This is a genomic window from Neisseria sp. 74A18, assembly GCF_001308005.1.
Lineage (GTDB): Bacteria > Pseudomonadota > Gammaproteobacteria > Burkholderiales > Neisseriaceae > Neisseria > Neisseria dumasiana.
Genome location: NZ_LGZA01000005.1, coordinates 1 through 57,671 on the forward strand (window position 1 = coordinate 1; position 57,671 = coordinate 57,671).

A 57,671-nucleotide genomic window follows, 5' to 3' on the forward strand; every position below is an offset into this window, starting at 1 on the left:
TGGCCGGGCAGCCTATTTCGGGTTGGGCAAAGTGAGGGCGCAAAGCCACCTGAAGGCGATGTGTGTGAACCTGTTGAAGGCGGCCAACAGGATAGGTGTGCCTGTTGCTGCCTGAACAGGCAGGCAGTGCCTCATAATGAGGCACTTGAAGGGGATTTTAGGGGTGATTTGCCTACTTTTTACGCAAAAACAGCCGGAACATGATGAAGCATGTTCCGGCTGTTTGTTGGCGTGGGGTTTTGCAAAGGTCTCGGCTTGTATTAAAAATGTGTTGATTGGCGATATAAAGAAACCGGCTTAAGCTAAAAGGTAGAGACAAAAAAAACAGCCCGTTGTTGCGGGCTGTTTTTTTGTGGGCCTTTGCACAAAGTTAACGCAGTTCCGTATGCAGTCGGCTCAACCAAGTGGATGCTTCGCGGCCTTGGTATGCGCTGCCGTCTTTGTTGAGTAGGCGAATGCGGGTGCCGTTGGCAACGGGTTCGGCGTACACGATCAGTTCGGGTTGGGCGGTATTTGCGGCGGCATTGCTGTTTTTGCCTTTGCCGAAAATACGCTTGAAAATGCCGGGTTTTTTGTTGCTAACGGCTTCGCCTTCCTGCGGAGCAGGTTGCACAAGGAATGCGTGGCGTTCTGTGCTTTGACCGAGTACGGTCAGGCCGATACGGTCGAGAGCAAGGGCGGTGCGGCGCCAGTTGCGGTTGTGTTCGCCGTTAAGCAGCAGGCTGTTGCCTTCAAGCGTGGCTAGGTCGCCGGAATTGCGGGCGACAGGCGTAACGCTTTTACCTAAAGCATTTTCTGCTTGTGCGGCATCTACGCCGAGATATTGCATGAAGCGTGCGAGGAAGGCGGCTTCAAGGTTAGGGTCGTTCGGGCGGGGCTGCCACATGGTGGTGTCTTTGTTTTTGTCGCCATAAACTTCTTTCATGCCTTTGTGGGCGAAGAAGACATCGGTGGTGCCGTTTTTGCCGCGTTCGAGACGGATGATGAATTTGTCGCGTTCGCTGGTGGAATAGATGCCGCCGAGACCGACTTTTTCAAACAGGCGGCGCAGGCTGTCTTGCGGAATTTTGGCACGGTTTTCCGCCCATTCGGTTTCCATTTGGCCGATGGCGGGTTCTTCCGATTTGATGTCGAAACCGTTTTCCTGCCAGAAAACTTTCAGCAGCGGCCAGATTTCGGCAGGCTGTTTGCCTTCGACTACCAGCCAGCGTTGGCTGCCGTCACGCTCGAGGCGTACACCTTTTACGCCTTGCAATACGGCTTGGTTGACGGGTTGCTGAACGGCCTTGTTGCGGTTAAGGTCGCTGGCGCGAACGGCTCCGGTGCCTGCGGGAATTTGATAGAGATTGCCTTGATCGGGGTTGGTCAGATCGGGCGGTACTTCCAAGTTAACGACTTTGCGGTTTTGGGTTTGATAGTCGAGTTTGGGTTGTTCTTTGTTGCCGGAGCAGGCGGCAAGGCCGATAAGGGCGAGAGTTAATGCTACCGGTTTCATTCGGTTCATATGGCGATTCCTGTGGTTAAATCAAATTGGCTTCTTTAAGCGCATTGCGTACTTTGTCTTGGCCGTCTGAAGAAAGTTCAATAATCGGCAGGCGTACATGCGGATTACACTTGCCCAATTCGGACAAGGCCCATTTGGGTGCGGCGGGGCTGGGCTCGCAGAACATAACGTTGTAAACGGGAACGAGCTGTTTGTTGAGGGCGCGTGCTGCGGGGATGTCGCCTTTGAGGGCGGCTCTGCACATGTCGGCGAAGGGTTTTGGGGCAACGTTGGCTGCCACGCTGATGACGCCGTCTCCGCCGCACAGCATGAATGCCATGGCGGTAGGGTCGTCGCCGGAATAAACGGCAAAGCCTTCCGGTACGCGGTTGATCAGATCGGTTTCCCGGCCGATCTCGCCGCTGGCTTCTTTAACGCCTACGATATTGGGAATGTTTGCCAAACGCAGAATGGTGTCGTCGCTCATGTTGACGACGGTGCGGCCGGGCACGTTGTAGATGATCATAGGAATGCTTGCGGCTTCGGCGATGGCTTTAAAGTGGCGGTAGATACCTTCTTGCGAGGGCTTGTTGTAGTAGGGGACGACAGACAGGGTGTAATCCGCCCCCAAGCGTTGGGCGGCTTTGGAAAGCTCGATGGCCTCTACGGTGTTGTTGGCGCCTGTGCCCGCAACAACGGGAATGCGTTTGTTGACGTGTTTCACAGTGGCTTCAATCACGGCCAAATGTTCTTCTACGGGCAGGGTGGCACTTTCGCCTGTGGTGCCTACGGCCACAATGGCATCGGTGCCGTTTTCAATGTGCCAGTCGATAAGGGATTTGAGTTGGTCGAAATTTACGCTGCCGTCCTGATTCATGGGTGTAACCAGAGCGACCAAGCTGCCTTTTAACATGTTAAAACCTTTATTTCTCAAACGTTCTGTAAAGTTGGCTGATTGTAGCTTACTTTGGAATTGATGTGAAATGCTGATTTCAGACGGCCTGCAAAGGTTTGCAAAGGTTTGAGAGGCCGTCTGAAAAGGTTTTTATGTCCTGATTCATAACGGTTGTTATGCTTATATGCTGAAAAAAGCTGATTTTGAGGCACAAGTGGAGATGATGGAAATTGAAGTAGGGATGGAAATTGTTTACAATCCGCGCTTACAAAATTTATCGTTCGATTACATATAAGGAATCCGTGTTATGGCTCCCATGCCCCCGAAAACAGACGCGCCCGACTTGGTTTACCGTTTGGAAGACAAGCCGCCTTTTGCCAATGCTTTATTGAGTGCCATTACCCACTTACTGGCGATTTTTGTGCCGATGATTACGCCGGCGTTGATCGTGGGCGGTGCACTCAAACTGCCGCCTGAAATGACGGCTTATTTGGTGTCGATGGCGATGGTGGCCTCAGGTATCGGCACCTATTTGCAGGTAAACCGTTTCGGGCCGGTCGGTTCGGGTTTGCTGTCGATTCAATCGGTTAACTTTTCATTTGTCGGCGTGATGATTTCGCTGGGCTTGAGCATGAAAGAGCAGGGCTTGGACGAACATGCGATGGTATCCGCTTTATTGGGTGTGGCATTTGTCGGTGCATTTTTGGTGGCGGGTTCGGCTTGGTTGTTGCCCTACCTGAAAAAAATCATCACGCCTACGGTGAGCGGTGTGGTTGTGATGATGATCGGTTTGAGCTTAATCAGTGTGGCGATTACCGAATTCGGCGGCGGCTTTGCGGCGATGGGCAACAATACTTTCGGTGCATGGCAAAATATCGCACTGGCGGCGTTTGTGCTGGCGGTGGTGCTGTTTTTCAACAGCTTGAAAAACCCGCTGTTGCGCATGAGCGGTATTGCAGTGGGTATGATTGCCGGCTATATCGTGGCCTTGTTTTTGGGTATGGTTGATTTTTCGGTGCTGAAAGATCTGCCTTTGATTACCGTTCCCGTGCCGTTTAAATACGGTTTCGATTTCCAGTTTGTGCCGTTTTTGGTAGCCGGTTTGGTGTATTTGCTGAGTATTTTTGAGGCGGTGGGCGATTTGACGGCTACGGCCATGGTGTCCGGCGAAGACTACGAAGGCGACGAGTTTCAAAAACGTTTGCGCGGCGGGGTGTTGGCCGACGGTTTGGTTTCGGTGATTGCAACGGCACTCGGTTCGTTGCCGCTGACCACCTTTGCCCAAAACAACGGTGTGATTCAGATGACCGGCGTAGCTTCGCGCCATGTGGGTAAATATATTGCCGTCATTTTGGTGGTGTTGGGGCTGTTTCCGATTGTCGGCCGAGCCTTTACCACTATTCCCAGCCCGGTAATCGGCGGCGCGATGGTGTTGATGTTCGGCCTGATAGCCATTGCCGGTGTGCGCATTATCATGACTAACGGCATCAACCGCCGTGAAGCGGTGATTGCGGCAACGTCTATCGGCTTGGGTTTGGGTGTGAGCTTTAAGCCTGAAGTGTTTGCCTTGCTGCCGGTTAAAGAACTCTTCCAAAATCCGATCTGTATGGGCGGCGTGGCGGCTTTGGTTATGAACCTGATCATGCCGCAAGATACCGGTAATAAAGTTTATTTGAGCGATGAATTAGATGCTTAAAGAAAATAGGTTGGTTGGATAACGTAATAAAATAAGGCAGGCCGTCTGAAAATTTTTCAGACGGCCTGCCTTATTTTATTGGACGTTCGGGCTGCTTAAACGGCGGAGCAGTTGTAATCAGTCGTCGTAGTCTATGCGGTTGGAGTAAACTTTTCCGGTGCGCGCATCAACTTTCAACTCATGCTTTTTACCGCGCGAAACAATATCTACGTCGTAGTGCGGGCGTCGTGAATCCCTGTCAAAATCAACATCGGTTACACGGCCTTTGACTTTCGCTTTGGCTGCGGCCACGGCCTGTTTGGACGTAATATATTGGGCTGCCGATGCAGGGGCGGTGAAAGCAAATAAGGTCAAGGCGGCGGTAGCGGCGGCAAATAATTTTTTCATGATATACATTCCTGTGTTTATTGGGTTGAATCACTGCAACGGAGCAAATAATAAAGCGGAACGATTAGGCAGGAATTAGGCCGGATGCCGGCTGTCGAACACCCCGGGGCGGAAGGCAAGGATACCTGTTTTATAGCCATCTCAATATATGCTATAATTTGCGACTGATTTTTATCTGAATGTTTCCCGTGCAGATGCCTTCCGAAGCCTGTACGGGTGTTGAAAAACTGATTTTATAAATAATAGTAAGGGCTTACGATGAGCGTAACTGTAGAAAATTTGGAAAATCTGGAACGCAAAGTAGTGTTGTCTCTGCCGTGGAGCGAAATCAATGCGGAAACCGACAAACGCTTACAGCAAACCCAGCGTCGCGTGAAGATCGACGGTTTTCGTCCCGGTAAAGCACCGTTGAAAATGGTTGCTTCTATGTATGGTGCCGGCGTACAAAACGATGTGTTGAACGAGATGGTTCAAAAAGCATTCTACGATGTTGCTGTGGCCCAAAACCTGAAAGTTGCCGGCTTTCCCCGTTTTGAAAATGTTGAAGAACAGGAAGACAAAGACGCACTGAAAATCGCTGCTGTTTTCGAAGTGTTTCCCGAAGTTAAAGTAGGCGATTTATCCGCTCAAGAAGTGGAAAAAGTTACCGCCGAAGTGGGCGATGCCGAAGTGGACAAAACCATTGAAATCCTGCGCAAGCAACGCACCAGCTTCAAACATGTAGAGCGCGAAGCGCAAAACAGCGACCGTGTGATTATTGACTTCGAAGGCAAAATCGACGGCGTTGCATTCGACGGCGGCAGCGCGCAAAACTATCCTTTTGTATTGGGCAACGGTCAAATGCTGCCCGAATTCGAAGCCGGCGTATTGGGCTTGAAAGAAGGCGAAAGCAAAGATGTGGAAGTCAACTTCCCCGAAGATTACCACGGTAAAGATGTGGCCGGTAAAACCGCCGTATTTACCATTACCCTGAAAAACGTATCCGAAGCAACTCTGCCCGAAGTGGACGAACAGTTTGCCAAAGCTTTGGGTATCGAAGACGGCGACGTAGCCAAAATGCGTGAAGAAGTGCGTAAAAACGTGGCGCGCGAAGTATCACGCCGCACTGAAAGCCAAACCAAAGATGCGGTTATGGAAGCTTTGTTGAAAGTAACCGATATCCAGTTGCCCAAAGCATTGGTAAACGATGAGTCTGCACGTTTGGCCGATGAAATGAAACAAAACTTCATCAATCAAGGCATGGCTGATGCAGCCAATTTGGATCTGCCTGCCGATATGTTCAAAGAACAGGCTGAACGCCGCGTGGCTTTAGGTTTGATTCTGGCTCAATTGGTTGACGACCACAAACTGGAGCCGACTGAAGAGCAAGTGAAAGCCGTGGTTACCGACTTTGCGGAAAGCTACGAAGATCCGCAAGAAGTGATCGACTGGTATTTTGCCGACAAACAACGCCTGCAAGGCCCGACTTCTTTGGCGGTTGAAGCCAATGTAGTGGATTTTGTGTTGGGTAAAGCCAAAGTGAGCGAGAAAGTATTGTCGTTTGACGAAGTGATGGGCGCACAGGCTTAAGGTTTCTGTGGTTTAGAGTCTGTTCAAAGTCTGTTGGTAAGCGGTTTTTCGAGGTAAAAACCGCAGATGCTGGGAAAAGTGTATGTAAGCTTGGATATACTGCAAGCATCTGGATGCAGCATAGGCGGGTATTTTCATTGAAACTTTGCCGCAATGGATATGTTGAACAGGTTCAAAGGCCGTCTGAAACTTTTGGTTAATACAAACAAGCACCGAAGCAGCCTTCCGCGCTTTGGTGCTTTTTACTGAATATCCTGAAAAGGAGTGTAATGATGATCCCCGATATTCATAACGGCTATTTAGTGCCTACCGTGATCGAACAAAGCGGCCGAGGCGAGCGTGCGTTTGATATTTACTCGCGCCTGCTGAAAGAGCGCATTGTTTTTCTGGTCGGGCCTGTGAATGACGACACGGCCAATTTGGTAGTGGCTCAGCTGCTGTTTTTGGAAAGCGAAAATCCCGATAAAGATATTTTCTTCTATATCAATTCTCCCGGTGGTTCGGTTACGGCGGGCATGTCGATTTACGATACCATGAATTTCATTAAGCCCGACGTATCTACTTTATGTTTGGGGCAGGCAGCCAGCATGGGGGCATTTTTGCTTTCTGCCGGTGCGAAGGGTAAACGTTTTGCGCTGCCCAACAGCCGTGTGATGATCCACCAGCCTCTGATCAGCGGCGGTTTGGGCGGGCAGGCTTCGGATATCGAAATCCACGCCCGCGAACTGCTGAAGTTGAAAGAGAAATTGAACCGTTTGCTGGCAAAACATACCGGTCAGGATTTGGAGAAGGTGGAGCGCGATACCGACCGCGATAATTATATGTCGGCGGAAGAAGCGCAAAAATACGGCTTGATCGATCAAGTGCTCGAAGATCGGGCAAGCATCAAGCTGTAAGCTCAAACGCATTTCAGTTTTTAATCAAACCTGATTGTCAGACGGCCAAGTATTATAGGCCGTCTGAAATATATCTTTCGGTTTGAAAATCAATAATAAAAATATTTTGGGGCATGTTGCTTTTCGGTACGGCTGTGCTGTTTTTAGTTGCCGACCAGTGGGCGCAATGATCGGAAACCGTGTTAAAGCGTGTTATCTTGCGGCCGTTTCCGCTTGGATGGGCTTTGCAGTACAAAGCGGTTCGTGCCGAATAAAAACATAGCCCGGAAAACGTCTTAAACACACTGTCGGAATCATGGGTTTTGCAGCCTAAGCAGAAAGAAGTATTTTGCGGTTGTGAGCAACCGGATGATTCGGCGCGGCTCGGGCCGGGCAGGACGGTGGTCAATATGTTGAGCGGTATGCTGCCGTGTCTGTTCCGGCGCTGCGGTTTTTATATCGTTAGGCTCTTTATCTGTTTCATGCGCCGCTGATCCGCTTTCCAACGCCTGCACTTGGGCGTGCTGACAAAAGGCGGTATGCCGTCTGAAAAGTTTTTTCAGACGGCATACCGGCAATACGTTATTTTCTAAAGAATCAAACCATGAATTTACTCGGTGCGCTGGCGAAAGTCGGCAGTTTAACCATGGTGTCGCGATTGTTAGGATTTGTTCGCGATACGATTATTGCGCGCACTTTCGGTGCCGGTATGGCAACGGATGCTTTTTTCGTTGCGTTCAAATTGCCGAATTTATTGCGGCGGATTTTTGCAGAAGGGGCATTTGCACAAGCCTTCGTGCCGATTTTGGCCGAATACCGGCAAACCCGTTCGGAAGAGGCGACGCGCGAATTTGTGCGCCATGTGGCGGGGATGCTGTCGTTTGTGTTGGTGGTGGTAACGGCCATAGGCATTTTGGCGGCACCGTGGGTGATTTACGCTTCTGCGCCGGGATTTGCGAAAGACCCCGATAAGTTCCGGCTTTCTGCTGAACTTCTGAGGGTAACTTTTCCTTATATCTTATTGATTTCCCTTTCTTCTTTTGTAAGCTCGATTCTCAATACTTACCATAAATTCAGTATTCCGGCCGTTACGCCGACTTTGCTGAATGTGTCGTTCATTGTTTTTGCATTGTTTCTTGTGCCTTATTTTGATCCTCCCGTAATGGCGCTCGCATGGGCGGTGTTTTTCGGCGGGCTTTTGCAGCTTGGTTTCCAGCTGCCGTGGCTGGCGAAATTGGGCTTTTTGAAACTGCCTAAGCTGAATGTGAAAGATGCTGCCGTCAACCGGGTAATGAAGCAGATGGCGCCGGCTATTTTGGGTGTGAGTGTGGCGCAGATTTCGTTGGTGATTAACACGATTTTTGCTTCGTTTCTGCAATCGGGCAGCGTATCGTGGATGTATTATGCCGACCGTTTGATGGAACTGCCGGCCGGTGTGCTGGGCGCGGCTTTGGGTACGATTCTGCTGCCTACTTTATCGAAACATGCCGCCGGCGGTAATCCGCAGGAATTTTCGTCGCTGCTCGATTGGGGTTTGCGGTTGTGCATGCTGTTGGCGATGCCGGCCGCCGTGGGGCTGGCGGTGTTGTCGTTTCCGCTGGTGGCGACGCTGTTTATGTATAAAGAATTTACCCTGAACGATGCGCTGATGACGCAAAATGCTCTGATTGCCTATTCTTTCGGGCTGCTGGGTTTGATTATGATTAAGGTGTTAGCTCCCGGTTTTTATGCGCGTCAAAACATTAAAACACCGGTCAAAATAGCTGTTTTTACGCTGGTGTGTACGCAGTTGATGAACCTTGTGTTTATCGGCCCGCTCAAGCATGTGGGCTTGGCGTTGGCAATCGGTTTGGGCGCGTGCCTGAATGCCGGTTTGCTGTATTTTTTGCTGCGCAAACATAAAATCTATCAACCCGGCGCAGGTTGGAGGGCTTTCTTGTGCAAACTTTTGGCGGCCTTGATTATTATGGGAGCGGGCTTGTGGGCGGCTCAGGCTTACCTGCCGTTGCGGTGGGAGGCGGTGCCGGGTTGGCAGAGAGCGGCTCAGTTAATCGGTTTGGTGGCTTGGGGCGGTTTTCTGTATTTTGCTTCTTTAGGCGTATTCGGATTCCGTCCGCGGGATTTCAAACGCTTGGAGAAGTAAACGGTATGTTTATCCTAACTGCTTCATTATGAATGGACAATATGGAAAAATTATGTTCAAAGCATAGTTTTTAAAAGGTATTTTTATGCTATATGCCTTTAAAAATAACATGTTATCTGCTTGTTGCTATACAATGTAATTTTCATTTTTTCTTATCGGCAAAATAATATGACCCAAATGACTCCAGAATCATTATTCCAGCAAGGGCATGAGTTATTGCTGCAAAACCCCGATAACTGCACCGCTGCTGTTCCGTTGCTGCTTGAGGCCGCCCAAGCGGGCCATACCGAAGCGGCGTTCCAATTGGCAGGTTGTTTGTTGAACGGAGCGGGCGCACGCCCCGACTATGCCGCCGCGCGTTATTGGTTGGAGCAGGCTGCGGATAAAGGCCATCTGTATGCCCGTTACAACCTGCTGCAAATACGGGCGGCCAACGGGGAGCCGTTTGAAGAGCAAGTTTCCGACTACGCACAATTGGCCGAGCAGGGTATTCTTCATGCGCAGTTAAGGATGCTCGAATATTGTGCCGATAAAAAAGATCCGCAGGCGGTGCATTGGGCGGAATTGGCCGCGGCGCAAGACCATGCCGAAGCACAGCTTTATCTTGCCAAATATTACCAGCAAAGCCCGGAGCCGGATTTGGAGCGCGCGCACGAGTTGTTTACCCGTGCGGCAGAGCAGGGTTTGGTTGCCGCCCATTGGCTGTTGGGCAACCAATACCGCTACGGGCAATATGTTGAAAAAAACCTGCGCAAAGCCGTGGAGCATTTCACGCCGGCCGCTTTGCAGGATGTGCCGCCCGCACAGTCTGCTTTAGGCGAAGTGCTGCTGGAATTGGGTGAGGCGGATGCTGTGGGCTGGCTGGAAAAAGCGGCTGCGGCGGGTGATGCCGATGCACAGGCGGCGTTGGCCGAGGTGTATTTGACGGGGCGTTTTGTGGAACGCGATTACGCTAAGGCACGCAAGCATGCCTCTGCCGCCGCCCGCCGCAACCACCCGAAAGCACTGCGCCTGCTCGGCGATATTTTCCGTTACGGCTTGGGTATTGATGCCGACGGCGAAGTGGCGTTGCGGCAATACCGCCGTGCGGCCGAGTTGGGCGATATGGCGGCGCACCAAAAGCTGCTTGCCGATACGGCTTTGACCCGTGCGGGCGAATACGAAGAGGCCAAACAGGCGGCATTGATGTTTCAAAAGTCTGATCAGGCTTATCAAACCGCGTTTGCCTGCCATTACGGTTTGGATCGCCCGCAAGACTATATGCTTGCCCGCAAATATTATTTGCAGGCGGCCGAATTGGATCACCGCAAGGCGCAAACCAATTTGGGCATGATGTATTACAACGGGCAAGGCGTTGATGCCGATCCGGAGCAGGCGGCTTATTGGTTCGAGCAGGCCGCCAATCAGGGAGATGCCGTGGCGCAATATAATTTGGCCTGCCTGTATTACCACGGACACGGCACGCCGAAAAGTGCGGAAACGGCCTGCCGGTTGCTGCAAAACGCAATTGATAACGGCCACGAACACGCTGCCCAGCTTCATCAGCTGCTTGCGCAATGGCGGCGCGAAACGCGGGTTCAAGGTTAATCGGGATGAATTTTCGGCTGTGCGAACCGGCTTTTCAGACGGCTGCACGCATAAGGGTGCGGCTTGGCAGGGTCTTAATAAGTTGATCGACTATACATGAATACATGATGCACAACCAGTTTTCTGCCTTCGTGTTCCAGCACAGCCACATCCATACCGAACAGTTTTTTGATGTTTGACTCGGTAAAAATTTCATTGGGATGCCCCTGCATCAGTACGCTGCCGTTTTGCATGGCGACAACGTGGTCGGCATAGGCCGCCGCTTGGTTGATGTCGTGTAAGACAACTACGGTGGTGCGCTTATGCTCGTGTGTGAGCCGGCGTAGCAGCTGCATCAGGCTGCGGGCGTAATACATGTCGAGATTGTTCAGCGGTTCGTCGAGCAGCACATATTCGGTGCTTTGGCAAAACACCATCGCAATCATTGCCCTTTGCCGCTGGCCGCCGGACAGTTCGGTTAGGTAGCGGCCTGCAAAGCTTTCGAGCTGAAATTCGTTCAGGGCATTTTCCACCACGGTTTTATCGTATTCAGACGGCCTGCCTTGATGATAGGGATAACGGCCGAACATCAGCAGGTCGCGCACGCTGATGCGGCTCATGATGCTGTTTTCCTGCGTGAATATCGACAGCATTTTGGCCAGCTCGGCGTTGGGAGTGGCGGCAAGGTTGTGTCCGTTGTAGGCCACATTGCCGCTTTGCAGGGGTTTGAGGCGCGCCATCAGCGACAACAGCGTCGATTTGCCCGCGCCGTTGGGGCCGATCAGCGCAGTAATATCGCCTTGAGGGATGGCTAAATTGATGTTGTTGAGAATCGTATTGCCGTCGATATGATAGCCGACGTTTTGAATGGTAATCATAAAACAGCCATAAACTTGATATTGCGGAAAGCGGCGGCGGGTTGCCGCCGTTGTGTTTTTTCAGACGGCATAAATATGCTTGTATGTCGTCTGAACCTAGTATTTTCAGCCTTTTCAAACACCGTTTGCGGCGTGTTTCTGCGTTTTGGCATGCCTTGAACGGCATCTTTGCACAATAAGTTTGCAAAGGGTTTTGTTTATGTTTTCTTATGCCGCAGCACCAGCCATAAAAACACCAGCCCGCCTGCAAATTCGACCACAACACTCAATACCGCCTTCATGCCCAAAACATGCTCGAATACCGTTTGCCCTGCCACCAGCATCACTGCGGCGGTGAGAAAAGCCATCGGCAGGCGCAGGCTGTGGCGGATGCTGTGGGAAAAATGGTTGGACAACGCCACCGCCAGCAGGCCGAAAAAGCTGACGGGGCCGCGGAACGGGCCGACCGCAGCAACCGATACGGAAGTGAGCACCGCCACCCAAACCAATATCCACAAAGTGTGGCGGGTATAGTCGATACCGAGGTTCACAGCTTGGTTGCGCCCCAGCAGATGCACGTCGAGGCAGTGGCGTTCGCGCCAGATGAAAAACGAAGCCGCCAGCACCACCGTTGCGCCGATCATCAGAATGTCTTGGTTCACGGTATTAAACAAAGCAAACGTATAGGCTTGAGCCACGGCAAACTCTTCGGGATCAATCAGCCGTTGCAGCAGTGATGACAGGCTGCGGAAAAGAATGTCGAAAATCACGCCGATTAAAATCATCCGTGCCAAATCGCGCCCGCCTTGTTTGACCAGCACCCCAACAAAAGCAGCGAGCCGCCTATCATGGCCGCCGTTTCAAAACCGAATTTGCCCAGTGGGGGCAAATGGGTGTAGCCTGTGCCGCCCAAAACGGCCACCAGCAGCGTTTGCAAAAAAATATACAGCGAGTCGAAGCACAGCAGCGAAGGAGTGAGCACAGGGTTGTTGGTGAGCGTTTGAAACAGCAGCGTCGATACGCCGACCGCATACGCCACCAGCAGCAACGCGCCCAGCTTGGCGGCGCGCAGGGGCAAAACAAACCCCCAGTTGCCGTGTGTGTTGAGGGTGAGAAAGAGCAGGCACGATACCAATAACAGTGCAAAGGCAATCCAAACAGGGCGGGTGTTTCCAGACGGCATGGGCGGGCTTTCTCATCAGCAAATAGAGAAACAGCACTGTGCCGGTCACGCCGAGCACCGTAGCCACGGGTATTTCAAACGGAAAACGGATCAGGCGGCCGCTATTGCCGTTATATCAATAGGCGTTATAGTCAATCCATTTAACTTTGCTTGGGCGTTGCTATACCTTGCCGTGGCAAGTTGAATTTATTTGCAACACCCAATCTGAGACCTTTGCAAAACCCCCATCTGCGGCGCATTTCTACGTTGTGCGCTGCTCGCTCGTTTGCCTATCTGTATGATATGTCTGCACTCGCTGTGCTGCTACGCCTTGAACTACATCCACATTTGGGGGTTTTGCAAAGGTCTCAATCTCTGCGTGTCCGCCAAATGGCTCGAGGCCGTCTGAAAATCTGTTTTCAGACGGCCTCGAGTTTGTTGGGTGGTATCAATCTTGATGGTATCAATGCTTGATGAATAATCTGAAACCTTTGCACAACCCCCAGCTGCGTTGTCCATTGCACGCTCGCTTGGCTATACATATTCAATCCACTTAACAATAGCATGTCCGTCATACTCACGTTGGCGCGGGTATGACGGTTCTATTATTCATATCAAGTGGATTTGTTATAAATAAGCGTGCGGTTTTAATGGGTTAGATTCAGTTTTTTCAGCAGGGCACGGCTGCCCAAAGAAACCAAGCGGAACGTTTCGTTGAAGTCGCCGGTGTACCAAGGATCGGGAACGTGATCATAGCCGCTTTCGGGAATCAGGTCGGTGAGTTTGAAGATTTTTTCCGGGTTGCTGCCCAAAAGGCGGGTGAGTTCGGCGAGGTTGTTGTCGTCCATGGCGATGATGAAATCGTAATGTTCGGCATCGCTGTGTGCAACTTGGCTGCTGGTAAAGCCCGAGGGGTCAATACCTTGCTGCTTGAGTTTTTTCAATGTGCCTTCGTGCATATTTTCGCCGTTGTGCCAGCCGGACGTGCCTGAGCTTGACGTGATGATGCGGTCGGCTACGCCGGCTTCACGGGCTTGGTGGCGTAAAACGTATTCTGCCATCGGCGAGCGGCAGATGTTGCCGAGGCAGACGAATAGAATTCGGTAGGTATTCATGATGAGGGCTGTTCGGAAAATAAGGGATTATGCCCGGGGAGCTTGAGCGCTTGGGCGTAAGTAGGCAGTTCGGCGTCTTCGGGTAAGGGATCGTGCAGCTGGCGTATGTTTTCTACTTGGCACTCTACCATCAGGTCTAAAAAGTTTTGCCGGATGGTTTCGATGCGGTCGGCAGGGGAGAGCGGCCAAGTAAAAACTTGGTTGGCCAATTCGAATACGCTGTCGGTGGCATTGAAGCCGAACAGGATTTTTCCGCCTTGCTGGGCAGCCATAACCACGCCGACGCGCGGGCTTTGCAGGCGGATGGCGCGGATGGCGTTGGCGGCAAATACGTCCATGGCCATGCGTGTGCGCATGTGGCTGCCTTCGGTCAATGCGTGCAGGGGGGAAGCGGGAGCCAACGGGTTGGCAAATAATGTCAAGCCCGGCCGGGTCAGGCTGGTTTGCCATACCTGCATCAGGGGCAGGGCGGCATCCCGCAGGTTGGGGGTAAGGGCCGTCTGAATGTTTTGCTTGCCATATCCCAATGCAAAAACAACGTGCACGGATTGGTTTTGCGGGATGTCTAAATCGGCTTGCGGAAATTGGGCGGCAAGTGCTTGTGCGGCGGCTTCGTTTTGTTTGGCTGCGAACCATTGCCCTGCGTTGACGGCGGCCAGATCGGAAGAACGCACCAGTTTGGGCAGCCATGTAGCATGAATCAGTTCGCGCAGGTGGGGATAATCGGCCAAACAGGCACACAGTTCCAGCGAAGGGGTGTCGAGCGGCAGAGTTTGCGCCTGATTGCAACCGGCAACCAATACCACGGGCAGGGCAAACCATTGGATTTCATTCTCCGATTTGGCTTGAAGCGCATCATCTAACGTGTTGAACAAAGCGAGGTAGCTTTCCGTGTCGGGTGCCATGTTCATGGCAACCGATAGGCCGAGATAATGGTTTTGCTGCAACATCATATAAATTTCGGCCTGCAACGATTCGGAAGACAGTTTGCGTTGTGCCGGTGATGTGCTGTGGGCGATTTGGCCGGCATAAGTCAGCAGGCTGTTTTTTACCGGGTCGGTGGGGTAGGGGCGGGTATCGGGCAGAGTGAACGGCATCATGGTTTTGCCTTTGGCGGATGAACGGGAAACGGCCTGCATTATATAGCAAATAAACTCACGTTGAGGCGTTTGCCAAACCCCGTTTGCGGCGTATTTCTGCGCTGTTGCGTTTTACATCGGCACGCTCAATAAGGCACGGGTAATGTCGGGCGGCAGCCGCTTGAGTGTTTGCTCGCGGATAAGGGAAGGAACGCCGCCGTAATAAGCTTCGGCGATGCTGCCGGTGATGGCGGCCAAAGTATCACTGTCGCCGCCCAAAGAAACCGCCAAGCGGACGGCGTGTTCAAAGTGGTTGCTGTCGAAAAATGCGGCAAAGGCTTGCGGCACGCTGCCGGCGCAGCTCGCGTCAAATGTGTAGTCAGGTCGGATATCACGGCAACTTCGGTTGAGGCGGTAGCCGAACATATTGGTAATATTGTTTCGGATAAACGCTTTGTCGCAGCCGTGGCGGCTCCAGAAAATCGTAGCGGCAACGGCTTGCGCGCCTTTGATGCCTTCGGGGTGGTTGTGTGTGATGGCGGCGGAAGCTTCGGCATAGGCTAAGGTTTCATCTAATGTGTCGAATGCCCAGCCCACGGCAGAAGCGCGCATGGCAGAGCCGTTGCCCCAGCTGCCGTAAGGTTGCGGAGGGTGTTGGTGTATCCAGCGTTGGAACGATGCACCGTAAGCCCCGCGGGGCGCGGGATAGCGGCGGCACCATTGTTGCATAAGCAGGGCCAAGTCGTTACGGCAGCCGCCGGCTACCCAGTCGGCTACGGCAGCCGTGCATACGGTATCGTCGGTAAAACCGCAGTCGTCTGTGAACAGTTCGAAATCGGTACTTTTATGGTTATCGAACTCAAAACGGGAACCGATAATATCTCCGGTGGCTGCACCCAGCATAATGGCCCTTGTCTGTTTTAAAGCGTGTCGCCTTTTAGCTGACCTAAAAAAACCGCTGCAATGAATGTTTATAGTTAAGTTGATTAACTATATAGATAAGAGCAAGGTGTGATTGTTGGCTTGAGGCCGTCTGAAACGTGTTTTCAGACGGCCTCAAGTTTGCCGAACCGTGCCCGTTTGATTAGCGGCCGGGTACGGTACCCATACGCTGTTTCAGCGACGTATGCGGTTCGTTGAACAGACTCGCATAATAAGTGGCGTTGGTCATCACCTTTTTCACATAGTCGCGGGTTTCGTTGAACGGAATGGTTTCCGCATAAATGGCGCCTTCCAACGGGGCAGACGATTGCCAGTTGCGGGCGCGGCCGGGGCCGGCATTATAGCCCGCAGTTGCCATCACTTCGTTGTTTTGCAGGCGGCGTTTGGCGTCGGCCATATACCATGTGCCCATGCGGATATTGCCGTTCATGGTGTAAAGTTCGCTGCTGCTGATGCCGATTTTTCCGGCAATTTCACGGGCGGTAGCGGGCATCACCTGCATTAAGCCTTGTGCGCCTACGCTTGATTGTGCGCCGAGCATAAAACGGCTTTCTTGGCGGATAAGGCCGTACACCCATGCGGGGTCGATGCCGACTTCAGACGCATAACGCGCGGTAATTTCTTTAAACGGCGAGATATAGCGCAGATTGTAGTTCAGTTTTTTATCGGTTCGTTCGGCACTGTTGATGGCCATTTCGTAAAACTGGTGGTCGAATGCCAATTGCGCGGCGGTGAGCAGTAAGTTTTCATCTGTACCCCGCGTGGCAAAACGCCATTCTGCCTGAGCTTGGCGGCGCATTTTCCAATCGCCGCCGTTCTGGCTGGCTTTAAACAAAGTCAGTGCACGGTCGATGGCACCGTCGCGGGCCAGCTGTTTGACATCGCTTTTCGATGCTTCGCCGACATTATTGCGCGTGTTGACGCGGCGACCGAGTTCTTCGCCCGATAATACCGCATAGAAGTTGCGGCCCGATGCGGCGGCTTTTTCATACAGCCCGTTGGCGCGCGAGCGGTCGCCTTGTGCGGCATAGCTGCGGGCAAGCCAATATTGCCAGGTCGGATCGTTTTGCAGTTTGGCAGGCATGCTTTCGATGATGCCGGACAATTCGTTCCAGCGTTGCAGGCGCAGGGCGGCGCGGGCATACCATTCGAACTGCTCGTTACTCAGCTGGCTGCGGTCGGCGCGGTTGAAATAGGCGAGTGCCGTCGACATGTTTTGGCGCAAAGCCTGAACGTGTCCCAGTACCGCCCAAGCATAGCCGCTTTGCTCGCGGGTCAAGCTGCCCGACATGCTTTCCAACAGGCCGGCCGAAGCAGGGTTCTTTTGCGCGCTGTTGCCGATAATGCTGATCAAGCGGGCTTCTTGCGCACCTTGTCCGTCGCCGTCGAACGGGCTGCCGAGTGCGGCGGCAAGATTGCGTGCATCTGTGATTTGATTGTTGCTGATGAGGCCGCGCACACGCCGCCAAGCATCTTTATCGTTCAGACGGCCTGCCGATGCGGCGTTCTCCACCAAACGGGTGCAGCCTTGTGGCAGACGTTTGATTTCTTTAACCAGCTCGACAGCCAAGCCGTCGAATCGGCCGCCGTTCAGTTCTGCGTAGCATTGCGCTTCTTGAGAGCGGCCTGCTTTGTCGAGTTGGGCGTATTGCCGGTTGAACTGCTGCCATGCCCCGCGGCGGCCCAAGCTTTTCAGCCATTCGTTGCGGACTTCTTCTGCCATTGCGCTGTTGGCGGCTTGGTTTAAAAACTGTTGCGGCAGAATATCGTCGTCTTGTTTGGCGGCGGCCAGAGCGTTTTGGTAGAGTTGATAATCCGATAGGATTTTTGCCGGAGCCTCGGCGGCGCGGGAAGAGGGGCGTGAGCCGTCGCGGATCGGTTCTACGGGTTGCTCGTGCGACGAACAGGCAGTCAGAACGGCTGCGGTAATGGCGGTAAGCGTCAAGGTGAGTGTGCGCTGGAAGGTCATAAGGCAGTCTTTCTTGGTGTTTGGAGAAAAGGTTTGATTTTAAACGATTCGCGGCGGAGTTTGAAACAGAAATGCGATATTTACATTACATAGCATTTGAATATGGATGTGAATGATGGCAAAACCATACTAAGGCCGAGACCTTTGCAAAACCCTCAGATGTGGATGCAGTTCAAGGCGTATTTGTGCATTGTGCGCTGCTTGCTTGACTATCTAATGCCTGCACTCGCTGCGCTGATGTGCCTTGTCTTTACCGCCTGCCGTTAGCTGCCTTGTATTAACAATGTGCTGATTGGCTGTATTTCAGACGGCCTCGAACAAAGCTTGGCGGTTTCGGATGGTTTGCAAGCAGGATTCGGCCTGCCGATGTATTAGCCGATGTATTAGATGTTTATTTGAAAACAGGTTTGCGGGCATCGCCGGCGGTTTGGGCAAGAGACAGCTTTTCACGCTGCTGCTGCGCGCGTTGCCGGCTCAGGCTGTTTTGCACATAATCCAAGTGCCGGTGGGCGGCTTGAGTGGCTCCTGCCGCATCTTGACGCCTGATGGCTTGATAAATGGCATCATGTTGTGCGGTCAGTTGGCTGTGGATGTCGGGAACGCCGAACATATTGGCAAGGTTGCGTTTGGTTTGGCCGGTCAACAGGCGCAGCAGGCCGTCTGAAAGGCGGGTGAACATGATATTGTGGGCGGCTTCGGCAACCGCTTGATGAAACCCTACGTCGGCGGCGGATTGCAGATCGAGATTGTTTTGCGCGTAGGCTTCGCGAAGCTTGTCGAGCCATCCGCGCATCCTGATCAAATCAGCTTCGGTGCGGCGTTGCGCGGCCAAAGCGGCAAGCATTCCTTCGATATGGCGGCGGAAGTCTAATACCTCGTTTTCCATATTCTCGTTTTTATCCAGCAGATCTTCCCAGCCGTATTGGAAATTTTTCTCGACACGGCTGGAAACATAATGACCGTCGCCCTGCCGCGTATGCAGCATACCGTGTGCCGATAAAATACGCAGTGCCGAACGCAACGATTGCCGCGATACGCCGAACTCTTCGGCAAGGGCGCGTTCGGGCGGCAGTTTGCTGCCAATTGGATACACGTTTTGTAAAATCCGTTCTTCTAAAATAGAAGCGATTTGTGCGCCTATTCCGGGCGTTCTGACCACGGCTGCGGTATTCGGCTGCATATTTCACACCTGAATCATTTGGGAGGGCGGTTGCTTGGGAAGGGCTGAAAAGCTATGTATTTTCAGATTTTATTCAAAACATTTATTTATTATCGAATTGACACCGGCCAGAAAATCTTCTGCGGTATTCTCAGGGCATTGTACCGTAAACTTTTTTGGCGGCGGTTAAAATTTCACTGCTATGAAGCCCATTTATTTTGTTGCAGCTACTTGACCGGCTACACAGCATTACGTAAAGTAGAAAACAATTAACAAATTGGTCAGACCAATTAACCAAAAATAATATCAAAAATATCAAAAGCAAAATCTATCAAAGCAAAATGAACCACAACACTACCCATGCCGCCGTTTCAGGCGGCAAACCAACCGATATTTACTTTTTCGGCACCTGCCTGCTCGATATTTTCATGCCCGAAGCCGGTATGGATGCGATTACGCTGATTGAACAGCAGGGCATACGCGTGCATTTTCCGATGGAACAGAGTTGCTGCGGCCAGCCCGCTTTTTCTTCGGGACACCCGAAAGATTCTTTTGAGGTGGCCAAAGCCCAGTTGGGCCTGTTTCCCGAGCCGTGGCCGGTGGTTGTGCCTTCCGGCTCTTGCGGCGGCATGATGAAACACCATTGGCCTACCTTGTTTAAAGGCAGCATTTACGAGCGTCAGGCCAATGAAATTTCAGAAAGGGTGGTCGAATTTACCCATTTTCTGTTGTCTATCGGCTACGAACCGCAAGACAAAGGCTTGCCGGCAAAAGTGGCCGTACACACTTCCTGCTCGGCACGCCGTGAAATGAATGTGCATGTATCCGGTTGGGTGTTGGTCGATAAATTATCCAACGTTGAGCGAGTGGTACACGGTCATGAGAGTGAATGCTGCGGTTTCGGCGGTACGTTTTCCGTGAAACATCCCGATATTTCGGGCGCGATGGTAAGCGACAAAGTGGCTGCGCTTAAAGAAACGCAAGCCGTTGAAATCATCAGTGCCGATGCGGGCTGTATGCTGAACATCGGCGGCAAAATCGCCAAAGACGAACCGGGCATGCCCAAACCCAAACATATAGCTACGTTTTTATTGGAGCGTACGGGAGGCAAAGTATGAGTAACGCACGCGCCAATATTTTAGCCAAACTGCGCAAAGCTGCCGCATCGCCGATGAAAGAGCCGGACACCGCAGAATATTACGAAGAGATGTCGCCCCATTGGGATACGGAAGAAGGCCGTCTGAAACATTGGGCCAAAACCATGCGTGCGGTAAAAACCGAAATTTACTGGGTGCGCAGCAATGATTGGCAGCAGGCTTTGGTTAACGTGGCACGAGAAAAAGGTTTGCGCAATATCTTGTTGCCGTTGGCAACCGATCACGGCAGAGAAGCGGCAGCAGCCGTTCAAGCGGCAGGAATCGAAGTCAAAGCTTTCGACCGCCCGATTGAAGATTGGAAAGACAGCTTCTTCAACGATATAGATGCCGGTTTTACCGATGTCCGCTGCGGTATCGCCCAAACCGGTACGCTGCTGCTGTGGCCGTCTGAAGAACAGCCCCGCAGCCAAAGCCTTGTGCCGCCGGTGCATATCTGCCTGTTCGATACGTCCAAAATGTACAACGATTTTTACAGTGCTATGCAGGGCGAGAATATGGCGGCGAATATGCCTACCAATGTAGTTTTGGTTTCCGGTCCTTCGAAAACGGCCGACATCCAGCTGACATTGGCTTACGGAGCCCACGGCCCCCGCGATATGGTCGTGCTGGCGGTATTGCCCGAGCACATCGATCCGTCTGATTTGGACAGGTAATGAAATATCCCCGCGCTCAGGCCGTCTGAAAAAGCGGGCGTAGAAAAATAATATCTAACAATATGAACACACAAACCATACACTTCCATCCGAAACCGGAAACCTTCAAGCAGAATGCTGTTGGTGCGCTCGCCGATGCCCCGTTGCGAAAAAGCCTGCGCACGGCAATGGATATGTTGATGACAAAACGTAAAAACGTATTGTCCGACGAATACGAACTGCAAGCCCTGCGCACTTTGAGTGAGCACATCCGCCAGCGTTCCCTGTCGCGCCTGCCCGAGCTTTTGGAGCAGCTCGAGAGCAAGCTGACCGAGCTGGGTGTTAAAGTACATTGGGCCGAAACACCCGATGAAGCCTGTCAAATTATCCACGGCATCGTCGCAGCCAAAAACGGCAACCTGATGGTTAAGGGCAAATCAATGGTCAGCGAAGAAATCGAGTTGAACCATTATTTGGAAGACCGCGGTATGCGTGCCGTAGAAAGCGATTTGGGCGAATACATCGTTCAGATGGCCGGAGAGAAGCCCACGCATATCGTGATGCCGGCCATTCACAAAACCAAAGAGCAGGTAAGCGAGCTGTTCCACAATAACCTGAACACCCCGCTTACCGACGATGTGGACGAACTCACGGGCATTGCCCGCCGCGCCTTGCGCGATATTTACCGCACTGCCGACGTAGGTTTGAGCGGCGTCAATTTCGCCGTAGCCGAAACCGGCACGCTGTGTTTGGTAGAAAACGAAGGCAACGGTCGTTTGACCACTACCGTACCGCCCGTGCATATTGCCATTACCGGTATTGAAAAAGTGGTTACCAAGTTATCGGATATTCCGCCGTTATACAGCCTGTTGCCGCGCAGCGCCATCGGTCAGAACATCACCACTTATTTCAATATGATTACCGGCCCGCGCCGCAGCGCCGAGTTGGACGGCCCTCAAGAAATGCATTTGGTGTTGTTGGATAACGGCCGCACCCAAGCGTATGCCGACGAACAGATGCGCCAAACGCTGCAATGTATCCGTTGCGGTGCCTGTATGAACCATTGTCCGGTTTACACCCGCATCGGCGGCGCTGCTTACGGCACCACTTATCCCGGCCCCATCGGTGAAATTATTTCACCGCATCTGCTGGGCTTGGAATCCACCAAAGATTTGCCTACGGCATCTTCTTTGTGCGGAGCCTGTGCCGAAGTCTGCCCGGTACGCATTCCGATTACCGAGCTGTTGATGCGTTTGCGTACCGAAGCACAACGGTCGCCCGGCGAAAAAGTGCCGAACCCGATTAAAGGGCAGGGTGCTTCACACAATTTGGGCGAGCAGATTGCATGGCGCACGTTTAACGGCATTTTCAGCGGCAGCAAAACTTACCGTGCTTTCGGTTGGGCGGCGACCAAATTCCGTTCGCTCACGCCGAGCAAGCAGATGGGTTGGACGCAAAACCGCATTCCGCTCAAACCTGCTGCGAAAACATTACACGAAATGATTGCCGAACGGCAGCAAGCACAATAACAGCGCATATTTTTCAGACGGCCCTCATGCTATGCAACATAACTGCTTTAAGCGGATGCCGTCTGAAAGTTTTTTCTACGGCTTGAGGCTTGAAGCCTGCGGGTCTAACGATAAGAGGCGGGAGAAATGCCGCATTCACACAACACTCATCTGAGGAGCTTTTAAAATGAGTATGCTTCATACTTTTTTGGCATTGCTGCCGATTCTGACAGTCTTTGTGCTGTTGGTCGTCATGCGCCTGCCTGCCAAAGTATCTATGCTGGCAGCGTATTTGGTTACCGCTGCATTGGCACTGTTTGCATGGGGAGCGGCGTTTAATACCGTAGCCGCCGCCACCGTAAACGGTGTGATTGTGGCTTTAACCATTCTTTACATTGTATTCGGTGCCATTTTGATGCTGAACACGTTGAAAGAAAGCGGTGCGTTAAAGTCGATCCGGCAAGGATTTATGGATATTTCCCCCGACCGCCGCGTTCAAGTCATCATTGCGGCTTGGTTGTTCGGTTCTCTGATCGAAGGTTCTTCCGGCTTCGGTACGCCTTCCGCCGTGGTTGCCCCTTTATTGTTGGTTTTGGGTTTTCCCGCTATGGCGGCTGTTATGTCGGTATTGATTATTCAGTCGACTCCGGTATCGTTCGGTGCGGTTGGCACGCCGTTACTGTTGGGCGTTAATTCAGGTATCAGCAACAAGGCAGACGTAGCTGCTGCTATTGCACCTGCAACTGTTGAGCAATACCTATTTCAGATTACGGGTAACGTCGGCCTGCTGCACGCTTTGGTAGGTTTCCTGATTCCGTTGATTCTTTGCGGTATGTTAACCCGCTTCTTCGGTGAAAAACGCTCTTTTGCCGAAGGTTTGAAAGCATGGAAATTTGCTTTGTTTGCAGGCTTGGCCTTTACCGTGCCTTATTTCTTGGTTGCCCGTTTTATGGGGCCGGAGTTCCCTTCTTTGGTGGGCGGTTTCATAGGTTTGCTGCTGGTAGTGCCCGCAGCCAAACGCGGCCTGTTTGTACCTAAAGAAGTATTTGATTTCCCTGTGCGCGATAAATGGGATTCACATTGGAGCGGTTCGCTGACTGCGGAACAAGGAGATGACGGCAAACCCGCATTTTCAGTTTTCCGTGCATTTTCTCCTTATGTGATTGTAATAGCATTGTTGGTGCTGACCCGTGTTGTAGCTCCGCTTAAATCTTTCCTTACCGGCGAGTTGACTACCATCAAGCTGGCTAATCTGTTCGGCACTAAAATCAGCAGTTCCGTACAATTCGGCTACTCTCCCGGTACGATTTTGATTTTGGTTGCAATTGCATGTATTTTCATTTTCAAAATGGACATGAAAAATTTCAAACGCGGCTGGGGTGATGCGGGTAAAACACTGATTGCTGCCGCACCTGCGTTGTTCTTTGCAGTGCCCATGGTTCAAGTGTTTATCAATTCGCAGTCTGCCAATATGGATGTGGCCGGTGCGCTGCCTGCCATGCCTATGGTTTTGGCTCAAAGTGCCGCCCATGCTTTTGAAAGCTTTTGGCCGAATGTTTCGCCTTGGATCGGTGCATTGGGTGCTTTTATTGCCGGCTCCAATACCATCAGTAACATGATGTTCTCTTACTTCCAGTTTTCAACTGCGCAGCAAATTGGATTGAACGCCGATTTGTCTACGGTAGTGGTAGCAGCGCAAGCCATCGGTGGTGCGGCAGGTAATATGATTTCCGTGCATAACGTGGTAGCTGCCGCAGCTGTGGTAGGTTTGCTCAACCGCGAAGGTGAAGTGATCCGTAAAACTCTGTTGCCCATGCTGTATTATGTGGTTCAGGCAGGATTTATTGCCCAAGCATTGATTTCAGGAAGTATCGGCTGGTGGATTGCTGCTGTCGCTTTCCCGTTGGTATTCTTGGTTCTGATGTCTTCTTCAAAAGGCAAAGCCAAAGCCTGATGCTTTAAATGGAACAATAAAAAAAGGGGCTGAAGTAGATTAGCCCTAAACACCACACCAAAGCCGCAGAGTTTTTAACTGCTGCTTTGGTGTCCCGAAGTTAAAACGAAACTCACATTCTTTCAAGAACAGAGGAAAAGATTTTCGGTCGATTCCGTTGTATTTGCGCAAGACACGTTTCGCCTGATTCCAAAAATTCTCAATGCCGTTGATATGGTTGTGTCGGTCGGCAAACTTTTTGCTGTGATTAATCCTGTGATGGTGAAAACCGCTGACATCCAACACGTCGTAACTGCTCAGGCAGTCCGTATAAACTACGCTATCAGGTGTAATTTTCCTTGTAATAACAGGAAATAAACTTTCCTTTCAGGCATTATTCACTACAACCGTATAAACCTTACCTCCACGTTTAAGGATACCGAAAGCCACCACTTTACCTGCTGCTCCCCTACCGCGCTTTCCTTTACGCTTACCGCCGAAATAGCTCTCATCCAATTCTATAGTGCCCTCAAAAACCTGATCTGCTTCCAAAGCCAAATGATGGCTGATAACAAGACGGATTTTACGGTAGAAGAGAATAGCCGTATTGGGCTGAATACCCAAGATATCGGCAGCAGAACGTGCGGTTACTTCCAATACAAAATATTCAAGCAGTTTTCTTTGCAGACTCTTCTTTAACTTACAGTGGGTTATCTTCATTTTGGCAGCCTATCATGACTGCTAATCTACGTCAGCCCCAAAAAATATAAACAGCCCGACCTTTTCCAACATCTGATGCCGTCTGAAAAATTCATTAATATCCCCCGCATCTTTCATTAAACCTTGTGCTTCGGTATCATTCCGACATCTTGTTTTCCGTTTGGAAGTTCATTATGCAAAACTGGCCTTTACCTGATTTTGAGCGAAAAATTTGTCCGCCGGAGCGGTTGGCGGAAAGCCTTGCTGCTTTACCGCGTCCGTTGGTTTTTACCAATGGCTGTTTCGATATTCTGCATCGGGGCCATGTAACTTATTTGGCACAGGCGCGTTCTGCCGGGGCGGCGTTGATTTTGGCTTTAAATACCGATGCTTCGGTCAAACGGCAGGGTAAGGGCAGCGACCGTCCGATTAATTCTTTGCCCAATCGTGCCGCAGTAGCAGCTTCGTTGGCCAGCGTGGATTTGGTTACTTGGTTTGATGAGGATACGCCGGCAGCTTTGATTGAGTTGGTGAAGCCGGATATTTTGATTAAAGGCGGCGATTGGCCGGTGGAGAAAATTGTCGGGGCGCAGGAAACGCTTGCCCGCGGCGGTAAGGTGTATTCGATTCCTTTTTTACATCAAACTTCTACTACGCAGACTTTGGCGAAAATCCGCGCGGTTGAAGCGGCGGAGAATAAATGACTGCGCTCAAACAGCAGCATTGGAAGCTGCTCGCTGCTCTTTCAGACGGCCTGCCTCAGCATGTATCGGCTTTAAGCAAAAATATCGGCTTGAAGCCGCATCAAATCAATTGCTTGTGGCAGCAGATGCCGCCGCATGTGCGCGGATTGTTGCGGCAGCATGATGGACAGTGGCGTTTGGTGCGGCCTTTAGCAGTGTTTGATGAAACGCGTTTGCAGCAAATCGGTGCCGAACACGGTTTTCAGACGGCCTTGTATCATGAATGCGCGTCCAGCAATGATATTGTATTGGACGCGGCTAAAAATGCGCCGGATCAGGCTCAAGGCTTGTTGGTGGTGGGGCATCAGCAAAGCAAAGGGCGCGGCAGACAAGGCCGGGCATGGCACAACCGTTTGGGTGAATGCTTGATGTTCAGCTTCGGCAGAGTGTTTGAGCAGAGACAGCACGAGTTGGGCGCATTGGCCTTGGCGGTGGCTTTGGCGTGCCGAAATGCTTTGTTCAAACTCGGCGTGCCCGCGCAAATCAAATGGCCGAATGATTTGATGGTGGGCTGCGACAAACTCGGCGGGATTCTGATTGAAACCGTGCGTAGCGGCGGCAAAACCGTGGCGGTGATTGGCATCGGCATCAATTTTGTTTTGCCGAAAGAGGTGGAAAATGTAACGTCGGTGCAGGCGGCTTTTCAGACGGCCTCATCTTCATCTGCTGTGAGCGCAGATGCTTTGTTGTCGGCTTTGTTGAGCGAGCTAAACAGCGTATTGGCACAGTTTGAGCAAAACGGATTCGGCGTTTTGGTAGACGATTATCTCGCGGCTAACCGTGATTACCGCCGCCCCGTGTGCCTGCTGCAAAACGGCGAAATCCTCTATGAAGGCGTGATGGCGGGCGTGACTGCCGAAGGTGCTCTGCGTTTGCAGACCGGAGCGACGGAGCGGACTATCGTCAGCGGCGAAATCAGTCTGCGCCCCGATAACCGACCGCAACCCGTTCAGACGGCCTCTTCCGGCCATTACCTACTGCTCGACGGCGGTAACAGCCAATTGAAATGGGCATGGGTGGAAGACGGTGCGATTGTTCATACCGGCCGCTCGCCTTACCGCGACTTGAGCCTGCTCGGCGCAGAGTGGCGGGAGCGTTCAGACGGCCTCGATATCCGTATCGTAGGAAGTGCCGTGTGCGGCGAAGCCAAAAAAGCCTTGGTGGCAGAACAGTTGTCGAAACCGGTTGAATGGCATGCGTCTATGCCCCAAGCGCTCGGTATCCGCAACCATTACCGCAATGTAGAGGAACACGGTGCCGACCGATGGTTTAATGCGCTCGGAAGCCGCCGTTTTACCCGCAATGCCTGCGTGGTGGTGAGCTGCGGCACAGCCGTTACCGTAGATGCGCTGACGGATGACAATCATTATCTCGGCGGTACCATCATGCCCGGCTTCCATTTGATGAAAGAAGCCATGGCTTTGAAAACCGCCAATCTCAACCGCCCGCTCGGGCGCGTGTACCCCTTTCCCACCACTACCGCCAATGCCTTGGCCAGCGGCATCATGGATGCCGTATGCGGATCGATTTTGCTGATGCACGCCAGATTGAAAGAAAAAGTGGGGCCGGACAAGCCCGTTGACCTCATCATTACCGGTGGCGGAGCACCGAAAGTCGTTCAAGCACTACCGTCTGTTTTTGCTTTGGACAACACGGTTAAAATTGTAGATAATCTTGTGATTTACGGCTTACTTAACTGGATACAACAACAATGAAATGGCTATTTGCTGTGCTGGTAGCATTAAACATCATCGTTTTCGGTGGAATGGTTGCCAGCCGTGTAGCAGAAAAACAAAAAAACGCCGTTGCGCCCACCGTGCCCATTGTAGCCGGTGCGCAACAAGAGCTGAAACCGCCTGCCGCCGCAAACGACAGGCCGCCTGAAATCCTTTATCCCGACTGGATCAGCAAGAACGATCCGCGTCCGGTAGCATCCGAACCGTTGGATGACGAAGTGGTGCTGGCTACTTTGGCGCAAAAAGTTAAAGAAGAAGAGGCGGCCAAAGAGAAAAAAGAGCGCGAAGAAAAGGCCAAACGCGAGCAGCTTGAACGGGAGAAAGCCGCACGGGAAAAAGCCGAGTCGGCCGCAGAGCAGAAAGAGCAGAGCCGTGCCGGCCAATGTGTTTCCACTGCATCCATTACCTTTGACGAAGACGACTACCACCGCATCAAAGGTCTACTCCAACAATGGCCTCATGCCGCCTCGCGCACGGTAGAAAAACGCAGCAACAGTAAAAAAGCGGCTGCTCCAACCGAAAAAACCTACCGCGTTTTGGTGTCTGCCGGAGACGATGCGATCGAGCAACTCGATAATCTGGCTGCCAAAGGTTTCAGCGGATCGCTTTACGAAGGCGACATCAGCGTAGGCGTTACCAGCAGCCGCTCGGCCGCCCAAGTGTTGATTTCCCGTCTTTCTACCGCAGGTTTCGGCGGCACGCGTATTCAGGAACAAGGCGGCCGCGACAACAGCAGCAACGACCGCAGCCTGAGCGTATCGAAAATGCACGTTACCTTTTTTGGTGTGGACGATAAAAGCGCCCAAGCCATTCAGAATGTTGTAGACCGCTACGGCAGGCTGAACCGCAGATCTTGCCGTTGATCCGGCAAAAAGCAAACACAAGCTGATTAGGTTGTAATCGAACGAAAGGCGGATGATTCATCCGCCTTTGTTTTGGTTTTTGGATTTCCAGTTTTAAAGTTACTGGCTGATTGTCGATAATTTAGCCGCTGCGGAAAAAGACCTGCGTGCGGATAGATAATCTGCGCCCTACGAAAGCGACGTGTTGCCCTGAAAAAGTTTTATTGAAAACCGCACGGCTTGTTTGAGCCAAACCCGCTCAGTGCCTTTTAGAGAAGCCTGCACAGCCCGCTTTCAGACGGCCTCAAGCCGCTCGTTCAAGCCTTGCCTTCCATTCTATTTTTGAAGTTTATTAACATGACTGCTACTGAGATTATCCACATTATCGGCACCGCGGCCTTTGCCGTGTCGGGCTATTTGGTCGGTGTGCGTAAGCGTTTGGATATGCTCGGTGTGTTAATTGCCGCTTTGCTCACGGCGGTGGGCGGCGGCATTATCCGTGATGCGGTTATCGGGCGCATTCCCGTGGTGTTTGTTGAAAACACGGCTTGGATGGTTATCGGTATTACGCTGCTGCTTTCGTGGCTGTTTAAATTGCAGAAAAGCCGCAAACGCGAGCTGGCAACGGTTTTTTTGCTGGCCGATTCGCTGGGTTTGGTGGCTTTTACCATCACCGGCGCGCAGGTGGGGCTTGATTTGGATTTGAATATTTTCGGTGTGGTGATGCTCGGTTTTGTGACGGCGGTGGGCGGCGGCATTGTGCGCGATGTGCTGGTGAACGACATTCCGATGATTCTGCGCAAAGATTTTTACGGCACGGTGTCGGTGATTATCGGCTTGGCGATGTATCTGCTGGATAGGGTGGGATGGATTAATCCCTTGATGTTGAACGTGTTGCTGTTTAGCGGCTATGCGTTGAGATTGTGGGCCTACCGCGTGGCGTGGGCGTTGCCGCGTTTTTAGTATTTGAGGTTTTCAGACGGCCGTCTGAAAAAAAGGCTGTTGCTCCATCACGCAACAGCCTTTTTCTATTGATGTCGTTTGGTGGATTATGCTGTCGGGCGGATTACAGATTACGCTCCAGCAAATCCAGCATATTTTGCCAAGCCTGTTCGGCAGCGGCTTCGTTGTAGGCTAAATCAACGCCGTTTTTCTCGCCGTTGCGGGTTGCCTGCGGGTTGGTAAAGCCGTGTTTGGCTTCGGGGAAAACGTCGATGTGGTAACGCACTTTGGCATCGTCCATTTCTTTGCGGAAGGCGGCAACATCTTCTTCGCTGACCATTACGTCTTTGCCGGCGTGTTCAATCAGCAATTCGCCTTTTACAAAGCCTTCTTGAGCCGGTGTGGCCGTGCCGAGAATGCCGTGAAAGCTGGTTACGGCTTTGAGGTTGTCGCCGCGCCGTGCCATATCGAGCACCACTCTGCCACCGAAGCAGAAACCGATGGCGCCGATGCGGTGCGGATTAACTTCGGGGCGTTCGGCCAATGCTTCCAAGGCCAAGCGGGTGCGCTCGGGCAGGGCGGTCAGGTCGGACAGCACTTCGGTCATCCATTCGTTGGCTTGTGCGGCATCGTCTGTAAGGCGGGCATCGCCGTACAGATCCATCGCCATCGCGGCGTAGCCTTCTTCTGCCAAGCGTTTGGCGGCATTTTTGGCGTGTTCGGTTACACCCCACCATTCGGGGGCAACCAATATACCGGAAAGGCCGTCAACGGCTTGGGTGGGCAGATACAGAGTGCTTTTCAGGTTCAGGCCGTTGGCGGTGCGGTATTCTACGGTATGGGCGGTAACGGTCATTTTTTCTCCTTTGGGTTAGGTGTTTCAGACGGCCCCAGCTTAATGGAAGGCGCACCGCCGTTCAAGGGGCGGCAGGGAAAAGTGCTGTAAAACCTGATGTCGTTGATCGGTTTAACAATTAAATGTGAAAAGTAAACACGTTATGCTCGGGCTTGATCCGAGTATCTCTCAACCTTACTCAAAATTCGAGATACTCGGGTCAAGCCCGAGTATGACGGGGCATAGGATGAAAACGGTTTATGTGTGCTGCATTTAATTGAAGCCGTCTGAAAAGTTTTTTTCAGACAGCCTCGATAATAGTTACGGCCTTTTTCGGTCTGTGAACCGTGTTACGGCTTGGCTTTTTGCGCGCCGCCGTCGGCACCGACCACCACGATATTGATGTTTTCAGGATTCACTCGCTGTTGCCACGCAGATTTGATTTGCTCGGCAGTTAAGGCGGAGATGGCTTTGGGGTAGGCTTCGAGATAATCGTCGGGCAAGTTGTGAAAACCGATCAGGCTCAGGTAGCCCAAGAGTTTGGCATTGGTGTCGAAGCGCAGGGGGAAGCTGCCGGTAATGTTGGCTTTGGCCTGCTTTAATTCGGCTTCGGTAGGGCCTTCTTCGATAAAGGAGGCCAGCACTCGGCGGGCGGCCTGTAAAGCAGGTTCGGTATTGTTTTTTTGGGTGGAGAAGCCGATGGTAAACGGCCCGGCTTGGCTGGCGGGCGACAAGCCGCTCGATGCGCCGTAGGTGTAGCCGTGTTTGTCGCGCAGTTCTTGCATTAAGCGGCTGTCGAATCCGCCGCCGCCCAGAACGTAGTTACCGGCTACGAGCGCGTAATAATCGGGATCGTGGCGTTTGATTAAGGGCATGCCCATCATCACTTGGGCCTGTTCGCCCGCAAACGGGATGCGGCGTTGTTCGGAGCGGTGTTCGGGCACGGCAGGCACGTTTTCCGCGGCGGTGCTGCGCGCGGGCAGCCCGTTTAATGCCTGTTTGACCAAGGCTTCGGTTTGGCGGCGGTTGAGGTTGCCGACCACGGCAACAACGGCGTTGTTTTTACCGTAGCGGCTGCGGTGGAAGGCGCGGATGTCGTTAAGTGTTACTTTGCGGATGCTGTCGGTGCTTGTATAGGCGGAGCGTCCGTAAGGATGGCTGCCGTAATTGAGGCGGGTCAGCTCGCGCTCGGCGATGAAACCGGGGTCGGTTTCTTGTTGCTGCAAGGCGGTGATGCTTTGTTTGCGCAGGCGTTCGAACACAGGTTCGGCAAAGCGCGGGCGGGTTAGCGATTGGTTGAGCAAGGCAACGGCAGGGCGGAGGCTGTCGGCCCGGCTGAGGCTGCGCAGGGTAACGGCGGCACCTTCTTCTCCGCTGTCGCTGCTGAGTGAGGCAGCCAAGTCGTTTACGCGGGCATGAAAGGCTTCTTCGTCGAGTTCTTCGGTGCCGGTGGTCAGCATGGAAGCGGTAAATTCGGCCACTTCGCTTTTGTCGGCAGGGTTGGACGTGCTGCCTGCGCCTTTGAAGCTGATGCGAACGTCGACAATGGGGTTTTCATGGCGTTCTACCAACAGCACTTGTGTGCCCTCGGCGGTGTGCCAGCGTTGGATGTTAACGGCGGCTTGTGCGCAAACGGGCAGCAGGATAAGGGGAAGTAGAAGTTTGGGAGACATGTGCGGCTTTCGGTGTGTGGCAGGCCGTCTGAAAAAGCCTTTCAGACGGCCTGAAGGAATGGGAAGGGGCGGATATGTGTTTACACGCCCTGTTTCAGGCTGGTTTCGATAAAGCCGTCCAAATCGCCGTCCATCACGGCTTTGATGTTGCCGACTTCGTAAGAAGTACGCAAATCTTTGATGCGTGATTGGTCGAACACATACGAGCGGATTTGATGCCCCCAACCCACATCGGATTTGCTGTCTTCGAGCGATTGTTTTTCTTCGTTGCGTTTGCGCATTTCCAATTCAAATAGTTTGGCTTTGAGCATGTTCATCGCTTCGTCGCGGTTGCGGTGTTGCGAACGGTCGTTTTGGCATTGCACCACGATGCCGGTCGGGTTGTGGGTAATCCGCACGGCGGAATCGGTTTTGTTGATGTGCTGGCCGCCTGCACCGGAAGCGCGATAAGTGTCGATACGTAGATCGGCAGGGTTGATTTCCACCTCAAAGCTGTCGTCCACTTCGGGGTAAACGAATACCGAGCAGAATGAAGTGTGGCGTTTGTTGTTGGAATCGAACGGCGAGTAGCGAACCAAACGGTGGATGCCGGTTTCGGTGCGTAACAGGCCGTAGGCGTATTCGCCTTCGAGCTTGATGGTGGCGCGGTTGATGCCGGCGATGTCGCCTTCGTCTTCTTCCAACACGTCCACTTTGAAGCCTTTGCGTTCGGCGTAGCGCAGATACATGCGGTAGAGCATGCCTGCCCAATCTTCGGCTTCGGTGCCGCCCGCACCGGCGGTAATGTCGATAAAGCAGTTGTTGACGTCGGCCGGCTGGTTGAACATGCGTTTGAACTCCAGCTCGCCCATTTGTTTTTCGAGGTTGGCGATGTCTGCCTGCACGGCGGCAAAGCCTTCTTCGTCGTTTTCTTCCACCACCATTTCCAGCAGTTCGCGGTTGTCGTCGATGCCGGCGGCGATGTTGTCGAGCGTGAGCACGATGCCTTCGAGTACTTTGCGCTCTTTGCCGATTTCTTGGGCTTTTTTAGGGTCGTTCCACAAATCGAGGTCTTCGGAAAGGCCGACGACTTCTTCCAAACGGTCTTTTTTGCCGTCGTAGTCGAGGTAGCCGCGGATGTCTTTGCTGCGGGCGGCGAGGTCGTTGAGCATACCGTTTAGTTGGTTGACGATTTCGGCTTCAATCATGATGTTCTCTTTATTCGTCTCAATCTTAAAAATCAGGTGCGTATTGTACTGAATTTTATAAGGGCTTGCTATGTGGCTTGGATGTGCGCCGCTTGGCTTGGCGGGTAACAATTGAGGCCGTCTGAAAATTTCAGACGGCCTCAAAACGCTGATCGCGATTATTTGTTGAGATCGGCGTAATCAATCAGCAGATAGCGGGCGGGGCGTTGTTTTTTCACGCTGCCTTCGTCGCCCATCAGCAGCAGGCGGGGCTTGCCGTTGAGGGTTACGGATTCGACCGCTTCGATGTTTTTCAGCTTCACGTTTTCGGGCAGGTTCAGCGCCACGGGTGCGGATTGGGCTTTGCCGTCCCACGTCCACAGCTGCGATTGGCCTTTGCCGTTGTCGCCGGTTACTTCATTGGCGAGCACATAGGCTTTGAGCACGGGATCGTAAGTTAACGAACGGATGCCGCCGCCTTTGAGTTTGAGCACCACCGGTTCGCCGAAGCGCGGTGCCGCACCTTTGCCGAACATGTCGTCGGGGTTTTCAACCGGCACGATCATGCTGAACGGATCGCGGAAAGCCAGCAGCAGGCGGTTGGCGGCTTGGTCGTAGTGCATGCCTTCGACGTTCATGGTGTGGAAGTCGATGGAGCGGCCGGTTTGTTTTTTGATGCTTTGCAGTAGAGATTGGGCGTTGCCGAGCGCGTCTTTCAGATTGGGCGCGTAGCTGATCTGCTCGGCTTTGTTGCCGTTGATTTTAAAGCGCAAAAAGTGTTCGCGGGCGGGCAGGCGTTCGTTTTGTTTGGTTTCGGAATGCGAGCTGACGGCATATACCCAGCCTTGCGCATCGCGGGTTAGGGCTTCCAAATCGCTGTGCGACTGTTTGAAGCTGGCCATAAATGCTTCGTCGGCGCTTTCGTCTTCTTTGAAATTGCCGCTGCTCTCGAAAGAGAGTAGGCTGAATGCGCGTTTGGCTTCGTCTTCAACAATCAATACGCGGCCGTCTGAAAGCTGTACTGCGGCGGAAGGTTCGTAAATATTGGCCAATTGGTAGCGGCTGTCGGCTTTGTCGCCCTTTTCTGCTTTGGCGGTTTTAGCGGTTTCATTGCTGTTGCCGCTGTTGTCGGCGCAGGCCGGAAGCATGGCGCAGGCCAGAGATACGGCCAACAGGCGGCTGAGTGTATTGGGTTTCAACATATTTTCTTTCCTATCTTTTCCAAGGGTTCGACAATATCGCGGGCAGGTGGTTTCAGACGGCCTGCAGGCTAAATCTAACACAATAAAATTAGTCGGACATTAGCGGATGTTGCGGCAGGCGCAAAATACCTGCTTTTATCGGGTTTTCGGGCATAAATTCCCATACGGCCGATGCCATTGTGTTTACAATAGTGCCGACAGACTTTTACATATTTTACTGCCGGATACGGTTTGGGCGGGGAAGGCGGCTGAGGCGGCTTTGCTATACTCTTTGAGACCTTTGCACAATCGACGTCTGCGCTGCCGCACATTGAACCGCATCCACATCCGTAGGTTTTGCAAAGGTCTCTTTTTATCTTAACAGCATGAAACGCATTAACGGAATCCGCTATGTGGGAAACCATAAACCAATATATTCAAAACGGGCCGGTTAAGGCCGAAATTCTCGAATCGGTGCTGATGATCATCGGCGTGCTGATTTTGCGCGGGGTGATTCTGCAAGCCCATTTCCGCAGCCATCCGGCGATGGAAATCGAAGAGAAACGCCGCTGGGTGGTTGTGAGCCGCAACTTTACGCTGATTATGGCGGTGTTCGGGCTGGCGATTATCTGGGCGGCGCAAATCCAAACGCTGGCATTATCCATGTTTGCCGTGGCCGCCGCGATTGTGTTGGCCACCAAAGAGCTGATCATGTGCTTGTCGGGCAGCCTGCTGCGGGCATCGACCAACCAATATTCGGTTGGCGATTATATAGAAGTGAACGGGTTGCGGGGCAGGGTGGTCGATATCAATCTGCTCAATACCCTGATGATGCAGATCGGCCCGCATACTTTGGTGGGGCAGTTGAGCGGCAAAACCGTATCCTTTCCCAACAGCCTGCTGCTGTCGCATTCGGTGCAGCGCGACAACGTGCTGGGCATGTATGTGATTCATACGCTCGAAATCCCCGTGCCCATTCATTTGGATTCGGATGCCATCGTGCCCGGCCTGCAAAAGCTGCTGGAAAAACTCTGCCTGCCCTATATCGCCGCCATCGAACGCCACTTGGAAGAAGTGCAGACGCAAAAGCTGTTTATTACGCCGGCCGCACAACCGCGCATCACCCGCGTGCCGCACGACGACAAGGTGTACCACATTGTCGTGCGCTTTGCCTCGCCGGTGCAGAAGCGTTTGGAAATCCAGCAGGCCTTGCTCGACGAATTTATCCGCATTCAGTATAAATTATTGAATAATAAAGATTAATAAAGAAACTGCCGCAAACCTTATCCGCCATGCTACCCGCCTTTCTCCCGCCCGCGGTTCAGCCGCAGGATTTAAACGACCTCATCCGCAGCCTGAACATGTTTGCGCCTGTGTTGCAGGTGCTGCCGAGCACGGTGTTTTTTGTAAAAAACACGCAGGCTCAATACGTTTATGCCAACGATACGCTGCTGCACCGCCTGCAATTGCCCGATATGGCCGCTTTGATCGGCAAAACGTCGGAAGATCTGTTTCAGTCGGAATGGGGGCAGCATTATACGCAGCAAGACCGGGAAGTGTTGAGCGAAGGCAAAACCATCAGCAACAAGCTGGAGCTGCATACTTATGCTTCGGGCGAACTGGGCTGGTGTATCACGCATAAAATGCCCGTGCGCAATCCGCAGGGTGAGGTTATTGCCATGCTCGGTGTGTCGGTGGACGTGGAAACCAACGACAGCAACCGCCCCGAGCTGAACAAGAAAATCGCGCTGATTGAAAAATACATCGCCGGTCATTTCGACCAAAGCATCAAAATGAAAGACTTGGAAGCCGTTTCGCGCCTTTCCACCGCCCAAATCGAGCGTTATTTCAAAAAGATTTTCCACATCACGCCTTCGCAATACATTCAAAAAGTGCGCATCGAAGCGGCGATGGCGATGCTGGAAACGGGCTTGTCGGTAACGGAAATTTCCGCCCGCTGCGGCTATTCCGACCACAGCGCGTTTACGCGGCAGTTTAAGGCGTTGGTGGGCTTGGCGCCGTCTGAATTTAAGAAATCGAGATAACAGCGAACGCATAGAAATGCCTGTCTGAAAAGGGTTTTCAGACAGGCATTTCTGCTTTGTGCAAGCGGAAAGTGAAGCAATTTGCACTAATAGTACTTTCGTCATACTCGGGCTTGACCCGAGTATCTCGAATTTCAGTAAGGCCGGGAGATACTCGGGTCAAGCCCGAGTATGACGGTTCTGTGATTTAACTGTGGGTATGCCCATTTCTGCACAAAAATCGGGAAATTCATCAAGACGGCGGCAGCGGCGGTTTTGTAAGGTGGGCGGAAGTTTGTTCAGCGATAGGATTGTGCCATGCCGCATACCGAATACACTTTTTCCGTGATCGATTCCCACACCGGCGGCGAGCCGACCCGTGTGGTGTACGGCGGATTCCCCGAGCTTTCCGGCAGCAGTTTGCAGGAGCAGTGCGCCGATTTTGCCGACCGTTTCGACCATTTGCGCCGCGCGTTGATTTTGGAGCCGCGCGGTTCGGACGTTTTGGTGGGCGCGTTGTTGTGCAAGCCGCAAGACCCCGCTTCTGCCGCCGGCGTGATTTTTTTCAACAACAGCGGCTATTTGGGCATGTGCGGCCACGGCACCATCGGCCTGATTAAAACGCTGCAACACCTTAAACGCATTGATGTCGGCACCCACACCGTCGAAACGCCGGTGGGCAATGTGCGCTGCACGCTGCATGAAGACGGCTCGGTGAGCGTGCGCAACGTGCCGGCCTACCGCTACCGCAAAGACGTGTCGCTCAACGTGGCGGGCATCGGCAGCATCACCGGCGATATTGCTTGGGGCGGCAACTGGTTTTTCTTGGTGAACGACCACGGCTGCACCATCGCGCCCGACAATCTGGAGCTGCTCACCGAGGTTTCATGGCGCATCCGCACCGCGCTGAACGAGCAGGGCATCACCGGCAAAGACGGGCAGGAAATCGACCACATCGAGCTTTTCGGCAAAACCGACACGGCTAACAGCCGCAGCTTCGTGCTCTGCCCGGGCAAAGCCTACGACCGCTCGCCCTGCGGCACGGGCACCAGCGCGAAGATGGCCTGTTTGGCGGCCGACGGCGTGTGGCCGTCTGAAAAAGAATGGATACAGGAAAGCGTGATCGGCAGCCGCTTTGCCGCGTCTTACGAACCGTTTTCAGACGGCCTGCATTCGGAGGGGATGATCATACCGACCATCAAAGGCGAGGCGCACATTCATGCGGCGGCGGAAATTTTTGTGAACGTGGACGACCCGTTCCGCTACGGAATCGAAACATCATGAGCGGGCAGGTTTTTTCTGCGGCCGTGGTCGGCGGCGGCATCGTCGGTTTGAGCATTGCGCTGGCATTGCAGCGCAGCGGCGAAAGCGTGCTGCTGTTGGAGCGCGATACCGTGTGCGGCGGCGCGTCTTACGGCAATGCGGGGCATATCGCCACCGAGCAGGTGTTTCCGATAGCGTCGCCCGACGTGCTTAAGCAGCTGCCGAAAATGCTGCTCGACCCGCTCGGCCCGTTGCGGCTGGACTGGAAATACCTGCCGAAAATCACGCCGTGGCTGTTCAGCCTGCTGCGCCATCTCACGCCCGAACGCTTCCGGCGCAGCCACCGCGCCCTGATGGCGCTCAACAGCCGCGCTTTGCCGGCGTGGCAGGTGTTTGCGCGCGAGTGGGGCGTGGAAAAACATATCCGCATCGAAGGCTCGCTGCTGGTGTGCGAAACCGAAAGCGGGCAGGCGGCGTTGCAGAAACACGGCAGGGCGTTGAATGAATTGGGCGTGGCCAACGAATGGCTTGATCATGCCGGCCTGCACGAGCGCGAACCGGCGTTGGCCGACACGCAACGCGGCGCGCTGTTTTACCCCGATACCGGCCATGTGGTCGATTTGGCGGGCATGGCGGCGGATTTGCAGCAAGCATTCATACTGGCGGGCGGCACGGTGAGTGAACATACCGACGTTTCCGATATCCAATCCTTTTCAGACGGCCTGTTCCGCATCATCGGCGGCGGCAAGGCGTTTGAAGCCAAGCGCGTGGTGATTGCCGCCGGTGCGTTTTCCAAGCCGTGGCTGAACAAGCTGTGCGGCAGCAGCGTTCCGCTCGACACCGAACGCGGCTATCACCTGATGTTGCCGCACAGCCGGGATATTTTGAACGTGCCGGTGAGCAGCTTCGAGCGCAAATTCATCATGACGCCCATGAACGCGGGCTTGCGCTTGGCCGGTACGGTGGAGTTTGCCGGGCTGGACGCGCCGCCGAATATGGAACGGGCGGAGCAGCTGTTCCGCTTGGCCGAGCCTATGCTCAAAGGCCGTCTGAACCGGCAAGATGCCGTGCCGTGGATGGGTTTCCGCCCGTCGGTTGCCGATTCGCTGCCGGTAATCGACCGCAAAGAAAACGTTTTGCTGGCGTTCGGGCATCAGCATTTGGGGCTGACCCAAGCGCCGCTGACCGCGCAATTGGTCAAAGCCCTGTATTTCGGCGAACAGCCTGCTATGGATTTAAGCCCTTACCGTTTTAACCGTTTCGGCAGCTAGGGCGTGCCGTCATATTCGGGTCAAGCCCCGGTATGACAGATTTAGTTTTTTTAAATTGATTCACCATTTATCTCAAGAGGAGAAGCATCATGAACATCGAAGGTATTTTAGTTCCTATCGTGACCCCGTTTACCGCCGACAATCAGGTCGATACCGCGCTGCTGGCCGAATTGGTGGACGCGTTTATCGCCAAAGGCGTGCGCGGCATCGTGGCCTGCGGCACCACCGGCGAGTATTACGCCTTGTCGGAAGCCGAGCGCGAAACCGTGTTGAACACCATCGTCAAAGCCGCCGCAGGCCGCTGCACGCTGATTGCCGGTGTGAGCGATATGTCGAGCGAAGTGGCGGCGCAACGTGCCATACGCGCCAAAGAATTGGGCTACCACGGCCTGATGCTGTCGGCGCCGCCATACAGCCTGCCGTCGCAACAAGGCATCATCGAACACTTTGAATATGTGGCTTCCAAAACCGATTTGCCGATTATTCTCTACAACTTCCCCGCCCGCATCGGAGTGGAACTCGAATTCGACACCGTGGCGCATTTGGCGAAACACCCCAACATCGTCGGCATCAAAGAAAGCACCGGCAATTTCTCCAACGCGCTGCGTATGATTCAGGCGAAATTGGACAATTTCCAAGTGGTGTGCGGCTGCGACGACCAGCCTTTGGATTTCTTCTTCTGGGGCGTGAAAAGCTGGATTGCCGGTGCCGCCAACGTGTTCCCCGGCGAGCAGGTTGCCCTGTTTAACGCCGCACAAGCCCAAGATTGGAACCAAGCCCGCCAAATTCTCACCAATCTTTATCCCGCTCTGCATTCGATGGAATCGGGCGACTACAACCAAAAAGCCAAAATCGGCTGCTTAAACGGCACCAAACCCGCCGGCAAAGTGCGCCTGCCGCTGCACAATCTGACCGCGCAGGAAGCCGCCGAATTTACGGCTTTGTTGAAATAAGTTTCGAACCACTCGCTTTATTACAGCTCGTCATACTCGGGCTTGACCCGAGTATCTCCTAAATTTACTGGAGCCAGAGATACTCGGGTCAAGCCCGAGTATGACGAGCGTACTATTTTTAAGTTGATTCACTTAGTGTATTCAAAAATACCCAACCTTTCTTAAGAGAGGTTTCCAAAAGAAAAGGAGTATAGATGAAAACCGTTGAACAAATATTCGAGGCCGCCAAAGCAGGCAGCTTGTGGGCGGGGCATTTGATTCCGAACCACGCCGATTCGGGCAAGAAGCTGGAAAACCGCACGCCTATCGACAATTCCCTTATCGGCTATATCGCAGACGGCAGCGAGCAGGATATGGATGCCGCCGTGCGCGCCGCGCGGGCTGCATTTTCAGACGGCCTCTGGGCAGACCAAAGCCCGTCTGAAAAGCGGGCCGTGCTGCTGCGTTGGGCGCAATTGATTGAAGAACACGCCGAAGAGCTGGCCGCGTTGGACTGTATCGATGCGGGCAAGCCCATCAGCGAGTGCATCAACACCGATATGCCCGCCACCATCGAAACCTTTTATTTCTACGCCGAATATGTCGATAAAGCCTTCGGCCGCGTCGCCCCCACCGGCAAAGACGCCATGGGCTTGATTGTGCACGAGCCGGTCGGCGTGGTCGGCGCGGTGTTGCCGTGGAACTTCCCCGCACAGATGTTCGCGTGGAAAGTGGTGCCGGCATTGGCGGCAGGCAATTCGGTGATTGTGAAACCGGCCGAGCTGACTTCGCTGAGTGCCTACCGCATGGTGCAGCTGGCGCATGAAGCGGGCGTGCCCGAAGCAGCGCTGACGCTGGTGTGCGGCTTGGGCGAAACGGTGGGCAAGGCTTTGGGCATGCATCACGATGTCGATATGGTGGCCTTTACCGGCTCTACCGAAGTCGGCCGTTATTTCTTGGAATATTCGGCCAAGAGCAATTTGAAAGAGATTGTGTTGGAATGCGGCGGCAAAAGCCCGCAAATCGTGTTTGCCGACGCCGATTTGGATAAAGCCGTGCCGTCGATTTTGGCCGCCGCATTCTGGAACATGGGCGAAAACTGCAGCTGCGGCTCGCGCCTGATTGTGGAAGCAAGCATTAAAGACACCCTGCTGACCAAGCTTTCAGACGGCCTCAAGCAAGATTGGAAAGTCGGCGATCCGCGCCAGCCTGAAACCAATCTCGGCCCGCTGGTGGAAGAGGCGCATTTCGATAAGGTGTGCCGTTATTTCGATACCGCATTGAAAGAGGGCGGCAAACTGCTTACCGGCGGCAAAACCGGCGAAGGCTGGTATTTCGAGCCGGCGATCATCGACGGCGTAACCGCCGATATGACCGTGTTTAAAGAAGAGGTTTTCGGCCCGGTGCTGGCCGTTACCACCTTCGGCAGCGAAGAAGAAGCCGTTCGTTTGGCGAACCAATCGGACTACGGCTTGGCCGCTTCGTTCTACACCTCCGATGTCCGCCGCGCCCACCGCGTTGCCCGCAAAATTCAGGCAGGCACGGTATCGGTAAACGGCTTTTCGGAAGGCAGCATCGCCACGCCGTTCGGCGGCTACAAGCAGTCCGGCTTCGGCGGCCGCGACAAAGGCGTGGAAGCGTTTGAGCAGTACACGCAGGCAAAAACGATTTGGTTTGTGGAATAACAAAAAACAATACTCAGGCCGTCTGAAGCCGGTAGGTTTCTGCGAAGCCCAAACTGCTTTTTCAGACGGCCTTCTATAACCATAAATAACCACAAAGGAGAAAAAGATGGAAAACATAGTCAATACGCTGGTGGACTATATTTGGGGTAACGGCCTCGTTTATCTGGCTTTGGCCGTCGGCCTCTATTTCACCGTGATTACCAAAGGCGTGCAGTTCCGCTATCTGCCCGAAATGATCCGCCTGTTGAGGGAAAAGCAGGAATCCGGCGCGGGTATTTCGTCGTTTCAGGCATTCTGTATGTCGCTGTCGGGGCGTATCGGTGTCGGCAACATCGCCGGCGTGGCCACCGCCATTGCCGCGGGCGGGCCGGGGGCGGTGTTTTGGATGATTGTGATGGCGTTGTTGGGCGGTGCCAGCGCGTTTGTGGAATCGACTTTGGCGCAGGTGTATAAAACCAAAGTCGGCACCGAATACCGCGGCGGCTCGCCTTACTACATCGAACGCGGCCTGAAGCTGAAAGCCTTTGCCGTGCTGGTGGCCGTGGTGATTTTCCTGAGCTACGGCGTGTTGGTACCGGGCATTCAGGCCAATACCATCGCCACGTCGTTTGAGAACGCCTTCGGCCTGTCCGTATGGATTACCGGCACTGCGGTTTCTGCGATGCTGGCGTTTCTGATTTTCGGCGGCACCAAACGCATCGCCCGCGCCGCCGACCGCATCATCCCGCTGATGGCCTTGGGCTATGTCGGCCTGATGCTGATTGTGTTGGTTAGCCACGCTGCGAAAATTCCCGAAACCGTGAGCCTGATTGTCGGTAGCGCGTTCGGCACCGATGCGGTATTCGGCGGCATTGTCGGCACCGCCATTTCGTGGGGCGTGCGCCGCGCCGTGTTCTCCAACGTAGCCGGTGCGGGCGAGGCAACGTTCAGCTCGGCCGCAGCCGAAGTGAGCCATCCCGTGAAACAAGGTTTGGTACAAGGCTTTTCGGTGTATATCGACACCGTGCTGGTGTGTACCTCAACCGCCATCATGATTCTGATTACCGGCATGTATAACGTGCAGCCGCCCGGCATGGAAACGCCGCTGGTGGAAAACATCCCCGGCGTGGTTGCAGGCTCGGCCTACACGCAGGCGGCCTTGGGCACGGTGTTCGGCGATTTCGGTGGCGCATTCGTGGCGGTGGGCATTTTCTTCTTTGCTTTCACCTGCCTGCTGGCTTACTACTACATCGCCGAAACCGCGCTGCTTTATCTCGACCAAAAGCTGAAATACCCCATTCTCAGCATGATTTTGCGGGTGGTGTTTTTAGTGGTGGTATTCGCCGGCAGCGTGCAGTCCGCCAGCCTGATGTGGGGCTTGGGCGACATCGGCTTCGGCAGCATGTGTTACCTCAACCTGATTGCCATCGTATTCCTGAGCAAACCCGCCCTGCGCGCGCTGCGTGATTACGACCGCCAGAAAAAAGCGGGCTTAGACCCGGTATTTGACCCGCGCGAAGCCGGGATTGAGAATGCTGAGTTTTGGGTGGAGTACGCACAACAGCACGGTAAGCGATAACGCGCAAGCCTGCATAAATGTTTATTAAGCGTGTTAAGGCCGTCTGAAAACATGGTTTTCAGACGGCCTCTTTGCATTGACATGCCTAAGAATAGTTGATTAAAAAACTAAGCATGAATACACGGCAGATTCATCAGAACGTGTAATTCAAACCCACGCGGTACTCGCGGCCTGCACCGGGCAAGTCGCTGCGTTGGGCATGCGGAATATAGTTTTTGTTGAAGACATTGTTCACGGCAAAGTTGACGTTCATCTTGTCGTTTTTGAGCGGTTTCCAGTTGGCGGAAAGATCGGTTACGCCGTAAGCTTTTTTACCTTTGTCGGCCGCAGTTACTTGGCGGTTGATCAAAATGAAGTTGTCTTCTTTCTTCACACCTTCAACTTGGCGGTGTTGGATGCCGATTTCCAAGTCGGGGTTGTCGAAGCGGTAGGCCAGCGAACCGGTCCAAGTACGGCCTATACGCATGGCGTATTCGGGTTGTGCGCTCAAACGCTCGCCGTAAAATTTCGGCTTGCTGTAAGCCACGCCCACGCGTGCTTTCCAGCCGCCTTTGCGGAACGATGCGCCCAATTCATAGCCGGAGTTTTTCACTTTGCCGGCATTGATGATTTCGGAGTAACACTCGTTTTTGTTTTGCGGTGTCGGTGCACCGCACAAGTGGTTGTTGCGGCCGGTGGACGTACCCAATGCTTTGCTGATGTTTTGCCAGAAATAGCTGCCGTCCGCGCCGAATGTGCCGTTGTCGTAGTTGAAACCGATTTCGGTATTTCTGGCTCTTTCCGCTTTGGTACCGGAAGCAATCGAAACCACGCCGCGCTTGCCGTGCGCCATCAGGCCGTCTTGCATACGCGGGCTGCGGGTGGCGTAGTTGTGGCTTGCGCTGAGGCTCAAATCGGGGATAACCTGCCAAATCACACCCAAGCTCGGGCTGACGGAGCCGCTACTCACTTTTTTACCGTCCATCGCTTTGAAATTGAAGTGGTCGTAGCGCAGGCCGGTGGTCAGCGTAACATCTTTAGCCACGTCGGTAATCATTTCGGTATAAACGCCCACATCCTGTTTCTTCTGCCTTGTTACACCCGCTCGGAAAATCCGGTCGGGTTTCACTTGCTGGGTGCGGTAGTTGACACCGTATTTCAGTACGATGCGGTCGTTAAGGTGCGAATCGAAGTTGACATTACCGCCGATGCTTTCGATTTTGGTTGTGGTGGGAACGGGATTACTATCAACCGGGAGGTTGCTGTTGCCGCCTGCGTAACCGTTTCGGCTGTCGTTAGCCGACCAACGGCTTTTTTCCAAACGGTAGATGTTGGCGGCGGCCGATTGGGCGAAACCCAGATTTTTGCCTGTCCACTCAAGGTTGGTTTGGTTGATGCTCATTTTGCGCTTGGCGGGTGCTTGGCTGGCAATGCTGCCATTCTCCCTTTTGTAATCTTCCCACATGGAGAATTCTTCACGCACCGTGCGATCGCCCTTATGCTCGTTGTTGAGATGGCTCAATACAAAACGGTGGTCTTCGCCCGCATCAACGCCGATTTTGGCCAAATAGCCGGTTTTGTCCAATGCGCTGTACAACACGCGGTTGCTGCCGTCCAAGCCGTTACGGTAGCCCGAGCCGCCTTTGTAGTTGCTTTCTTTAACGCGGTTGCCGGAAAGCACAAAGTCAACCGAACCGGGTTTGCCGAATACGGTCAGGCCGTAGTTGTGGCCGTCATTGGTGTTGTAGCCGCTGTTTACTTTGAAACCAAAATCAGAACGGGTGCTGTTTTTCAACAAATCTTGGGCGTCTAGGGTTTTTGCAATTACCGCACCGTTGGTTTGGCCGATACCGGCCGAAGCACTGCCCGCACCTTTTTGTACTGACACGATTTTTACCAAAGCAGGATCAAGTATGTGCCGGCCTTGGTGGTAGTGGATTTGGCTGTCGGAATAAGCATTGTCGACTTTTACATCCACCGAGTTTTGACCCATATTGCGGATATACAGATATTGCGAAGTACCGTTGCCGCCGCCGATGCCGATGGCAGGCTCGTCTTTAAACAGGCCGCGCAAATCTGTTTCGGTGCTTTCGTCTTTCGAGCGGGTGGTTACCACATTGGTTTTCACTTTCGCGCCTTGACGGTCGCCGGTTACGGTAACGGTATCCAAATTTACATTGGAAGAAATGTCTTGGGTTTGGGCGGTATCTGCCAATGACGGGATAGACCATAATGCGCCTAATACTGCCGCGGTTAAAGGAAGGTGCTTGAATTTCATTTTTGTCTCCGTCTCTGTTCGAGGTTGGTGGATTGATATAAATGTGTTGGTTGGTGAGAGACATAACCGCGCAGAATAAAAAATATCAAATGGACTGCCGTATGAAAGATATGGCGCGTAAATACTCTTTTTCTTGTATGAATAGAATTTTAATAAAATTAGTAATGATTATCAATAAATTAAATAAAATTGAGAATTTGAGATAATAAAGCAATACATTTTTGCTACAGTCCGGCTGTATTTTGGGTTCTATATAATCAATCTACTTAATTTTGATAACAAAACCGTCATATTCGGGTTGAACCGAGTATGACGGATGTACTATTTTTAAGTTGATTGACTATCTATAAAGTGGATGTTGTGGGAAGGCCGTCTGAAAACATGGTTTTCAGACGGCCTTCTTTTGATACATGATGCGGCGGTTCAATACGGCGGGTTTACACTTTCTTGTAGTTGTAAGAAGTGTAATAGCCGTAGCCGTTGGGCGAGTCGCTCTTCATGCCGTTGAGGATTATGCCGTGTACTTCGACGTTGCTTTGCTGCAAGCGGTTGACGCTGAGGTCGAGTTCGTGGGCAGAGGTTTTGTCGTATCGCGTAACCATCAGGGTAATGCCTGCCTGCTGGCCGACAATGTTGGCATCGGTAACCGACAACACCGGCGGGGTGTCGATAATCACATAGTCGTAACGCTGGCGGGCGCGGCTGAGCAGGGTATTCAGACGGCCGTCAAGCAGGAGTTCGGACGGGTTTTCGGGCAGGGTGCCGTGGCTGATAAAGCTCAAGTTCGGCACGGAAGTCTCTTGCACGGCTTGGCCGGGTGAGAGTTTGCCTTCGAGAATGTCCGATAGGCCGTTTTCAGGGTCGGCATCGAAATATTCGTCGAGGTAGCCTTTGCGCATATCGCCGTCGATCAGCAGGATTTTTTTACCCGATTGCGCCATGATGGCGGCGAGGTTGGCGGCGATGAACGATTTGCCTGAGCCGGGAGCGGGGCTGGTCAGCATCAGCAGATTGTTTTTGGCGTCGTTCATCGAGAAATAAATATTGGTACGCAAGGCACGCAAGGCTTCGATGGCGGCGTCGGTCGGTGCTTCGGTGCTGAGCAGATAGCCGAGGCGTTTGGCGGAAGACAACCCTTTTTTGATTTTGCTGCCCAATGTGTCGCGCTTCTGCTGTGCTCTGGAGAAGGGGATGATGGCGGCAACATCCAAGCCGAGCGTTTCGATGTCTTCGGGCTTATTGAGGCCATGACGCATCACGGAACGCAGCAGATACCAAGCAGCGGTCAATACGCCGGCGCTGATGGCGGAAAGCAGGGTAATCACGGCTTTACGCGGGGCAACGGGTTTCTCGGGTTTGTCGGCGTAATCGACAATCCACACGTTACCTTGCGCACTGGCTTTCATGATGTTCAGCTCTTGCTGCTTGGTCAGCAGTTGCGTGTAGGTGTTTTGGTTGGTTTCTACGTCGCGGGTGAGGCGGATCACTTCCTGCTGGGTGTTGGGCAGGTCGGCAATTTGCTGGTTGATTTTTCTTTTGGCTTTTTCCAACACGGCCAGTTTGTCGAGCACGGCTTTATAGTTGGGGTGTTCGGGGGTGTAGAGTTCCGCTAAGCCGGCTTCTTCGGTGCGCAGGTTGGTAATCTGGGTTTCGATGTTGATCAGGCTTTCCAAGGCGCCTTTGGATTCGACGGGAATGTCGAGCGAGCCGCTTTTTTTACGGTATTCGTTTAATTTGTTTTCCGCTTCCTGCAAAGTGGCTTGCAGGCGCGGCAACTCTTCGGAGATAAAGGCCAAACCGCTGGCGGCCACCTGAACGTCGCGGTTGATGTTTTGGCTGACGTAGTTGTCGGCAATGCTGTTCAGAATGGTGGTGATTTTTTCCGGTTCGGTGCCTTTGTATGCCAAGTTGATGATGGGGCTGGTTTTGCCTTTGCTGGATACGGTCAGGTTTTCTTTAATCTGTTCGATGGCGTTGAGGCGCGAGTGTTTGGTCAGAATGAAACGCTGACCGGGTTCGGACAAAATCTGATTGATTTGCAAAACGGTTTGCCCGTTGATTTTAAGCGGTTGTCCGACTTTGCCTTCCATGATGCGGCCGTTGGGCAGCTCTACGGAATAGAGTTTTTTGCTCTTGGCGGTGATGATAAACGGTTTGTTGCGCCATTCTTCATCTACGGTGAAGGTATGGATTTTCAGCTCGGGTTCGATGTCGCTTCTGAGGTTGTGCACCAGCCGCCCGAATACGGGCAGGTATTTGGGTTCGACGGTTTGGTCGAGCTGAAGGTCGTCGACGGTTTTGCCGAGCACCAGCCGCGATTGCAGTAATTCCAATTCGGCTTCGGATGTGGGTGAATCCGACGAAGTCAGCATGTTGTTGATTTCGGTAAGAATCTGGTTTTGCTTGGTTTCTACTTCCAGCATGGCGTCGGCACGGTACACGGGCGTAACCGACAGGCTGTAAACGGCACCCAAAAGGCCGCCGGCAACCACTGCGATGGCAATCGGGTATTTGTAGTTGAGCAAGTTGCGCAGCTGCAGGCCTACGTCGATTTCACCGCTGCTGTTTTTTTGTTGGAGGTTGGGCGGGTATGGTGTTGGCATTGTCGGGTTTTCCTTCTCATTTTTTACCGGGGAGGGTTTACGGTCTGACGGTCAGTTTGTATGCCCATTGTTCGGCGGCTTCTTCCAGTTTCCGGTAAACCGTTTCAAAAAACGCCTCGGTTTGCATATAGGGGTCGGGTATGCTTTTTTGCGGCAGCCATTGGGCGAACAGCATGGTTTTGCTTCGGGCGGAAGGCAGTACGTCGGCAACCATGTCGATGTGCTGCGGTTCCATCACCAATATCAAATCGGCTTCCCCGCACATGGCGGGGGTAAGCTGGCGGGCGGTGTGTCCGGCAATGATGAGGCCGTGCCGCAGCGCCGTGCGTATGGCTTGCAGATCGGCGTCTTTGCCTGCCAGAGCCTTCAAACCTGCGGAGGATATCTGCAGGTGGGGCATTTTTTTCTGCAACAGCCGCTCCGCCGTGGGCGAGCGGCAGATGTTGCCGATACAGACGATTAAAATCTTGTTAAACATCTCGCGTCGCTTCTGGGGCTTTGCGGCCGGCATCAGTTGAAGGAGCTGTTCAGGGAGGTAATGTTGGAAACGGAGTTGGTTACTTGGGAAACTACGCGGTTCCAACGCGATACCGGTGCGGCAGTTACATAAACAACGTCATCGGCACGCAGTTTGAAGCGGTTGGCCAATGCGTAGGCCGATGCGTCTTTCAGGTTGAGTTGGTAAACGTGTATCGGTTTGGCTCGATCTTCGGGCACGTTGCGGATCACGAATACGCCGGATGCGTTGGCCGTTACTTGGTTGATGCCGCCCGCGTCGCCCAGTGCCTGCGTGAGGGTCAGGCCGTAGCTGCCCATGCGCAGGGAGGTTTGTTTGCCGACTTCGCCCATCACATGCACTCTGCTGTTGTCGGTGGTGGGCACATACACGATGTCGCCGCCGCTTAACAGCAGGTTTTGCGACAAGTCGCCGTGTTGGCGGATGTCTTGCAGCGAGATGGTGCGTTCTATGCCGTCTTTCGTCCATCTGATGTTGTTGGTGTCGGCGTTTTCTGCCGCGCCGCCGGCTTGGTCGATTACGTCAAGCAGCGTCAGCGGTACGTTGGTAATCGGAAATTGGCCGGGTTTGCCGACTGCGCCGGATACGGAAACGCGCTGCGAGCGGAATTCGGTTACGGTTAGGGATACCTGCGGGTTTTTGATGTAGCGTTTCAGACGGCCGGTAAGGATGTTTTGCAGTTCGGGCAGGGTTTTGCCGCGGGCGTAGATTCTGCCGGCCAGCGGGTAGGAAAGATAACCGGCTTCGTCAACCCATACGCCGTTGCTCACTTGTTTGCTTTCGGTTTGCGTGCCGGAAGGCGTGGGGGTGTTCAGGTCGGGGTGGTGCCAAACCATCACGTTCAGCACGTCGCCGCTGCCCACGCGGTAGCGGTAGCCGGATTTTTGGCGTTCGAGCGCGGGGTTGCTCAGTGCGCCGCGGCGGCGTTCCTGCATGCGGTCGATCAGACCCGGCGTAATCGGATAGATATTGATGCGGCTGTCTAATACGGTATCTTGTTTGCTTTCGTTGTGGTCGTACACCACCGTTTTGTTGCGCGTGGGCAGGCCGGAGCCGGGTACGACGGTGCAGCCGGCGGTTAAGGCCAGCAGCGAGAAGCTGATTACAGTGAGTGTTGTCTTCACGGTTTGTCCTTTTCGGGTGTGGCGGAAGGCCGTCTGAACGGTATGGGGTTTCAGACAGCCTGCCGGTTTTGCAGCCAAACCAAATCGCAGATGTCGTCTTTGGGCGCAAAACCGGTTGGTGCTTCCAATAAGAGTTGTCTGAGGGCCATTTGGTTCATTTCGCGGCATGCCGTATCCATACGGGTGAGAATGTCGGACAGGGCATCCCACGGCAGCATGACTTCGTTGGCGGTCATGATGCGGGGGTGGCCGGTTTGTTGAACCTCTTCGCCGATTAACAGCTCTTCGTATAATTTTTCGCCCGGGCGCAGGCCGGTTACTTTGATTTCGATGTCGCCGTCGGGGTGGTTTTCGTCTTTCACTTCCAAGCCGCTCAGGCGGATCATCTGCTTGGCCAAATCGATAATCCGCACCGATTCGCCCATGTCGAGCACGAACACGTCGCCGCCTTTGCCCATTGCTCCGGCCTGAATCACCAGCTGGGCGGCTTCGGGAATGGTCATGAAGTAGCGGGTGATGTCTTGATGGGTGAGGGTAATCGGGCCGCCTGCGGCAATCTGTTTTTCAAAAACGGGCACCACGGAGCCCGACGAGCCGAGCACGTTGCCGAAGCGCACCATGCAGAAACGGGTTTTTTGGCCGGCTTCGGCAGCCAGAGCCTGAAGGCACAGTTCGGCCATGCGTTTGCTCGCTCCCATGGTGTTGGTGGGGCGCACGGCCTTATCGGTGGAAATCAATACAAACGTTTCTACGCCGGCATCTACGGCGGCTTGCGCGCAGAAAAGCGTGCCGTACACATTGTTGCGCACGCCTTCGATGGTGTTGAATTCCACCATCGGCACATGCTTGTAAGCGGCGGCGTGATACACGGTTTGCACGCCGTAGGCTTCCATGATGCTGAACAGGCGTTTGCGGTGTTGAACCGAACCCAAAAGCGGTACGACTTCGATATCCATGCCGGAGGCCGTCTGAAATTCGCGCAGCTCTTTATCGATGCTGTACAGCGAAAATTCCGACAGTTCAAACAAAAGCAGTTTGGCCGGACGGTAGCGGATAATCTGGCGGCACAGTTCGGAACCGATGGAGCCGCCCGCGCCGGTGACCAAAACGACTTTGCCGGAAATGTCGGCACTCATCAATTCGGGGCGGGGGGCAACGGGATCGCGGCCGAGCAGGTCGATAACGGATACTTTTTTCAGCGAGCTGACGCTGATTTTGCCGTCTACCAAGTCTTTCATGCCCGGAATCGACAACACTTCGCATTGCAGGCATTTGAGGCGTTCGATGATGAGTTTGCGTTGTTCTTGGGAAGCACTCGGTATCGCCAACAGGATTTTTTCGACGCCGTAGCGTTTGATGAGGTCTTCGAGTTCAGACGGCCTGTAAACGGGCAGGTCGTAAATGGTGGTGTGTTGGATGGCGGAATTGTCGTCAACAAAAGCCACGGCGTTGTATTCGTTAACCTGTTTGATGGCTTCGAGAAGCTGCCTGCCCGACTGGCCTGCGCCGTAGATAATCACCGGTGCCATTTGCTTGCGGTGGCGGCGGTCGGAAAGAATCGATTTTAAAATAATGCGCGAGCTGGTTACCAACACCACCAGCATCAAAAAATAAACCACCGGCAGCGCAAGCCGCAGGCGTTGCTCGAAAATCAATACGCTGAACAGAAAAAACACCGCCGAGAGCATGCAGCCGAATACCGCCGTGCTGAGAATGCGGGTGCTCACATAACGCGTAACGGCGCGGTATAAACCCAGTTTGACGAACAATACGATGGTCAGCACCGCCGTGGCGGCAAACGCCAGCCAGTTGGCGGCATTTGCCCATTCGCCGTCGTAGCTCGCTTTCAGGCTTTGGGCAAACCAAAATGACACGAATATCACCAACATATCGTGAATGATGAAACAGGCTTTTTTAACGTTGCGGGGCAACGATAGTAAGGCTTCCAAATTCATATCTGTTTTCCGGTGTTGTTATTTATTGTTGTTGTGTGTTCGTGTGCGGCAGATTCAGACGGCCTCGGGCCGGGTAAACGGCCGTCTGAAAAAGTATTTATTTTTTGTTTTTCTTTGTTTGCTTTATCGTGTGCGCCATGCGCCGGCCGTATTGTTCAGGCCGTCTGAAAAGGCAGGCTTTACGCCGTGGCCTCTTTCAGCACTTCTTCGATATGGCGGCAGCAGAAATCCATTTCTTCGGGCGTGATGGTCGGGTGCACCAAAAACATCAGGCTGGTGTCGCCCAATTCCACCGCGTTTTTCAAACGCTCTTTCGGCCGCCACGGCGTGTTGTCGAAAGCTTTTTCCAAATACACCTCCGAGCAGCTGCCCTGGTAGCACGGCACTTTGCGCGCGCCTAATTCTTCGACGATGCGGTCGCGGCTCCAGCCTGCTTTCAGGTTTTCGGGTTTCACGAATGCATAGAATTTGTATTGCGCGTGTTCGATGTAGTCGGGAACGTTCACCAAACGGATGCTGCCGAAGTTTTTTAAGACGGCCTCCAGTCGGGCGGCGTTGGCTTGGCGTTTGGCCGTCCATTCCGGCATACGTTTGAGTTGGATGCGTCCGATAACAGCCTGCATTTCCATCATGCGCCAGTTGGTGCCGAAACTTTCGTGCAGCCACCGGAAGCCGGGCGGGTGTTGGCGGTTGTACACGGCATCGTAGCTTTTGCCGTGGTCTTTATACGACCACATTTTCGACCACAGCTCTTTATCGTTGGTGGTAACCATGCCGCCTTCGCCGCCGGTAGTCATGATTTTGTCTTGGCAGAACGACCATGCGCCGATATGACCGATGGAGCCGACCGGTTTGCCTTTGTATTTCGCACCGTGCGCTTGGGCGCAGTCTTCGATCACCCACAGATTGTGCTTGTCGGCCAAGTCCATAATAGCGTCCATTTCAGCGGGCATACCGGCCAAATGCACTACGATAATCGCTTTGGTATTCGGAGTTAAGGCCGTCTGAATGGTTTCGGCGGAAATGTTTTGGCTGTTTAAATCCATGTCGGCAAACACGGGGTTGGCACCGGCGGTCACGATGGAGGAGGCGGAAGCCAAAAACGTGCGCGAGGTCACAATCACATCGTCGCCCGCGCCGATACCCATGGCTTTCAAGGCAACGTCTAAAGCGAGCGTGCCGTTACCGAGCGCAACAGCGTATTGTGTGCCGGCAAAGGCGGCAAATTCTTTTTCAAACTCACGGCATTCCGTGCCCGTCCAATAATTGACTTTGTTGGACAGCAACACACGGGATACGGCATCGGCTTCTTCTTGGGTAAAAGAAGGCCACGGGGCAATAGAAGTATTAAGCATCGGCTTGTCCTGCAAAAAGGCTGGTGGAATCTTTGGGGGCGACGGCTTCTAAAATCCGGCGGTTGACCAGAGTGAATTTTTTGCCGTCGATTTCAATATACGCACCGTCGTAAGGGGGGAACCAAAACGCGCGTATTTTTCGGTCAACGTCGTCGCCGGGGCGGATTTCTTTCATGGCTTCCATCTCGGCACGGCTGGTGTATTCGCCGCCGATATTGGGGTAGGCTGGCAGTTTGGTTTCGCTGGTTGCGGCCTGCATGATCAGGCGTTGTGCAAAACCTTCCAGCACCTCCATCGAGCGGCGTTCGAGCGATTGGGCGGTTTCGGTGTCGGGATCCATCGGAAAGCGCACCACTTCGATCAAATCGCCGGTGTCGATGGAATCGTCAATATAGTGGGCGGAGATGCCCCATTCGGAAAGCTTGTCCATAATCGCCAGATTGTAGCCGCCGGTGCCTTTGTATTCGGGCAGCAGCGCGGGGTGGAAATTGATGGTGCCGCGAGAGGGCGTGCTGAGAAATTCGTCGCGCAGTTTGCGCCAGTAGAGCACCGAAATACCCAAATCGTAGTTCAAACGACCTTCTTTCATGGCTTGCAAGGCAGTATCGAAAGTGTAGAGCGGCAGCCCCAAGCGTTTGGCGGCGGCCGTGGTGGGCGAACCTTGCAGATGGCTGTCGGTCAGCACGCCTACGATCTCGATGTTGTTTTGCGCGGATAGGAATTCCAATAATCCGGCCGATACTTTTTTCCGACCCATAAAGAGAATTTTGGTCATTTTTTATCCTTGATTTTAAATAAACGTGTGTCTGCGATCCCGCCTTGTTAAAGGCTTGTTATCGTGCGAACAGTGCGGGGAGTTCTTTTATCCCGGCCAGCCATATGTGCGGTTGGTGGCTGTTGTCGAAACGGTTTGCCTGATGTTGGTGGATACTGTGTTTTTGGGGCAAGATACCGATCGTTTGCCAGCCCAAACGGTTGGGCGTGATGAAATCTTTGGCAATATTGTCTCCCACATAAATGTAGTGCCGGCCGGAATACTGTTGCTGCACATGTTTGAAACGTTTGTCGTCGGGCTTTTTCGAATCGCAGGGTTCCGATATCAAAATTTCGTCGAAGCATTCCAACAGGCCGAGTGCATACAGCTTCAAACGCTGTGTCAGGCTGCGGCCGTCTGAAATCAATATGCAGGCGGCAAATGGTTTCAGCATATCTTTAAATTCTTCAGACGGCATAAATGCCGTTAAGTTCGGTGTGTGTGTCCGATACAGCCACAATAAAGATTGTTTTTCCGATTCGTTAAAACCGCACAGGCGGCACAGCTTGTCGAGCCAGCCGTTGCCGTAGGTGTCCAGCTGCGCCATCAGGTTGTCGGCGCGGTGCTCGGGGTAGAGTAGGGAAATGTGCTTGCACACGGTTCGGATGCCGGAAATTTTGTATTCGTATTCCGGATACAGCGTATCGTCTAAATCCAAGACCAAAATACTTTCCGATGGTCTGATGTTGTTCATTTACTTCATACTTTCTGATGATGTGTGTGTTACTCCGGCACCAATATTTTTGCGTCGTAGCGCAACATGATTAAATTGTTTTGCCATTGGTCGAAAAACGGAATGTTGCCGCCGTAAAGGTATTCGCTGATCAGCCAGCCGGGGTAGTTGCCGCCCGCCGCATAGGTAAGCGGGAAGCCGCCGCCGAAGCGCGGGTTGATTTCGATGCCGTAAACGGTGTTGTCTTTGCAGAAAAACTGGGCGGTGATGCAGCCGCGCGCGCCTTCCAATACCGGCATTTTTTCGGTCATGAGCGAATACAGGTGGTTGCGGCGGGTGGCGCCTTTGCTCACTTCGCCCGTGCGTACTTCCAAGCGTTCGCGCGGCACGGCGCATTTCAGACGGCCCGAACGGTCGTAATACAGATCAACGGTAAATTCGGTAAATTCGTTGGTAATGTCGATGTAGCGGCAGAAAATGATTTTGGGGTCGGTTAAGAGGTCGTAAGACAAATCTTCTGCCGAGTGGATGTATTTCGCGCCGATGCTGCGGCTGCCGTCGTAAGGTTTGGCAAAACAGGGAAAGGTCAGGTTTTCGCGGTCGTAAATTTCGGGGGTGTCGATGCCGTGGCGGTTAAAGAGGCCGGCGGTAAAGCGTTTGTCGCGGCAGATGGTGATCAGTTCGGGATCGGAAACAATGATATGGATACCGGCCGCTTCAAAGCGGTTGCGAGCATCGGCCAGTTTTTGCAGTTCGGTATCGATGGTGGGGATAATCAACCCTACGTTTTGGGCGCGGGCGATATCGAAAATACTGTCGATATAGCGTTCGTCCGAAATCGGCGGCACGCTGAACGTGTCGTCCGACACATGGCAGGCCGCCGACATGGCGGGGTTCAGATCGGTGGTCAAAACCTTGATGCCGTCTGAAAAGCGTGCTGCTTCGGTTTTGAAATCCTGCACCAGTTCGACGCGCCGCCCGGCCGATAAAATAAGAATGTTTTTATTGGTTTTCATGGTCTTGTTTCCCTGAGGGATGGTTTCCGGTAAAAGTCGGCATGGTAACATCATCACCGGCATTAATGCCTTCTCTCACAAATACTTTCTTTACGGTCAGCAGTAAAATTTTGATATCGAGCCAAAAGCTTTGGTTATCGACGTACCAAACATCATAAGCAAATTTTTCGTCCCAAGAAATCGCGTTGCGCCCGTTTACCTGCGCCCAGCCGGTAATGCCCGGTTTCATTTCGTGGCGGCGGTATTGGAAATCGTTGTACAGCGGCAGGTATTTCATCAACAGCGGACGGGGGCCTACCAAGCTCATGTCTCCTTTTAAGACATTCCAAAGCTCAGGTAATTCATCCAAACTGGTGGCGCGCAGTTTTTTGCCGAAAGGGGTAAGCCGTTCGCTGTCGGGCAAGGGGTTGCCGTCGGCATCGAAAGCGTCGCGCATGGAGCGGAATTTGACCATCTCGAACGGTTTGCCGTCTTTGCCGGGGCGGGTTTGGGTAAAAAATATCGGCGAGCCGAGATTTTTGCGGATTAAATACGCCAAAACCAGCAACACGGGCGAAAGAATAATCAGGCCGGCTGCCGAGGCAACGATATCGAACAGGCGTTTGATCAGTTTATTCATGTTATTCATGGCCGAGACGCTCAATCAGGTTGACGATTTTGCGGTAGGCGATATCGCGCTTGAAGCGGCGCACGATTTCTTCGCTGTTTACCGGATCTTCTTTGTGCTTGAGAATGTGTTTGGCGGCGGAAATAAAGCTGTTCACATCGCCCGAACGGTAGTTGGCATGAGGCAGCAGGGTGAGGATTTCGTCGATTTCGCTGCTCACTTGGCTGTTGAGTATCGGTTTTTCCAATGCCATATAGTCGGAGAGTTTGTTGGTTACCGACTGCATGGCGTAGGAATGAATGGGGTTGACGGCAATGTCGCAGCCTTTGGCCACCGACATCATCTCGGCATAGGGGATATAACCGTAAAACTTAATCGAATCGGATTCGTATTGTTTGAGTTTGTCTAAATCGGGGCCGCCGCCCATGATGTGCAACTCAACCTGTTCGCCCGCTTCGGCCAGGCGCTGTATGCCTTTGCAGACGGTTTCCATGTCGTAGCTGTAACTGAGCGTGCCCAAATAGAAGAAACGGGTTTTGCCGCCCTCGAAATGTTTGGGCTGTGCACTGCCGAGCTTGTCGTAATCTGCGCCGATATATACCACTTCGCCCGGCACGTTGGGGTTGGCTTCTTTGGCGCGGTCGAGATAGCTTTGAGATACGGCCACCAAACCGTCGGCACACGCATAGGCGGCGTTGGCGCGTGAGGCAAAAGGCAGCAGGTTGTGCGGAATTTTTTTCAGCGTGGGAATCACGGCGGAGAAGGCTTCCGGCCAAACGTCCTGCACGTCGATAATCAGTTTGTAGCCCAAGCGCGCTTTGTGTTTGCCCAGCAGAATGTTGGTGGCAATCAGCGGATAGGCGGAATACACCACGTCCCACTCGCCGGGGCGGCAGTGTTCCAGCCATTGCTCGAAATCTTTAACCAAAACGTGATGGCTTTGCACGCGCGCAATGGAAACGTTTTTGGTGTAACCGCTCTCTTTGAGCAGTTTGACTTTCAGACGGCCTTGAGACGATTCTTCAGCCATTTCAGGCCGTCTGAAAGATTTGTTCATGTGTTTGAAGTTACTGGTCAGTAGCAAAACATCGTGTGATTGCGACAGCAATACGGCCAAATACCAGAAGCGGTTGAAGTTAGGCTCCCCGGGCAGCGAACAGTAAGGTGCGACAATGGCGATTTTCATGACGGTTTCCTGTGTTTACAGATGGTAGGCGGCAACGGTGGTACGGTAGATTTCTTCGTCTGAGCACAGCGTGGTCACTCTGTCGTGAAGAGCTTTGCCCATGGTTTTGCGTAAGGCGGCGTCGTTGACCAGCGTTTCAACGGCGGCAATAAAGCGGGCTTGGTCTTCCAGCGGAACGCAGTAGCCGGTTTCGCCGTCCACCACCATTTCCGAAATGCCCGCCCCGTCGTAGGTAACGACCGGTGTTTCGTATAAGCCCGCTTCCAAAATGTTGTTGCCCACACCTGCGCCGTGGTCGCCGATCAGCACGGGCGTGTTGAGCAGGATGTCCACTTCTTGAAAATAGGCCGGTAAATCGCGCACGCCGCCGAGAAAATCCACTTTGTCGGCAATGCCCAATGCCTGAGCCTGTGCTTTGAGGTTGTCGGTTTCTTCGCCGATGCCCGCAACCGACAGGCGCACCGGCAGGCCGCGGTCGAGCAGGGCTTTGGTGATGTCGAGCACCAAATGCACGGCCCGCGTTTTGCTCAGGCGCGATAAGGTGCCGAGCACCACTTCGTCTTTCGGTTTTTTTTCAAACCGACCGCTGCGGGCGGGCAGGGCGTTGTAGGTGTAGGCAATGCGTTGTGGCGGAAAGCCGTGTCGGATCAGTTTGTCGCGTTCGTGTCGGCAGTTGCCGATGATGTACACGCCGAGTTTGTCGAACAATTTGGCGATTTTGGGATAAGTTTCGGGGTCCAGCCCCCGTGCGTGATAAAAAACTTTGGTTTTCGGCGAAGCGATTTTGGCGGCCACGGCGCAGGCGGGAACAATACGCGCCATTTGGCAATGGACGATGTCGGGCTGCTCTTTCTTCAACATAGACACATAAGCCGCCATGCCTTTCA

General features: G+C 53.2%; 46 protein-coding genes and 5 pseudogenes (1 of these 51 running past the window's edge). 22 read left to right on the plus strand and 29 right to left on the minus strand.

The window, feature by feature from the left end:
• Positions 1 to 115, plus strand: a pseudogene (locus AKG43_RS12685) (IS5/IS1182 family transposase); the annotation flags it as partial.
• A 255-nt stretch (positions 116 to 370) separates the two neighbouring features.
• Here AKG43_RS12685 and bamC read toward each other — a convergent pair.
• Positions 371 to 1,504 (minus strand): outer membrane protein assembly factor BamC, encoded by a 1,134-nt coding sequence (gene bamC, locus AKG43_RS02870; protein ID WP_054599079.1) that lies wholly within the window; start codon positions 1,502 to 1,504, stop codon positions 371 to 373.
• Positions 1,505 to 1,520: 16 nt separating this feature from the next.
• Positions 1,521 to 2,396, minus strand: coding sequence for a 4-hydroxy-tetrahydrodipicolinate synthase (dapA, locus tag AKG43_RS02875; RefSeq protein ID WP_054599080.1), 876 nt, complete (start codon positions 2,394 to 2,396; stop codon positions 1,521 to 1,523).
• Positions 2,397 to 2,694: 298 nt separating this feature from the next.
• Here dapA (AKG43_RS02875) and AKG43_RS02880 point away from each other — a divergent pair, with 298 nt between their 5' ends.
• A complete protein-coding gene (locus AKG43_RS02880; RefSeq protein ID WP_082402958.1) occupies positions 2,695 to 4,074 on the plus strand; it encodes a nucleobase:cation symporter-2 family protein in 1,380 nt (459 codons plus the stop codon).
• Between the two features lie 117 nt (positions 4,075 to 4,191).
• Here the strand turns inward: AKG43_RS02880 and AKG43_RS02885 are convergent, their stop codons facing one another.
• Complete coding sequence (locus AKG43_RS02885; protein WP_054599082.1) at positions 4,192 to 4,461, minus strand: PepSY domain-containing protein; 270 nt, start codon at positions 4,459 to 4,461, stop codon at positions 4,192 to 4,194.
• A gap of 258 nt (positions 4,462 to 4,719) precedes the next feature.
• Between AKG43_RS02885 and tig the strand changes: the two genes are divergently transcribed.
• The 4 genes from tig (at position 4,720) to AKG43_RS02910 (ending at position 10,635) form a co-directional block, all read left to right on the plus strand.
• Positions 4,720 to 6,030, plus strand: coding sequence for a trigger factor (gene tig, locus AKG43_RS02890; RefSeq protein ID WP_054599083.1), 1,311 nt, complete (start codon positions 4,720 to 4,722; stop codon positions 6,028 to 6,030).
• 272 nt (positions 6,031 to 6,302) lie between these two features.
• Entirely contained in the window at positions 6,303 to 6,926 is a 624-nt protein-coding gene (gene clpP / locus AKG43_RS02895) for an ATP-dependent Clp endopeptidase proteolytic subunit ClpP (protein WP_054599148.1), read from the plus strand.
• A 583-nt stretch (positions 6,927 to 7,509) separates the two neighbouring features.
• A complete protein-coding gene (murJ, locus tag AKG43_RS02905) occupies positions 7,510 to 9,048 on the plus strand; it encodes a murein biosynthesis integral membrane protein MurJ (protein ID WP_054599085.1) in 1,539 nt (512 codons plus the stop codon).
• A gap of 168 nt (positions 9,049 to 9,216) precedes the next feature.
• Positions 9,217 to 10,635 (plus strand): tetratricopeptide repeat protein, encoded by a 1,419-nt coding sequence (locus AKG43_RS02910; RefSeq protein ID WP_054599086.1) that lies wholly within the window; start codon positions 9,217 to 9,219, stop codon positions 10,633 to 10,635.
• A 74-nt stretch (positions 10,636 to 10,709) separates the two neighbouring features.
• Here AKG43_RS02910 and AKG43_RS02915 read toward each other — a convergent pair whose 3' ends face one another.
• The 3 genes and pseudogenes from AKG43_RS02915 to AKG43_RS12060 all read right to left on the minus strand — a co-directional run.
• The gene (locus AKG43_RS02915) at positions 10,710 to 11,492 is read right to left on the minus strand and encodes an ABC transporter ATP-binding protein (RefSeq protein ID WP_054599087.1); all 783 of its coding nucleotides are present in this window, start codon (positions 11,490 to 11,492) and stop codon (positions 10,710 to 10,712) included.
• Positions 11,493 to 11,689: 197 nt separating this feature from the next.
• A pseudogene (locus tag AKG43_RS02920) lies at positions 11,690 to 12,654 on the minus strand (iron chelate uptake ABC transporter family permease subunit).
• Positions 12,647 to 12,754: pseudogene (locus tag AKG43_RS12060) on the minus strand (ABC transporter permease); the annotation flags it as partial. The pseudogenes AKG43_RS12060 and AKG43_RS02920, both read right to left, overlap by 8 nt.
• Positions 12,755 to 12,834: 80 nt before the next feature.
• Here AKG43_RS12060 and AKG43_RS13130 point away from each other — a divergent pair.
• Positions 12,835 to 13,005 (plus strand): annotated as a pseudogene (locus AKG43_RS13130) (signal peptidase); the annotation flags it as partial.
• Here the strand turns inward: AKG43_RS13130 and AKG43_RS12690 are convergent.
• From AKG43_RS12690 to AKG43_RS02950, 6 genes are all read right to left on the minus strand, one after another.
• Positions 12,970 to 13,152, minus strand: coding sequence for a hypothetical protein (locus tag AKG43_RS12690; protein ID WP_156300607.1), 183 nt, complete (start codon positions 13,150 to 13,152; stop codon positions 12,970 to 12,972). The pseudogene AKG43_RS13130 and the gene AKG43_RS12690 sit on opposite strands and share 36 nt — an antisense overlap.
• A gap of 128 nt (positions 13,153 to 13,280) precedes the next feature.
• The gene (locus AKG43_RS02930) at positions 13,281 to 13,748 is read right to left on the minus strand and encodes a low molecular weight protein-tyrosine-phosphatase (RefSeq protein ID WP_054599089.1); all 468 of its coding nucleotides are present in this window, start codon (positions 13,746 to 13,748) and stop codon (positions 13,281 to 13,283) included.
• Entirely contained in the window at positions 13,745 to 14,848 is a 1,104-nt protein-coding gene (locus AKG43_RS02935) for a hypothetical protein (protein ID WP_054599149.1), read from the minus strand. Before AKG43_RS02935 ends, AKG43_RS02930 begins: the two co-directional genes overlap by 4 nt.
• Before the next feature lie 111 nt (positions 14,849 to 14,959).
• Positions 14,960 to 15,730: an ADP-ribosylglycohydrolase family protein gene (locus tag AKG43_RS02940; protein ID WP_054599090.1), complete on the minus strand. Its 771-nt coding sequence runs from the start codon at positions 15,728 to 15,730 to the stop codon at positions 14,960 to 14,962.
• A 181-nt stretch (positions 15,731 to 15,911) separates the two neighbouring features.
• Positions 15,912 to 17,738: a lytic transglycosylase domain-containing protein gene (locus AKG43_RS02945; RefSeq protein ID WP_054599091.1), complete on the minus strand. Its 1,827-nt coding sequence runs from the start codon at positions 17,736 to 17,738 to the stop codon at positions 15,912 to 15,914.
• Between the two features lie 391 nt (positions 17,739 to 18,129).
• Positions 18,130 to 18,918 (minus strand): FadR/GntR family transcriptional regulator, encoded by a 789-nt coding sequence (locus tag AKG43_RS02950; protein WP_054599092.1) that lies wholly within the window; start codon positions 18,916 to 18,918, stop codon positions 18,130 to 18,132.
• A gap of 320 nt (positions 18,919 to 19,238) precedes the next feature.
• Between AKG43_RS02950 and AKG43_RS02955 the strand changes: the two genes are divergently transcribed.
• From AKG43_RS02955 to AKG43_RS02970, 4 genes are all read left to right on the plus strand, one after another.
• A complete protein-coding gene (locus AKG43_RS02955) occupies positions 19,239 to 20,015 on the plus strand; it encodes a (Fe-S)-binding protein (RefSeq protein WP_054599093.1) in 777 nt (258 codons plus the stop codon).
• Complete coding sequence (locus AKG43_RS02960; protein WP_054599094.1) at positions 20,012 to 20,707, plus strand: lactate utilization protein C; 696 nt, start codon at positions 20,012 to 20,014, stop codon at positions 20,705 to 20,707. Before AKG43_RS02955 ends, AKG43_RS02960 begins: the two co-directional genes overlap by 4 nt.
• A gap of 62 nt (positions 20,708 to 20,769) precedes the next feature.
• Positions 20,770 to 22,215 (plus strand): LutB/LldF family L-lactate oxidation iron-sulfur protein, encoded by a 1,446-nt coding sequence (locus AKG43_RS02965; RefSeq protein WP_054599095.1) that lies wholly within the window; start codon positions 20,770 to 20,772, stop codon positions 22,213 to 22,215.
• A gap of 166 nt (positions 22,216 to 22,381) precedes the next feature.
• Positions 22,382 to 24,148, plus strand: coding sequence for an L-lactate permease (locus AKG43_RS02970; RefSeq protein WP_054599096.1), 1,767 nt, complete (start codon positions 22,382 to 22,384; stop codon positions 24,146 to 24,148).
• Between the two features lie 45 nt (positions 24,149 to 24,193).
• On the opposite strand, the pseudogene AKG43_RS02975 reads toward AKG43_RS02970, so the two are convergent.
• A pseudogene (locus AKG43_RS02975) lies at positions 24,194 to 24,847 on the minus strand (IS1595 family transposase).
• A gap of 173 nt (positions 24,848 to 25,020) precedes the next feature.
• Between AKG43_RS02975 and AKG43_RS02980 the strand changes: the two are divergent.
• The 4 genes from AKG43_RS02980 (at position 25,021) to AKG43_RS02995 (ending at position 29,110) form a co-directional block, all read left to right on the plus strand.
• On the plus strand, positions 25,021 to 25,530 hold the full coding sequence (locus tag AKG43_RS02980; protein ID WP_054599097.1) for an adenylyltransferase/cytidyltransferase family protein: 510 nt from the start codon (positions 25,021 to 25,023) through the stop codon (positions 25,528 to 25,530).
• Positions 25,527 to 27,284, plus strand: a complete 1,758-nt coding sequence (locus AKG43_RS02985; RefSeq protein WP_054599098.1) for a bifunctional biotin--[acetyl-CoA-carboxylase] ligase/type III pantothenate kinase — start codon at positions 25,527 to 25,529, stop codon at positions 27,282 to 27,284. Before AKG43_RS02980 ends, AKG43_RS02985 begins: the two co-directional genes overlap by 4 nt.
• Positions 27,281 to 28,168, plus strand: coding sequence for a hypothetical protein (locus tag AKG43_RS02990; RefSeq protein WP_054599099.1), 888 nt, complete (start codon positions 27,281 to 27,283; stop codon positions 28,166 to 28,168). The genes AKG43_RS02985 and AKG43_RS02990 overlap by 4 nt, the downstream gene beginning before the upstream one ends.
• A 336-nt stretch (positions 28,169 to 28,504) precedes the next feature.
• Positions 28,505 to 29,110 carry a trimeric intracellular cation channel family protein gene (locus AKG43_RS02995; protein WP_054599100.1) on the plus strand — a complete coding sequence of 202 codons (606 nt, stop codon included), beginning with the start codon at positions 28,505 to 28,507 and terminating at the stop codon, positions 29,108 to 29,110.
• A gap of 103 nt (positions 29,111 to 29,213) precedes the next feature.
• Here AKG43_RS02995 and AKG43_RS03000 read toward each other — a convergent pair whose 3' ends face one another.
• The 4 genes from AKG43_RS03000 to AKG43_RS03015 form a co-directional block, all read right to left on the minus strand.
• Positions 29,214 to 29,945 (minus strand): dienelactone hydrolase family protein, encoded by a 732-nt coding sequence (locus tag AKG43_RS03000; RefSeq protein ID WP_054599101.1) that lies wholly within the window; start codon positions 29,943 to 29,945, stop codon positions 29,214 to 29,216.
• A 329-nt stretch (positions 29,946 to 30,274) separates the two neighbouring features.
• Positions 30,275 to 31,597, minus strand: coding sequence for a pitrilysin family protein (locus AKG43_RS03005; protein WP_054599102.1), 1,323 nt, complete (start codon positions 31,595 to 31,597; stop codon positions 30,275 to 30,277).
• An 80-nt stretch (positions 31,598 to 31,677) separates the two neighbouring features.
• Complete coding sequence (gene prfB / locus AKG43_RS03010) at positions 31,678 to 32,781, minus strand: peptide chain release factor 2 (protein ID WP_054599150.1); 1,104 nt, start codon at positions 32,779 to 32,781, stop codon at positions 31,678 to 31,680.
• Between the two features lie 161 nt (positions 32,782 to 32,942).
• A complete protein-coding gene (locus tag AKG43_RS03015; RefSeq protein WP_054599103.1) occupies positions 32,943 to 33,965 on the minus strand; it encodes a hypothetical protein in 1,023 nt (340 codons plus the stop codon).
• 390 nt (positions 33,966 to 34,355) lie between these two features.
• Here AKG43_RS03015 and AKG43_RS03020 point away from each other — a divergent pair, with 390 nt between their 5' ends.
• The 7 genes from AKG43_RS03020 (at position 34,356) to AKG43_RS03050 (ending at position 42,677) form a co-directional block, all read left to right on the plus strand.
• On the plus strand, positions 34,356 to 35,207 hold the full coding sequence (locus AKG43_RS03020) for a mechanosensitive ion channel family protein (protein WP_054599104.1): 852 nt from the start codon (positions 34,356 to 34,358) through the stop codon (positions 35,205 to 35,207).
• A 29-nt stretch (positions 35,208 to 35,236) separates the two neighbouring features.
• Complete coding sequence (locus tag AKG43_RS03025; RefSeq protein ID WP_054599105.1) at positions 35,237 to 35,989, plus strand: AraC family transcriptional regulator; 753 nt, start codon at positions 35,237 to 35,239, stop codon at positions 35,987 to 35,989.
• A gap of 297 nt (positions 35,990 to 36,286) precedes the next feature.
• On the plus strand, positions 36,287 to 37,252 hold the full coding sequence (locus AKG43_RS03030) for a proline racemase family protein (RefSeq protein WP_054599106.1): 966 nt from the start codon (positions 36,287 to 36,289) through the stop codon (positions 37,250 to 37,252).
• On the plus strand, positions 37,249 to 38,502 hold the full coding sequence (locus tag AKG43_RS03035) for an FAD-binding oxidoreductase (protein ID WP_054599107.1): 1,254 nt from the start codon (positions 37,249 to 37,251) through the stop codon (positions 38,500 to 38,502). The genes AKG43_RS03030 and AKG43_RS03035 overlap by 4 nt, the downstream gene beginning before the upstream one ends.
• A gap of 89 nt (positions 38,503 to 38,591) precedes the next feature.
• Positions 38,592 to 39,455 carry a 4-hydroxy-tetrahydrodipicolinate synthase gene (dapA, locus tag AKG43_RS03040; RefSeq protein WP_054599108.1) on the plus strand — a complete coding sequence of 288 codons (864 nt, stop codon included), beginning with the start codon at positions 38,592 to 38,594 and terminating at the stop codon, positions 39,453 to 39,455.
• 194 nt (positions 39,456 to 39,649) lie between these two features.
• A complete protein-coding gene (locus tag AKG43_RS03045) occupies positions 39,650 to 41,119 on the plus strand; it encodes an aldehyde dehydrogenase (protein WP_054599109.1) in 1,470 nt (489 codons plus the stop codon).
• A 106-nt stretch (positions 41,120 to 41,225) separates the two neighbouring features.
• Positions 41,226 to 42,677 carry a sodium:alanine symporter family protein gene (locus AKG43_RS03050; protein ID WP_054599110.1) on the plus strand — a complete coding sequence of 484 codons (1,452 nt, stop codon included), beginning with the start codon at positions 41,226 to 41,228 and terminating at the stop codon, positions 42,675 to 42,677.
• A 133-nt stretch (positions 42,678 to 42,810) separates the two neighbouring features.
• Here AKG43_RS03050 and AKG43_RS03055 read toward each other — a convergent pair whose 3' ends face one another.
• The 12 genes from AKG43_RS03055 to AKG43_RS03110 form a co-directional block, all read right to left on the minus strand.
• A complete protein-coding gene (locus AKG43_RS03055) occupies positions 42,811 to 44,934 on the minus strand; it encodes a TonB-dependent receptor domain-containing protein (protein WP_054599111.1) in 2,124 nt (707 codons plus the stop codon).
• A gap of 437 nt (positions 44,935 to 45,371) precedes the next feature.
• Complete coding sequence (locus AKG43_RS03060; protein WP_054599112.1) at positions 45,372 to 47,537, minus strand: polysaccharide biosynthesis tyrosine autokinase; 2,166 nt, start codon at positions 47,535 to 47,537, stop codon at positions 45,372 to 45,374.
• Between the two features lie 37 nt (positions 47,538 to 47,574).
• A complete protein-coding gene (locus AKG43_RS03065) occupies positions 47,575 to 48,015 on the minus strand; it encodes a hypothetical protein (protein WP_054599151.1) in 441 nt (146 codons plus the stop codon).
• A gap of 32 nt (positions 48,016 to 48,047) precedes the next feature.
• Complete coding sequence (locus tag AKG43_RS03070) at positions 48,048 to 49,178, minus strand: polysaccharide export protein (protein WP_054599113.1); 1,131 nt, start codon at positions 49,176 to 49,178, stop codon at positions 48,048 to 48,050.
• A gap of 50 nt (positions 49,179 to 49,228) precedes the next feature.
• The gene (locus tag AKG43_RS03075; RefSeq protein WP_054599114.1) at positions 49,229 to 51,133 is read right to left on the minus strand and encodes a nucleoside-diphosphate sugar epimerase/dehydratase; all 1,905 of its coding nucleotides are present in this window, start codon (positions 51,131 to 51,133) and stop codon (positions 49,229 to 49,231) included.
• A 179-nt stretch (positions 51,134 to 51,312) separates the two neighbouring features.
• Positions 51,313 to 52,488: a DegT/DnrJ/EryC1/StrS aminotransferase family protein gene (locus AKG43_RS03080; protein WP_054599115.1), complete on the minus strand. Its 1,176-nt coding sequence runs from the start codon at positions 52,486 to 52,488 to the stop codon at positions 51,313 to 51,315.
• A complete protein-coding gene (locus tag AKG43_RS03085; protein ID WP_054599116.1) occupies positions 52,481 to 53,263 on the minus strand; it encodes a methionyl-tRNA formyltransferase in 783 nt (260 codons plus the stop codon). The genes AKG43_RS03080 and AKG43_RS03085 overlap by 8 nt, the downstream gene beginning before the upstream one ends.
• A 58-nt stretch (positions 53,264 to 53,321) precedes the next feature.
• Complete coding sequence (locus AKG43_RS03090; protein ID WP_054599117.1) at positions 53,322 to 53,996, minus strand: HAD family hydrolase; 675 nt, start codon at positions 53,994 to 53,996, stop codon at positions 53,322 to 53,324.
• A 29-nt stretch (positions 53,997 to 54,025) separates the two neighbouring features.
• Positions 54,026 to 54,991 (minus strand): ATP-grasp domain-containing protein, encoded by a 966-nt coding sequence (locus AKG43_RS03095; RefSeq protein ID WP_054599118.1) that lies wholly within the window; start codon positions 54,989 to 54,991, stop codon positions 54,026 to 54,028.
• Positions 54,978 to 55,610, minus strand: a complete 633-nt coding sequence (locus AKG43_RS03100) for a sugar transferase (protein ID WP_054599152.1) — start codon at positions 55,608 to 55,610, stop codon at positions 54,978 to 54,980. Before AKG43_RS03100 ends, AKG43_RS03095 begins: the two co-directional genes overlap by 14 nt.
• A gap of 1 nt (position 55,611) precedes the next feature.
• Positions 55,612 to 56,784 carry a glycosyltransferase gene (locus tag AKG43_RS03105; RefSeq protein WP_054599119.1) on the minus strand — a complete coding sequence of 391 codons (1,173 nt, stop codon included), beginning with the start codon at positions 56,782 to 56,784 and terminating at the stop codon, positions 55,612 to 55,614.
• Between the two features lie 15 nt (positions 56,785 to 56,799).
• On the minus strand, positions 56,800 to 57,671 hold the 3' portion of the coding sequence (locus AKG43_RS03110; protein ID WP_054599120.1) for a glycosyltransferase family 4 protein. It continues 196 nt past the right edge of the window; the window shows 872 of its 1,068 coding nt (coding positions 197–1,068); its start codon lies beyond the right edge, outside the window; it ends in the stop codon at positions 56,800 to 56,802.

Excerpts from the sequence above, each read along its gene's own strand:
- AKG43_RS02955 (WP_054599093.1), top strand. The coding sequence starts at position 19,239 with ATGAACCACAACACTACCCATGCCGCCGTTTCAGGCGGCAAACCAACC.
- AKG43_RS03060 (WP_054599112.1), bottom strand. The coding sequence starts at position 47,537 with ATGCCAACACCATACCCGCCCAACCTCCAACAAAAAAACAGCAGCGGT.
- AKG43_RS03090 (WP_054599117.1), bottom strand. The coding sequence starts at position 53,996 with ATGAACAACATCAGACCATCGGAAAGTATTTTGGTCTTGGATTTAGAC.
- AKG43_RS03025 (WP_054599105.1), top strand. The coding sequence starts at position 35,237 with ATGCTACCCGCCTTTCTCCCGCCCGCGGTTCAGCCGCAGGATTTAAAC.
- AKG43_RS02965 (WP_054599095.1), top strand. The coding sequence starts at position 20,770 with ATGAACACACAAACCATACACTTCCATCCGAAACCGGAAACCTTCAAG.
- AKG43_RS02960 (WP_054599094.1), top strand. The coding sequence starts at position 20,012 with ATGAGTAACGCACGCGCCAATATTTTAGCCAAACTGCGCAAAGCTGCC.
- dapA (WP_054599080.1), bottom strand. The coding sequence starts at position 2,396 with ATGTTAAAAGGCAGCTTGGTCGCTCTGGTTACACCCATGAATCAGGAC.
- AKG43_RS02945 (WP_054599091.1), bottom strand. The coding sequence starts at position 17,738 with ATGACCTTCCAGCGCACACTCACCTTGACGCTTACCGCCATTACCGCA.
- AKG43_RS03065 (WP_054599151.1), bottom strand. The coding sequence starts at position 48,015 with ATGTTTAACAAGATTTTAATCGTCTGTATCGGCAACATCTGCCGCTCG.
- AKG43_RS02910 (WP_054599086.1), top strand. The coding sequence starts at position 9,217 with ATGACCCAAATGACTCCAGAATCATTATTCCAGCAAGGGCATGAGTTA.
- AKG43_RS02990 (WP_054599099.1), top strand. The coding sequence starts at position 27,281 with ATGAAATGGCTATTTGCTGTGCTGGTAGCATTAAACATCATCGTTTTC.
- AKG43_RS03005 (WP_054599102.1), bottom strand. The coding sequence starts at position 31,597 with ATGTCTCCCAAACTTCTACTTCCCCTTATCCTGCTGCCCGTTTGCGCA.
- AKG43_RS02930 (WP_054599089.1), bottom strand. The coding sequence starts at position 13,748 with ATGAATACCTACCGAATTCTATTCGTCTGCCTCGGCAACATCTGCCGC.
- AKG43_RS02995 (WP_054599100.1), top strand. The coding sequence starts at position 28,505 with ATGACTGCTACTGAGATTATCCACATTATCGGCACCGCGGCCTTTGCC.
- AKG43_RS03000 (WP_054599101.1), bottom strand. The coding sequence starts at position 29,945 with ATGACCGTTACCGCCCATACCGTAGAATACCGCACCGCCAACGGCCTG.
- AKG43_RS02980 (WP_054599097.1), top strand. The coding sequence starts at position 25,021 with ATGCAAAACTGGCCTTTACCTGATTTTGAGCGAAAAATTTGTCCGCCG.
- AKG43_RS03020 (WP_054599104.1), top strand. The coding sequence starts at position 34,356 with ATGTGGGAAACCATAAACCAATATATTCAAAACGGGCCGGTTAAGGCC.
- clpP (WP_054599148.1), top strand. The coding sequence starts at position 6,303 with ATGATCCCCGATATTCATAACGGCTATTTAGTGCCTACCGTGATCGAA.
- AKG43_RS03035 (WP_054599107.1), top strand. The coding sequence starts at position 37,249 with ATGAGCGGGCAGGTTTTTTCTGCGGCCGTGGTCGGCGGCGGCATCGTC.
- AKG43_RS03080 (WP_054599115.1), bottom strand. The coding sequence starts at position 52,488 with ATGCTTAATACTTCTATTGCCCCGTGGCCTTCTTTTACCCAAGAAGAA.
- AKG43_RS02880 (WP_082402958.1), top strand. The coding sequence starts at position 2,695 with ATGCCCCCGAAAACAGACGCGCCCGACTTGGTTTACCGTTTGGAAGAC.
- AKG43_RS03095 (WP_054599118.1), bottom strand. The coding sequence starts at position 54,991 with ATGAAAACCAATAAAAACATTCTTATTTTATCGGCCGGGCGGCGCGTC.
- murJ (WP_054599085.1), top strand. The coding sequence starts at position 7,510 with ATGAATTTACTCGGTGCGCTGGCGAAAGTCGGCAGTTTAACCATGGTG.
- dapA (WP_054599108.1), top strand. The coding sequence starts at position 38,592 with ATGAACATCGAAGGTATTTTAGTTCCTATCGTGACCCCGTTTACCGCC.
- AKG43_RS02885 (WP_054599082.1), bottom strand. The coding sequence starts at position 4,461 with ATGAAAAAATTATTTGCCGCCGCTACCGCCGCCTTGACCTTATTTGCT.
- AKG43_RS02985 (WP_054599098.1), top strand. The coding sequence starts at position 25,527 with ATGACTGCGCTCAAACAGCAGCATTGGAAGCTGCTCGCTGCTCTTTCA.
- AKG43_RS02935 (WP_054599149.1), bottom strand. The coding sequence starts at position 14,848 with ATGATGCCGTTCACTCTGCCCGATACCCGCCCCTACCCCACCGACCCG.
- AKG43_RS03085 (WP_054599116.1), bottom strand. The coding sequence starts at position 53,263 with ATGACCAAAATTCTCTTTATGGGTCGGAAAAAAGTATCGGCCGGATTA.
- AKG43_RS03100 (WP_054599152.1), bottom strand. The coding sequence starts at position 55,610 with ATGAATAAACTGATCAAACGCCTGTTCGATATCGTTGCCTCGGCAGCC.
- AKG43_RS02915 (WP_054599087.1), bottom strand. The coding sequence starts at position 11,492 with ATGATTACCATTCAAAACGTCGGCTATCATATCGACGGCAATACGATT.
- AKG43_RS02970 (WP_054599096.1), top strand. The coding sequence starts at position 22,382 with ATGAGTATGCTTCATACTTTTTTGGCATTGCTGCCGATTCTGACAGTC.
- tig (WP_054599083.1), top strand. The coding sequence starts at position 4,720 with ATGAGCGTAACTGTAGAAAATTTGGAAAATCTGGAACGCAAAGTAGTG.
- AKG43_RS03030 (WP_054599106.1), top strand. The coding sequence starts at position 36,287 with ATGCCGCATACCGAATACACTTTTTCCGTGATCGATTCCCACACCGGC.
- bamC (WP_054599079.1), bottom strand. The coding sequence starts at position 1,504 with ATGAACCGAATGAAACCGGTAGCATTAACTCTCGCCCTTATCGGCCTT.
- AKG43_RS02940 (WP_054599090.1), bottom strand. The coding sequence starts at position 15,730 with ATGCTGGGTGCAGCCACCGGAGATATTATCGGTTCCCGTTTTGAGTTC.
- AKG43_RS03015 (WP_054599103.1), bottom strand. The coding sequence starts at position 33,965 with ATGTTGAAACCCAATACACTCAGCCGCCTGTTGGCCGTATCTCTGGCC.
- AKG43_RS03045 (WP_054599109.1), top strand. The coding sequence starts at position 39,650 with ATGAAAACCGTTGAACAAATATTCGAGGCCGCCAAAGCAGGCAGCTTG.
- AKG43_RS03105 (WP_054599119.1), bottom strand. The coding sequence starts at position 56,784 with ATGAAAATCGCCATTGTCGCACCTTACTGTTCGCTGCCCGGGGAGCCT.
- AKG43_RS02950 (WP_054599092.1), bottom strand. The coding sequence starts at position 18,918 with ATGCAGCCGAATACCGCAGCCGTGGTCAGAACGCCCGGAATAGGCGCA.
- AKG43_RS03055 (WP_054599111.1), bottom strand. The coding sequence starts at position 44,934 with ATGAAATTCAAGCACCTTCCTTTAACCGCGGCAGTATTAGGCGCATTA.
- AKG43_RS12690 (WP_156300607.1), bottom strand. The coding sequence starts at position 13,152 with ATGGACAACGCAGCTGGGGGTTGTGCAAAGGTTTCAGATTATTCATCA.
- AKG43_RS03050 (WP_054599110.1), top strand. The coding sequence starts at position 41,226 with ATGGAAAACATAGTCAATACGCTGGTGGACTATATTTGGGGTAACGGC.
- AKG43_RS03075 (WP_054599114.1), bottom strand. The coding sequence starts at position 51,133 with ATGAATTTGGAAGCCTTACTATCGTTGCCCCGCAACGTTAAAAAAGCC.